Source organism: Paraburkholderia sp. RL18-085-BIA-A (assembly GCF_046027075.1).
GTDB lineage: Bacteria > Pseudomonadota > Gammaproteobacteria > Burkholderiales > Burkholderiaceae > Paraburkholderia.
The window spans coordinates 1-57671 of the sequence record NZ_JARESU010000040.1; the positions used below are offsets into that span (position 1 = coordinate 1).

The 57671-nt window shown below is 63.7% G+C and carries 48 protein-coding genes, 2 tRNA genes and 2 pseudogenes (1 of these 52 running past the window's edge); 33 read left to right on the forward strand and 19 right to left on the reverse strand.

Translation table 11 applies throughout. The features are described from left to right. Window positions 1-80: 80 nt before the first annotated feature. From phaR to P0D89_RS24925, 8 genes are all read left to right on the forward strand, one after another. Window positions 81-689, forward strand: a complete 609-nt coding sequence (phaR, locus tag P0D89_RS24890; protein WP_149673136.1) for a polyhydroxyalkanoate synthesis repressor PhaR — start codon at window positions 81-83, stop codon at window positions 687-689. Window positions 690-1148: 459 nt separating this feature from the next. Continuing rightward, on the forward strand, window positions 1149-2171 hold the full coding sequence (locus P0D89_RS24895; RefSeq protein WP_408362346.1) for a tRNA dihydrouridine synthase: 1023 nt from the start codon (window positions 1149-1151) through the stop codon (window positions 2169-2171). 81 nt (window positions 2172-2252) lie between these two features. Next, a complete protein-coding gene (gene rimO, locus P0D89_RS24900; protein WP_408362345.1) occupies window positions 2253-3638 on the forward strand; it encodes a 30S ribosomal protein S12 methylthiotransferase RimO in 1386 nt (461 codons plus the stop codon). A gap of 3 nt (window positions 3639-3641) precedes the next feature. After that, a complete protein-coding gene (locus tag P0D89_RS24905) occupies window positions 3642-4607 on the forward strand; it encodes a sugar kinase (protein WP_408362344.1) in 966 nt (321 codons plus the stop codon). A gap of 78 nt (window positions 4608-4685) precedes the next feature. Next, a complete protein-coding gene (gene bktB, locus P0D89_RS24910) occupies window positions 4686-5870 on the forward strand; it encodes a beta-ketothiolase BktB (protein WP_408362343.1) in 1185 nt (394 codons plus the stop codon). Between the two features lie 74 nt (window positions 5871-5944). Continuing rightward, on the forward strand, window positions 5945-6634 hold the full coding sequence (locus P0D89_RS24915; RefSeq protein WP_408362342.1) for a hypothetical protein: 690 nt from the start codon (window positions 5945-5947) through the stop codon (window positions 6632-6634). Between the two features lie 160 nt (window positions 6635-6794). Then, on the forward strand, window positions 6795-7979 hold the full coding sequence (locus P0D89_RS24920; protein WP_408362341.1) for a cystathionine beta-lyase: 1185 nt from the start codon (window positions 6795-6797) through the stop codon (window positions 7977-7979). Between the two features lie 177 nt (window positions 7980-8156). Beyond that, entirely contained in the window at window positions 8157-8606 is a 450-nt protein-coding gene (locus P0D89_RS24925; protein WP_408362340.1) for a hypothetical protein, read from the forward strand. Window positions 8607-8884: 278 nt separating this feature from the next. Here the strand turns inward: P0D89_RS24925 and serB are convergent, their stop codons facing one another. Beyond that, on the reverse strand, window positions 8885-9724 hold the full coding sequence (gene serB / locus P0D89_RS24930) for a phosphoserine phosphatase SerB (protein ID WP_408362339.1): 840 nt from the start codon (window positions 9722-9724) through the stop codon (window positions 8885-8887). 320 nt (window positions 9725-10044) lie between these two features. On the opposite strand from serB, the gene P0D89_RS24935 reads away from it, so the two are divergent. From P0D89_RS24935 to P0D89_RS24950, 4 genes are all read left to right on the forward strand, one after another. Then, entirely contained in the window at window positions 10045-11298 is a 1254-nt protein-coding gene (locus tag P0D89_RS24935) for a cytochrome P450 (protein ID WP_408362338.1), read from the forward strand. A gap of 172 nt (window positions 11299-11470) precedes the next feature. Beyond that, on the forward strand, window positions 11471-12475 hold the full coding sequence (ku, locus tag P0D89_RS24940; RefSeq protein ID WP_408377397.1) for a non-homologous end joining protein Ku: 1005 nt from the start codon (window positions 11471-11473) through the stop codon (window positions 12473-12475). A 54-nt stretch (window positions 12476-12529) separates the two neighbouring features. Further along, the gene (gene ligD / locus P0D89_RS24945; protein WP_408377399.1) at window positions 12530-15445 is read left to right on the forward strand and encodes a DNA ligase D; all 2916 of its coding nucleotides are present in this window, start codon (window positions 12530-12532) and stop codon (window positions 15443-15445) included. 42 nt (window positions 15446-15487) lie between these two features. Further along, the gene (locus P0D89_RS24950) at window positions 15488-15781 is read left to right on the forward strand and encodes a hypothetical protein (RefSeq protein WP_408362335.1); all 294 of its coding nucleotides are present in this window, start codon (window positions 15488-15490) and stop codon (window positions 15779-15781) included. Between the two features lie 148 nt (window positions 15782-15929). Here the strand turns inward: P0D89_RS24950 and P0D89_RS24955 are convergent, their stop codons facing one another. Beyond that, a complete protein-coding gene (locus tag P0D89_RS24955) occupies window positions 15930-16904 on the reverse strand; it encodes a LysR family transcriptional regulator (protein ID WP_408362334.1) in 975 nt (324 codons plus the stop codon). Between the two features lie 174 nt (window positions 16905-17078). Between P0D89_RS24955 and P0D89_RS24960 the strand changes: the two genes are divergently transcribed. Together P0D89_RS24960 and P0D89_RS24965 are read left to right on the forward strand one after the other, a co-directional pair. Further along, a complete protein-coding gene (locus P0D89_RS24960; protein WP_408362333.1) occupies window positions 17079-18095 on the forward strand; it encodes a zinc-binding alcohol dehydrogenase family protein in 1017 nt (338 codons plus the stop codon). A 369-nt stretch (window positions 18096-18464) separates the two neighbouring features. Next, entirely contained in the window at window positions 18465-19028 is a 564-nt protein-coding gene (locus tag P0D89_RS24965) for a DUF6013 family protein (RefSeq protein WP_408362332.1), read from the forward strand. Between the two features lie 118 nt (window positions 19029-19146). Here P0D89_RS24965 and P0D89_RS24970 read toward each other — a convergent pair whose 3' ends face one another. Continuing rightward, a complete protein-coding gene (locus P0D89_RS24970) occupies window positions 19147-19953 on the reverse strand; it encodes an ABC transporter permease (protein ID WP_408362330.1) in 807 nt (268 codons plus the stop codon). After that, on the reverse strand, window positions 19950-20663 hold the full coding sequence (locus P0D89_RS24975) for an ABC transporter ATP-binding protein (RefSeq protein WP_408362329.1): 714 nt from the start codon (window positions 20661-20663) through the stop codon (window positions 19950-19952). Before P0D89_RS24975 ends, P0D89_RS24970 begins: the two co-directional genes overlap by 4 nt. A gap of 191 nt (window positions 20664-20854) precedes the next feature. On the opposite strand from P0D89_RS24975, the gene P0D89_RS24980 reads away from it, so the two are divergent. Then, complete coding sequence (locus P0D89_RS24980; protein WP_408377401.1) at window positions 20855-23344, forward strand: AsmA family protein; 2490 nt, start codon at window positions 20855-20857, stop codon at window positions 23342-23344. Continuing rightward, on the forward strand, window positions 23344-23469 hold the full coding sequence (locus P0D89_RS24985; protein ID WP_408362327.1) for a hypothetical protein: 126 nt from the start codon (window positions 23344-23346) through the stop codon (window positions 23467-23469). Before P0D89_RS24980 ends, P0D89_RS24985 begins: the two co-directional genes overlap by 1 nt. A 183-nt stretch (window positions 23470-23652) precedes the next feature. On the opposite strand, the gene P0D89_RS24990 is transcribed toward P0D89_RS24985, so the two are convergent. Beyond that, window positions 23653-24144: a hypothetical protein gene (locus tag P0D89_RS24990; RefSeq protein ID WP_408362326.1), complete on the reverse strand. Its 492-nt coding sequence runs from the start codon at window positions 24142-24144 to the stop codon at window positions 23653-23655. A gap of 397 nt (window positions 24145-24541) precedes the next feature. Between P0D89_RS24990 and P0D89_RS24995 the strand changes: the two genes are divergently transcribed. From P0D89_RS24995 to P0D89_RS25005, 3 genes are all read left to right on the forward strand, one after another. Next, the gene (locus P0D89_RS24995) at window positions 24542-26152 is read left to right on the forward strand and encodes a sensor histidine kinase (RefSeq protein WP_408362325.1); all 1611 of its coding nucleotides are present in this window, start codon (window positions 24542-24544) and stop codon (window positions 26150-26152) included. Window positions 26153-26228: 76 nt separating this feature from the next. Next, window positions 26229-26738: a response regulator gene (locus P0D89_RS25000; protein WP_408362324.1), complete on the forward strand. Its 510-nt coding sequence runs from the start codon at window positions 26229-26231 to the stop codon at window positions 26736-26738. Window positions 26739-26827: 89 nt separating this feature from the next. Continuing rightward, window positions 26828-28801 carry a hybrid sensor histidine kinase/response regulator gene (locus P0D89_RS25005; protein ID WP_408362322.1) on the forward strand — a complete coding sequence of 658 codons (1974 nt, stop codon included), beginning with the start codon at window positions 26828-26830 and terminating at the stop codon, window positions 28799-28801. Window positions 28802-28914: 113 nt separating this feature from the next. Here P0D89_RS25005 and mscL read toward each other — a convergent pair whose 3' ends face one another. The 4 genes from mscL to mfd form a co-directional block, all read right to left on the reverse strand. Beyond that, complete coding sequence (gene mscL, locus P0D89_RS25010; protein ID WP_408362321.1) at window positions 28915-29367, reverse strand: large conductance mechanosensitive channel protein MscL; 453 nt, start codon at window positions 29365-29367, stop codon at window positions 28915-28917. A gap of 88 nt (window positions 29368-29455) precedes the next feature. Continuing rightward, on the reverse strand, window positions 29456-30490 hold the full coding sequence (locus P0D89_RS25015; RefSeq protein ID WP_408362320.1) for a threonine/serine dehydratase family protein: 1035 nt from the start codon (window positions 30488-30490) through the stop codon (window positions 29456-29458). 55 nt (window positions 30491-30545) lie between these two features. Further along, window positions 30546-31790, reverse strand: a complete 1245-nt coding sequence (gene argE / locus P0D89_RS25020; protein WP_408362319.1) for an acetylornithine deacetylase — start codon at window positions 31788-31790, stop codon at window positions 30546-30548. A gap of 154 nt (window positions 31791-31944) precedes the next feature. Further along, window positions 31945-35427, reverse strand: a complete 3483-nt coding sequence (gene mfd / locus P0D89_RS25025; RefSeq protein ID WP_408362318.1) for a transcription-repair coupling factor — start codon at window positions 35425-35427, stop codon at window positions 31945-31947. A 121-nt stretch (window positions 35428-35548) separates the two neighbouring features. Between mfd and ispD the strand changes: the two genes are divergently transcribed. Continuing rightward, the gene (gene ispD, locus P0D89_RS25030; RefSeq protein WP_408362317.1) at window positions 35549-36262 is read left to right on the forward strand and encodes a 2-C-methyl-D-erythritol 4-phosphate cytidylyltransferase; all 714 of its coding nucleotides are present in this window, start codon (window positions 35549-35551) and stop codon (window positions 36260-36262) included. Window positions 36263-36304: 42 nt separating this feature from the next. Further along, window positions 36305-36784: a 2-C-methyl-D-erythritol 2,4-cyclodiphosphate synthase gene (gene ispF, locus P0D89_RS25035; protein ID WP_408362316.1), complete on the forward strand. Its 480-nt coding sequence runs from the start codon at window positions 36305-36307 to the stop codon at window positions 36782-36784. Window positions 36785-36876: 92 nt separating this feature from the next. Here ispF and P0D89_RS25040 read toward each other — a convergent pair whose 3' ends face one another. The 4 genes from P0D89_RS25040 to ompR form a co-directional block, all read right to left on the reverse strand. Continuing rightward, window positions 36877-37401: a carboxymuconolactone decarboxylase family protein gene (locus P0D89_RS25040; RefSeq protein WP_408362315.1), complete on the reverse strand. Its 525-nt coding sequence runs from the start codon at window positions 37399-37401 to the stop codon at window positions 36877-36879. A 74-nt stretch (window positions 37402-37475) separates the two neighbouring features. Then, on the reverse strand, window positions 37476-38024 hold the full coding sequence (locus P0D89_RS25045) for a peroxiredoxin (protein WP_408362314.1): 549 nt from the start codon (window positions 38022-38024) through the stop codon (window positions 37476-37478). 193 nt (window positions 38025-38217) lie between these two features. Beyond that, window positions 38218-39567 carry an ATP-binding protein gene (locus P0D89_RS25050; protein ID WP_408362313.1) on the reverse strand — a complete coding sequence of 450 codons (1350 nt, stop codon included), beginning with the start codon at window positions 39565-39567 and terminating at the stop codon, window positions 38218-38220. A gap of 44 nt (window positions 39568-39611) precedes the next feature. Further along, the gene (gene ompR / locus P0D89_RS25055) at window positions 39612-40346 is read right to left on the reverse strand and encodes an osmolarity response regulator transcription factor OmpR (RefSeq protein ID WP_408377404.1); all 735 of its coding nucleotides are present in this window, start codon (window positions 40344-40346) and stop codon (window positions 39612-39614) included. A gap of 229 nt (window positions 40347-40575) precedes the next feature. Between ompR and P0D89_RS25060 the strand changes: the two genes are divergently transcribed. Next, entirely contained in the window at window positions 40576-40908 is a 333-nt protein-coding gene (locus P0D89_RS25060) for a hypothetical protein (RefSeq protein WP_408362312.1), read from the forward strand. 440 nt (window positions 40909-41348) lie between these two features. Continuing rightward, entirely contained in the window at window positions 41349-42566 is a 1218-nt protein-coding gene (locus tag P0D89_RS25065) for a DUF1501 domain-containing protein (RefSeq protein WP_408362311.1), read from the forward strand. A 127-nt stretch (window positions 42567-42693) separates the two neighbouring features. Here P0D89_RS25065 and P0D89_RS25070 read toward each other — a convergent pair whose 3' ends face one another. Continuing rightward, window positions 42694-43518, reverse strand: a complete 825-nt coding sequence (locus P0D89_RS25070; RefSeq protein ID WP_408362310.1) for a squalene/phytoene synthase family protein — start codon at window positions 43516-43518, stop codon at window positions 42694-42696. 221 nt (window positions 43519-43739) lie between these two features. On the opposite strand from P0D89_RS25070, the gene P0D89_RS25075 reads away from it, so the two are divergent. Next, window positions 43740-43826: transfer RNA gene (locus P0D89_RS25075), tRNA-Leu, on the forward strand. A 92-nt stretch (window positions 43827-43918) separates the two neighbouring features. On the opposite strand, the gene P0D89_RS25080 is transcribed toward P0D89_RS25075, so the two are convergent. Next, the gene (locus P0D89_RS25080; protein ID WP_408362309.1) at window positions 43919-44206 is read right to left on the reverse strand and encodes a hypothetical protein; all 288 of its coding nucleotides are present in this window, start codon (window positions 44204-44206) and stop codon (window positions 43919-43921) included. 387 nt (window positions 44207-44593) lie between these two features. Here P0D89_RS25080 and P0D89_RS25085 point away from each other — a divergent pair, with 387 nt between their 5' ends. Next, window positions 44594-46078, forward strand: coding sequence for a DUF3999 domain-containing protein (locus P0D89_RS25085; protein WP_408362308.1), 1485 nt, complete (start codon window positions 44594-44596; stop codon window positions 46076-46078). A 218-nt stretch (window positions 46079-46296) separates the two neighbouring features. On the opposite strand, the gene P0D89_RS25090 is transcribed toward P0D89_RS25085, so the two are convergent. Together P0D89_RS25090 and P0D89_RS25095 are read right to left on the reverse strand one after the other, a co-directional pair. Beyond that, window positions 46297-46749: a MarR family winged helix-turn-helix transcriptional regulator gene (locus tag P0D89_RS25090; protein ID WP_408362307.1), complete on the reverse strand. Its 453-nt coding sequence runs from the start codon at window positions 46747-46749 to the stop codon at window positions 46297-46299. Window positions 46750-46812: 63 nt separating this feature from the next. Next, the gene (locus P0D89_RS25095) at window positions 46813-47958 is read right to left on the reverse strand and encodes a glycerate kinase (protein WP_408362306.1); all 1146 of its coding nucleotides are present in this window, start codon (window positions 47956-47958) and stop codon (window positions 46813-46815) included. A gap of 517 nt (window positions 47959-48475) precedes the next feature. Here P0D89_RS25095 and tig point away from each other — a divergent pair. From tig to P0D89_RS25135, 8 genes and pseudogenes are all read left to right on the forward strand, one after another. After that, on the forward strand, window positions 48476-49822 hold the full coding sequence (gene tig, locus P0D89_RS25100; RefSeq protein WP_408362305.1) for a trigger factor: 1347 nt from the start codon (window positions 48476-48478) through the stop codon (window positions 49820-49822). Window positions 49823-50025: 203 nt separating this feature from the next. Beyond that, entirely contained in the window at window positions 50026-50679 is a 654-nt protein-coding gene (clpP, locus tag P0D89_RS25105) for an ATP-dependent Clp endopeptidase proteolytic subunit ClpP (RefSeq protein WP_007182010.1), read from the forward strand. A 182-nt stretch (window positions 50680-50861) separates the two neighbouring features. After that, the gene (clpX, locus tag P0D89_RS25110) at window positions 50862-52133 is read left to right on the forward strand and encodes an ATP-dependent Clp protease ATP-binding subunit ClpX (RefSeq protein ID WP_007182009.1); all 1272 of its coding nucleotides are present in this window, start codon (window positions 50862-50864) and stop codon (window positions 52131-52133) included. Window positions 52134-52333: 200 nt separating this feature from the next. Then, window positions 52334-54754, forward strand: coding sequence for an endopeptidase La (gene lon, locus P0D89_RS25115; protein WP_408362304.1), 2421 nt, complete (start codon window positions 52334-52336; stop codon window positions 54752-54754). Between the two features lie 349 nt (window positions 54755-55103). Then, a complete protein-coding gene (locus P0D89_RS25120) occupies window positions 55104-55376 on the forward strand; it encodes an HU family DNA-binding protein (RefSeq protein WP_201640641.1) in 273 nt (90 codons plus the stop codon). Between the two features lie 82 nt (window positions 55377-55458). Then, a tRNA-Val gene (locus P0D89_RS25125) sits at window positions 55459-55534 on the forward strand. A gap of 206 nt (window positions 55535-55740) precedes the next feature. Next, complete coding sequence (locus P0D89_RS25130) at window positions 55741-56178, forward strand: Arm DNA-binding domain-containing protein (RefSeq protein ID WP_408362303.1); 438 nt, start codon at window positions 55741-55743, stop codon at window positions 56176-56178. After that, a pseudogene (locus P0D89_RS25135) lies at window positions 56079-56306 on the forward strand (phage integrase central domain-containing protein); the annotation flags it as partial. The gene P0D89_RS25130 and the pseudogene P0D89_RS25135, both read left to right, overlap by 100 nt. A 60-nt stretch (window positions 56307-56366) precedes the next feature. On the opposite strand, the pseudogene P0D89_RS25140 reads toward P0D89_RS25135, so the two are convergent. Further along, window positions 56367-56666: pseudogene (locus P0D89_RS25140) on the reverse strand (IS110 family transposase); the annotation flags it as partial. A 158-nt stretch (window positions 56667-56824) separates the two neighbouring features. Next, window positions 56825-57671, reverse strand: the 3' portion of a protein-coding gene (locus P0D89_RS25145) for an efflux RND transporter permease subunit (RefSeq protein WP_408377406.1). It continues 2207 nt past the right edge of the window; the window shows 847 of its 3054 coding nt (coding positions 2208-3054); its start codon lies off the right edge, out of view; the stop codon is at window positions 56825-56827.

Here is a 57671-nt window from a genome sequence, read left to right on the forward strand (position 1 = left end):
GCGGGCGCCCCCCCCCCCCCCCCCCCCCCCCCCCCCCCACGGCGCCGTTTTCGCGCTTAACTCGCGCTCAAAGGCGTTACATGACCACGACTACAAAGAAAACAGCCGAACGACTGATCAAGAAATATCCGAACCGTCGGCTCTACGATACTGAGACAAGCACGTACATCACGCTGACGGATGTCAAACAGCTCGTACTGGATCAGGAGGATTTCAAGGTCATCGATGCGAAGAGCAACGAGGACCTGACGCGCGCCATCCTGTTGCAGATCATTCTCGAAGAGGAGAGCGGCGGCTTGCCGATGTTCTCGTCGTCGATGCTGTCGCAGATCATCCGTTTCTATGGCCATGCGATGCAGGGCATGATGGGCACCTATCTGGAAAAGAACATCCAGGCTTTCATCGACATTCAGGCGAAGCTCGCCGACCAGTCGAAGAATCTGTATGAAGGCAAGGCGATGAATCCGGAAGTCTGGTCGCAATTCATGAACATGCAGGCCCCGATGATGCAGGGCATGATGACGAGCTATATCGAGCAGTCGAAGAACATGTTCGTGCAGATGCAGGAGCAGATGCAGAACCAGGCGAAGTCGATGTTCGCCACGTTCCCGTTCACGCCCGGCGGGCCGGTCAATGCAGGCAACGCGCCAGCCGTGCCGCAAACGAATCCGGAGCCGGAGAAGAAGTAACTGCGGAACGGCAATAATGGTGCGAGCGGCGGCGCGGGCGCCGTCGTTGCTGTCGTTGCCCCGGCCACGCAGACCGGCTCCGATTGCGCATGACAGCGGCGCGGTTGCGGGCGAGCGGCGCGGACCCGCAGGCGCGCGGCAGCTTCGCTGTTGACATGGCCCGCTGCGCGAGGGAACGTGCGCACGCCTCAGCTCACCTCACCGAAGTTCACCGTCGCCGGCGCGGTACAATCGCGGCTTTCGCGCGCGGAACGGTTTGCGCTACGGCCGGCTTTTCGTGGCGCATGAAAGTCTGTAGTTCCTGCCGCAGCGCTCTCTCCATTGTCGCCATCGTCACCGCTCCACGCCGGACCCACCCTATGCTGCAGATCATCTCCGTTACCACGCCGACCTCTTCAACTTCGAAGGCCGGATGGGTCTTCCTCCCTTGAGCGGCCGATCGCAGAACCGGATTTGCGCATGAGCCGGCTGTTTCTCGCCCCGATGGAAGGGCTTGCGGACTACGTGTTGCGCGACGTGCTGACCAGCACGGGCGGATTCGACGGGTGTGTGTCCGAATTCGTCCGCGTGACGGGTTCGCTGCTGCCCGCGCGTGTCTACGAGCGGGAAGCGCCCGAAGTTCTCGACGCAAGCCGCACTCCCAGCGGTACGCCCATGGTGATCCAACTGCTCGGCAGCGATCCCCAGTGGATGGCGCGCAATGCAAGGTATGTGGCTGCGTTGTCGACGTATGGGGTCGACCTGAACTTCGGCTGTCCCGCCAAGGTCGTCAATCAGCACGGCGGCGGGGCCATGCTGCTGGCCGACCCTGAACAACTGCACCGGATCGTTTCCGAGGTTCGCGCCGCGGTGCCGTCGGGCATCGCCGTGACGGCGAAAATGCGCCTTGGCGTGTCCGACACGTCGCTGGCGATTGATTGTGCGGTGGCGCTCGCGGAAGGCGGCGCGGCCTCGCTCGTCGTGCATGCGCGCACGCGCGATCATGGCTACCGGCCGCCCGCGCACTGGGAGTGGATCGCGCGTATCGACGACGCCGTGGACGTGCCGGTCATCGCAAACGGCGAAGTCTGGAGCGTGGCGGATTGGAAGCGGTGCCGGGCCGTCAGCGGCTGCGCGGACGTGATGATCGGGCGCGGCGCCGTGTCGGATCCGTTCCTCGCGTTGCGAATCCGCGGACTGATGGACCCGACCCCATCTGCCGGCGAATGGCAGCGCGTGCTGCGTCAGATCGCCGGCTACCTGAGGAAATTGCAGGCGCGCGCCTCATCCAGCCACGAGCACGGACGTGTCAAGAAGTGGCTCAGCTATCTGCAGCGGACCTGGCCGCAGGCGGGCGAACTGCATGCGGCGATCCGCCGGGTGCAGGATTCGCACGAAATTTTGCGGGTGATCGAGGCCGCGCTGGCGTCCGGCGAGTCCATCCGAAGCCAGCGATCCGGCGCCGTCGAACAGTTCGATCCGACCGAGGCCGTAGCCGGTTGAAGGCTAAAATTCAAAGACTTACGAGCGGTGGACGTGTCGAACCGCTACAATTCAAAGTTTAACGTCTTCAAGCGGTCACTCATGTCTGTCACCCCCACGATTGCCCCGATTGCCGCGCCGAAGGTCGGCTTCGTTTCGCTCGGCTGCCCGAAAGCCCTGGTCGATTCCGAACAGATCATCACCCAGTTGCGCGCCGAAGGTTACGAAATCTCCGGCACGTACGACGGCGCGGACCTCGTGGTCGTCAACACCTGCGGCTTCATCGACGAAGCCGTGCAGGAGAGCCTCGACGCGATCGGTGAAGCGCTCAACGAGAACGGCAAAGTGATCGTCACCGGCTGCCTCGGCGCGAAGAAGAGCGCGAGCGGCTCGGGGCTGATCGAAGAGGTGCATCCGAAGGTGCTTGCCGTGACCGGCCCGCACGCGTTGGGCGAAGTGATGCAGCACGTGCATTCACACCTGCCGAAGCCACACGATCCGTTTGTCGATCTGGTGCCCGCCGCGGGCGTCAAGCTCACACCGCGCCACTACGCGTACCTGAAGATTTCGGAAGGCTGCAACCACCGCTGCACGTTCTGCATCATCCCGTCGATGCGCGGCGACCTCGTGTCGCGTCCGGTCGCTGAAGTGATGCTCGAAGCGGAAAATCTGTTCAAGTCCGGCGTGAAGGAATTGCTGGTGATCTCGCAGGACACCAGCGCTTACGGCGTCGACGTCAAATATCGCACGGGCTTCTGGAACGGCAAGCCGATCAAGACGCGCATGACCGATCTGGTCGGCGCGCTCGGCGAACTCGCCGCGCAATACGGCGCGTGGGTGCGTTTGCACTATGTGTATCCGTATCCGAGCGTCGACGAAGTGATTCCGATGATGGCCGAAGGCCCGTATAAGGGCCACGTGTTGCCGTACCTCGACGTGCCGTTCCAGCACGCGCATCCCGAAGTGCTCAAGCGCATGAAGCGGCCGGCCAACGCGGAGAAGGTGATGGAGCGCGTGAAGGCATGGCGCGAGATGTGCCCGGACCTGACGATCCGCAGCACGTTCATAGCCGGCTTCCCGGGCGAGACCGAAGAGCAGTTCCAGACGCTGCTCGATTTCATCCGCGAGGCGGAGCTGGATCGGGTTGGCTGCTTCGCATACTCGCCGGTCGAAGGCGCGAGCGCCAACGAACTCGACGGCGCGCTGCCCGATGAAGTGCGCGAAGAGCGTCGCGCCCGCTTCATGGAAGTGGCCGAGGAAGTGTCGGCCAAGCGGATCGCGAAGAAGGTCGGCAAGACGCTGAAGGTGCTGGTCGACGAGATCAATGCCGACGGCGGCATTGGCCGCACGGCGGCGGATGCGCCGGAGATCGACGGCGTCGTGTATGTCGCGCCGGCCACCAAGGCGTCCAGGCGCTATAAGGTCGGCGATTTCGTGTCGGTGAAGATCACCGGCGCCGACGGCCACGACCTGTGGGGCGAGGTCTGAGCGATGACCATCAACGTGGCAGTCACGCCTGAAGGCCGCTCCGCACAAGGCGCCCCCGCGGCGATCCTCGCGCTCGGCGAGGCGATGATCGAATTCAATCAGTCCGCGAAAGATCAGCCGAACTACCTGCAAGGCTTCGGCGGCGACACGTCGAACTTCTGCATCGCGGCGGCACGGCAGGGCGCGCGGACCGGCTTCGTGTCGGCGGTCGGCGCGGATCATTTCGGCCGCCTGCTGATCGATCTGTGGGAACGCGAGCTGGTGGATACGTCGCTCGTGCGCGTCAATCCGCATGCGTCCACCGGCGTCTATTTCGTTTCGCATGGTCCCAACGGCCACGCGTTCGACTATCTGCGCGCCGGCTCGGCGGCGAGCCGCTATGCGTCGCACGATCTGCCGCTCGACGCGATCGCCGCGGCCAAGGTCGTCCATCTGTCCGGGATCAGCCTCGCGATCAGCCTGAGCGCCTGCGACGCCGCGCTCGAAGCGATCGCGCATGCGCGCTGCAACGGCGTGCGCGTCAGCTTCGACACCAACCTGCGCCTGAAGCTGTGGCCGCTCGCGCGGGCCCGCGCGGTGATGCTCGAAGCGATCCGCCAGACCGACATCTGCCTGCCGAGCTGGGACGACGTCACCGAACTCACCGGCCTGACCGGCCGTGACGAGATCGTCGATTTCCTGCTGTCACACGGTCCGCGCGTGGTGGCGCTGAAGCTCGGCAAGGAGGGCTCGTACATCGCGACGCCCGACGAGCGGCGCGTCTTGCCGGGCCACGCCGTCAATGCGGTCGATGCGACCGGCGCGGGCGACTGCTTCGGCGGCGCATTCATCGCGCGTATTGTCGCGGGCGACGATCCCTTTGCGGCGGCGCGTTACGCGAACGTCGCCGCGGCGCTGTCTACTCAAGGCTACGGCGCGGTGGCGCCGATTCCCTCGCGCGCGACCGTCGAACAGCTGCTCGCGGGCTGAACGCCACGCCCCACGACGCGCGGCCCGCCGAGGTAAGATCATCCTGGCGATTTTCAGAGACTGGAAGAGGAGCGAGCGATGCAACGGGACGTAGTGGTGGTAAGCGGTGTGCGGACGGCAATCGGCGGATTCGGCGGCAGTCTGAAGGACTTTGCGCCGACCGATCTCGGCGCGCGCGTGGTGCGCGAAGCGCTGGCCCGCGCCAGCGTGTCGGGCGACGAAGTCGGTCACGTCGTGTTCGGCAACGTGGTGCATACCGAGCCGAAAGACATGTATCTGGCGCGCGTGGCCGCGATCGACGGCGGCGTCGCGCAGCACACGCCCGCGTTGACCGTGAACCGGTTGTGCGGCTCGGGCCTGCAGGCGATCGTGTCGGCTGCGCAAAGCATCCTGCTCGGCGACGCCGACATCGCGATCGGCGGCGGCGCGGAAAACATGAGCCGCGCACCTTACTCGATGCCCGCCGCGCGCTTCGGTCAGCGCATGGGCGACGCGCGCCTCGTCGACATGATGGTGGGCGCGCTGAACGACCCGTTCCAGTCGATCCACATGGGCGTGACCGCCGAAAACGTCGCGCGCAAATACGACATCTCGCGCGAAGCGCAGGACGCGCTTGCGCTCGAATCGCATCGTCGCGCGGCTCACGCGATCACGAGCGGCTACTTCAAGGAACAGATCCTGCCGATCAAGATCGCGTCGAAGAAAGGCGAGGTCGTGTTCGACACCGACGAGCACGCGCGCATGAACGCATCGGCGGAAGACTTCTCGAAGCTCAAGCCGGTGTTCGCGAAGGAAAACGGCACGGTGACGGCTGGCAATGCGTCGGGCATCAACGACGCCGCCGCCGCGCTCGTGCTGATGGAGCGCAGCGTTGCCGAAAAGCGCGGCGTGAAGCCGCTGGCGCGGCTGGTGTCGTACGCGCATGCCGGCGTCGATCCGGCGTACATGGGCATCGGTCCCGTGCCCGCGACCCGCAAGGCGCTCGAGCGGGCCGGCCTGACGGTGGCCGACCTCGACGTGATCGAGGCGAACGAGGCGTTCGCCGCGCAGGCGTGCGCCGTTAGCAAGGAGCTGGGCTTCGATCCGGCGAAGGTGAATCCGAACGGCTCGGGCATTTCGCTCGGCCACCCGATCGGCGCGACCGGCGCGTTGATTACCGTCAAGGCGCTGTACGAATTGCAGCGGATCGGCGGGCGCTACGCGCTGGTCACGATGTGCATCGGCGGCGGGCAGGGCATTGCGGCGATCTTCGAGCGGGTCTGACGCTCGGGGTGAACCCGGGACGAACTCAGGGTGAGCCGCCAGTAAGCATGTATCAGGCAATAAGGAAGGAACGGATGCGGGAATCGAAAGCGATGAAGGACGCGGTGAAAGATACGCTGAAGCACCCGGCGGCGCGGCGCGGTTGGGCAATCATCGGCGCGGCCGCGTTGCTGTGTGCCGGCACGGCGGCATTGATGCCGGCGCCGGCCTGGGCCGAAAGCGACGCGGTCAAGGAACTGGCGGCGCCCCCGCCGATCCAGTTGCCGCTCAAGCCGAGCCCCGAGTTCGCGAAATTCCCGCGCTACGCGGGCATGCTGGGCAAGCGTCAGATCGTGCTGCGTCTCGGCGCGAAAACCGACGATCCGTCCGGCGTGCACGGCGAGTATCAGTTCACCGACAACGGCGAAGTGATCCTGATTGCAGGCGACCGGGATGGCGATACGCTCGAAGTCGAGGAGTCGAACGACGGCACCCACATCACCGGCAACTGGGTCGGCAAGTTAGCGGCGGACGGCTCGGTTGCGGGCGACCGGATGAACGTCGACGATTCCGATCCGCAGCCGTTCGACCTGAAGCCGCTCGCGGCGGGACAGGCGGTGCCGGCGCCCGGTGCGCCGGCGGTCGCACAGGCCACCCCGGCCACCCCGGCGTCACCAGCAGCCGGAGCGACGCCGCAAAACTCGGCAAGCGGCCGCGCCGCTGTGCCGGCTCCGGCCGGCGCGCATCCGGTGGGCGGCGTCAGCAACCTGCAAACCGGCGAGTGAAGCCGCTGCCACGCGAGCTGGCCGGCTCGCGCGCCGTCCGGCCGGTGCGATCCAGCTTGACTCGTCTACTCTTGCGTAAGCGATGCGCGTGCCGAAACCGCGTGGCCGCCGCTTTCGTTTCGCTTCTGTCAGTTCCTGTCTGCTTTCACAGAACATCATCATGACCCAATCCAAACTCAAACGCGCTCTGCAAACCCGCACCGTGCGCGCAGACGACCAGATCACGCCGGGCTTCGAGTCGTTCTCGACGCCGGTCACGCGCGCGTCGACGGTCGTGTTCCCCGATCTTGCGACCATGCGCGCGCTCGACTGGAAAAACGACGCGCAATGGCGTTACGGCCTGCACGCCACGCCGACCTCGCTCGCGCTGGCGCAGCGCCTTGCCGCCATCGAGGGCGGTAATCACGCGTTGTTGCAGCCGTCGGGACTGTCGTCGATTTCGAACGTGTACTTCGGCCTGGTCAAGGCAGGCGACGACGTGCTGATTCCCGATAACGTGTACTCGCCGAACCGCGATCATGGCGACTGGCTGGCGCGCGATTTCGGCGTCACGGTGCGCTATTACGATCCGATGATCGGCGCGGGCATCGCCGATCTGATCCAGCCGAACACGCGCCTCATCTGGATCGAAGCGCCCGGCTCGGTGACGATGGAAGTGGCCGACGTGCCCGCCATCACGGCGGCGGCGCGCGCGCACAAGGTCGTCACGGCGATCGACAACACGTGGTCCGCGGGGCTCGCGTTCCGGCCGTTCGACCACGGCGTCGACATCTCGGTGCAGGCGCTGACCAAGTATCAGTCGGGCGGCGGCGACGTGCTGATGGGCGCGACCATCACGGTCGACCGCGAACTGCATCTGAAGCTGAAAGCGGCGCGCATGCGTATGGGGATCGGCGTTTCTTCGGACGACTGCTCGCTGATTCTGCGCAGTCTGCCTTCCATGCAGCTGCGTTTCGCCCAGCACGACCGCGCGGCGCTCGGATTGGCCACGTGGCTGAAGAGCCGTGCGGAAATCGCCGCGGTGTTGCACCCGGCAATCGCCGACTGTCCGGGCCACGAGTTTTTCAAGCGCGACTTTACGGGGGCGGGCGGGCTGTTTTCGGTCGTGTTCGACGGCCGCTACAGCGCGGCGCAAATCGACACGTTCTGCGAGTCGCTCGAACTCTTTTCGATCGGCTGGAGCTGGGGCGGCGCGCACAGCCTCGTGATGCCGTACGACGTGGCGTCGATGCGCACCGCGGGGCAGTGGCCGCATCGCGGCACGCTGGTGCGGTTCTATATCGGCCTCGAAGAAGAGGCGGATCTGCGCGCGGATATCGAGCACAGCCTCGCCGCGCTCGCCTGAACGTCTGAGCCCCATCCGTTACGACGCTGAGCCGGCCCATCGGGATATGTTCCCGGTGGGCTTTTTTTTGTCCAGATAGCCAGTAAGCCTAACCATTCGGCTAATGGCCGAAGCCGGATCTCGACGCTACGATGGTGCGCATTCCGCCTCAGGGCTGCCGCACGAAGGTGAGCTTCGATGAATCTTTTCTTCTGGATGTTGCTGAATCTCGGCGTGCCGATTATCGGCCCGATCTTCACGCTTGCGCTCGTCGCACCTGCGCACGGCTGGCGCGTCGCGAAGGCGTTGATCGCCGCGTCGGTGAAAGACGGTCAGCTGTTCTGGTGTGCCAGCGGGCTGTGCGCTTGCGCCGCTTATGAAGTGCTGGCGGCGTTGGAGCGGGGCGGTCGCGAGGTGCCGATCCTCGCCCTTTGCATGGTTGGACTATGCATCATGGGGTTCGTCTGTTCCGTCCTCGTGATGTTGGGATCGGTGAACGCTTATCGCGATCGGATGGACAAAGGCGCTCGCGAGGGGAGCCCGCCAGTCATCGTCTATGCGTTCTCGCGTATCGAAGTAAGCTTGTCTGTTTTGCTTACGCTCGTTGCCGCCACTCTGTTTGCAATCCTACACGTGCACTTTTCCTGATTTATTGGATAGTGCCGCATTTATACTGGTCTTTTCAAAGGAGGCGTTGATGAAAAAGTTATCCCTCTATCTGGCATCCGACGAAATCTACCCGCGTGTTTTGAAGTGGTCCGGCATTGTCGTAAGTGTCTATGCAATTTTCCTGTTTGTAGTCATCCTGATAGACGGTCTAAATAGATAACGCGTCGCCGGCGTCGGGCCGCCGCTTAAGCGGTCCCAAGCATCAACAGACATTACCCGGGCGCCACCTCACGCATCATTCGGGCTTCGCGCCGGCATCAGAACAACCGCAGCAAGCCGTCCAGTCCAACGTGGTTGAACGCCACGCTGGCCGCTTGGCGCACCACCGGCTTCGCGCGGAATGCAACGGAGAGTCCCGCCGCGGCCATCATCTTCAGGTCGTTCGAGCCGTCGCCCATTGCAATCGCGCGAGTCGGTTCAATACCGAGCGTGGCGCATGTTTCGCGCAGCGTGCGCGCTTTTACGTCCGCGTTGACGATCTCGCCGATCACGTTGCCGGTCAGCTTGCCATCCACGATTTCAAGCGTGTTCGCGCGCGTGAAATCAAGACCCAGGCGTGCCTTCAGCTTTTCGGTAAAGAACGCGAATCCGCCCGACACCAGCAGCGTCTTCAATCCTGCGTCTTTCGCGCCGGCCAGCATCCGTTCCGCGCCCGGTGATAGTTGCAGCCGCTCGTCGTAAACGCGTTCGAGCGCGCTTGCGTCAAGACCCTTGAGCAGCGCCACGCGGCGCGTCAGGCTTTCGTTGAAGTCCTTGATCTCGCCGCGCATCGCCGCTTCGGTGATCGCGGCCACTTCCGCTTTCAGCCCGCAGAAGTCGGCTATCTCGTCGATGCATTCGATCGTGATCAGCGTCGAATCCATGTCCATCGCGACGAGGCCGAAGTCACGCAGCTGCCGCCCGGGCTCGATGAACGCGTAGTCCAGTTGGTGAGTGCCGCAATAGACCTCGAGGTCGGCGCGCTGTGCGAGGTTCGCGTCGGCGATACGCAGCGCATGCGTGTCGATCATGGTGGCGTGCGAACCGCGTGAGAGCGCGACGAGCGTTTTGTGGTGGTCGGCGCTAAGGGGCGCGGGACTTTGAATGACGAGGTTCATGGACGACGCAGTAACGCTGGAAAGATGAAGCGCGCGGCGCGCGCGGAAAATGCCGCTATTGTATCGGTTCTGCGCGACGCGCCGCCGCGCACGGCCGCGCTGCGAGCTGTTGCGCGCGAGCGTACCGTGCAATCCTGCAAGGCCCGGTTCATACTGGCGCTTCCAACCGCGCCTCGTAGCCGCTGCGCTTTCTGATCGCCTCACGCGCAACGCACGGCGTGTCTGACAGGAAGCGCATCGCACAAGCAGCAACGCCGCGCACGAGGCGCATACAAGCACATACAAGCGCGCACCGAACGCGCACCCGAATGGAGACACGCATGACCCCGGCGACCGCCAGCGACGCATCCCTGCTTGCACGTGACTTCGATCTGCGGCACCTGAGCCCCGCGTTCTACGCCGATCCGTATCCTGTCTACCATGCGCTGCGCGCTCACGAGCCCGTCAAGCGCATGCCCGACGGCTCACTGTTTTTGACCCGCTATCGCGACGTGCAGGCAGTCTATCGCGACCCGAAAGCCTTCAGCTCTGACAAGACCGTCGAATTCAAGCCGAAATACGGCGACTCGCCGCTCTACGCGCATCACACGACCAGTCTGGTATTCAACGATCCGCCGCGCCACACGAGGGTGCGCAAACTGATCGCCGGTGCGCTCACGGCGCGAGCCATTTCGGCGATGGAACCGGGTCTGGTGCGCCTCGTCGACGGCCTGCTCGATGCGGCCGCCGGGCGCGGCCGCATCGACCTGATCGGCGAATTCGCGGCGGCGATTCCAGTCGAGATCATCGGCAATCTGCTCGACGTGCCGCACGACGAGCGCGAGCCGCTGCGCGACTGGTCGCTCGCGATACTCGGCGCGCTCGAGCCGTCGCTGACCGACGCGCAACTCGAACGCGGCAATCGCGCGGTCAGCGAATTCATCGACTATCTGCGCGGTCTGGTCGCGCGACGTCGCCGCCAGCCCGGCGACCCGCAGCACGACGTGCTGACGCGGCTCATCCAGGGCGAGGAAGGGGGCGAGCAATTGTCGGAAGCGGAGCTGTTGCAAAACTGCATTTTCATTCTGAACGCCGGGCACGAGACGACCACCAACCTGATCGGCAACGGCCTCGTCACGCTCGCTGGCTGGCCCGAGCAGCGCGCCGCGTTGCTGCGCGAGCCGTCGCTGATCGAGTCGGCGGTCGAGGAGTGTTTGCGCTTCGAGAGCTCGAACCAGCTCGGCAATCGCATGGCGACCGTCGACATCGAGATCGGCGGCGTCGCGATCGCGCGCGGCACGCCGGTTACGCTGTGCATCGGCGCGGCCAATCGCGACCCGGAACAATTTCCGGAGCCGGACCGCTTCGATATTCGCCGCACGCCGAACCGGCATCTCGCGTTCGGCTTCGGCATTCATCAGTGCGCGGGGCTGTCGCTCGCGCGGCTCGAAGCGCGTATCGCGATCGGTCGCTTCGTGCAGCGCTTTCCGGTTTATCGCCTCGATGGCGAGCCGACGCGCGGCGGACGGGTGCGTTTTCGCGGCTTCGCGGCGGTGCCGGTCGAACTGGAGCCGCTGCCCGGGCAAGCGGGATAGCAAGCCGCTTGTGTCGCACGCCGTAGCTTTTGCCGGCCTGTCGCAAGACTTACAGCCCTGGCCGTTGGCCGCCCGCACCGCGCCACGCGCCGGCTCAGGCCTGAAAGCCGTGGCACGCTTGCTGCTTCGTTTCAGGTCTCAGCATCAGGTCTCAGGCCCATGGGAGCGCACGATGGCACGCATGATCTGGAAAGGCGCGATCAGCTTCGGGCTCGTCCATGTACCGGTGCAGTTGTATCCGGCGACGCAGTCGGAGAAAGTCGGTTTCAATCTGCTCGACAAACGCACGATCGATCCGATCGGCTACAAGCAGATCAACAAGCGCACCGGCAAGGATGTGACGCGCGAGCACATCGTGCGCGGGTTCGAGTATGAGAAGGACAAGTACGTGGTGCTCTCGGACGACGAGATCCGCGCGGCAAATCCAGAATCGACGCAGACGGTCGACATCCTCGCGTTCGTCGACGCGCCCGACATCTCGTTTCTCTATCTCGACACGCCGTACTTCCTGACGCCCGACCGCAAGGGCGACAAGGTGTACGCGCTGCTGCGCGAAGCGATGAAGGCGTCGGGCAAGGTCGGCGTCGCGAGCGTCGTCTTGCACAACAAGCAACATCTGGCCGCGCTGATTCCGGTCGGCCCGGTGCTGGCGCTGAACACGCTGCGCTGGGCCGCCGAGGTGCGCGACTTCGACGAATTCAAGCTGCCGCCCGAAGGCATGAAGGCCGCCGGCGTGTCCACGCGCGAACTCGACATGGCGAAAAAGCTGATCGACGACATGAGCGATACGTGGGACCCGTCGCAGTATCACGACACGTTCCGCGACGACATCATGGCGCTCGTCGATCGCAAGATTCGCGCGGGCAAGACCGAGGAGATCACCGAGGTCGAAGCGCCGCACGAGTCGCGTCAATCGGCCGACATTCTCGACCTGTCCGATCTGCTCAAGCGCAGCCTGGGCCGGGGCAAGGGCAAGCAGTCGGCCGGCGACCGCAAGCGGGCCGCTGACGATGACGACGAGAGCGACGCCGAGGCCGAAAGCGGGACTTCGACGCCGGCCCGCAAAAAGACTCGCGCCACGAGTGCGGGAAGTACGGCGCGCGGCCGTGCCGCGACGAAAACCGCGGCTAAAAGCGCTGCGACGCCCGCGGCCCGCAAGCGGCGCGCGGCGGCCTGAGCGCACGGCTGATCGGAAGCGCCGCGCCCATCCATTCGCGACGATGTCACCGCCATGAACGAGCGACTCGATCTCTACCATCGCAAGCGCCGCTTCGACGAAACGCCGGAGCCTTCCGGCGTTCACGCGGCTCGCAAGCGCGCCGCCCGGAAAGCGGCGCCGCGCGCAGCGGACCACGCGCTTTCGTACGTGATTCAGGAGCATGACGCGCGGCGCCTGCATTACGACTTCCGGCTCGAACTGAACGGCGCGCTGCTGTCGTGGGCGGTGCCGAAGGGGCCGAGCCTCGACCCGTCGGTGAAACGACTGGCGGTGCATGTCGAAGATCACCCGGTCGAATATGGATCGTTCGAAGGAGAGATTCCGCCCGGCAATTACGGGGCGGGCACCGTGATCGTGTGGGATCGCGGCACGTGGGAGCCGGTCGGCAGCGTCGACGACGCGGCGCGTTCCTACGCGGCCGGCAAGCTCAAGTTCAGGCTTCACGGCGAGAAGTTGCGCGGCGGCTGGACGCTGGTGCGCAGTCACATGCGCGGCAGCGGCGACAAGGAGCAATGGCTGTTGATCAAGGAGCGTGACGACGAGGCGCGCGACGAGAGCGAGTACGACGTGCTGAAAGAGCAGCCGGGGAGCGTGCTGGGCGAGGGCGCGTCGGCAGGCGGGGGCACGAACGCAGCGGGTGCGGCGAGCGCGAAAGGGCCAGGTAAAACCGCGAGCAAAGTGGCAGGCAAGAGCGCAAGCAAAACCTCGGCGAACCTTAAAGCCACCGCCGCTTCAAACGCATCCACCACGGCCCCGAAAGGCGCCAGCAAGCGCGGCGCATCGAGCGCTTCGTCACGCCGGGCCGACCCGAAGCGCCCCGATATCGTCGCCACACGCACCACGCAGTCGCTGCGCGAGCTGGCCGCGTCGCCGTCGATCGAAGGCGCTGTCAAAGCCCGTCTGCCCGCCAGCTTCAAGCCTCAACTGGCGACCCTCGTCGACGCCCCGCCGCCCGGCGGCGACTGGCTGTACGAAATCAAGTTCGATGGCTACCGGGTGCTGGCCCGTATCGACCGGTCGGCCAAAGGCCGCGCCGTCAAGGTGTTTACGCGCGCCGGCAACGACTGGACCGCGAAATTCAGCAAGCAGGTCGAAGCATTCGATCAGCTTGCCCTCGATAGCGCATGGCTCGACGGCGAAGCGGTCGTGCTCGACGAACGTGGCGTGCCGGGTTTCCAGGCGCTGCAAAACGCCTTCGACTCGAACCGCCCGCAGGACATCGTCATCTATCTGTTCGACGTTCCTTTTTTGAACGGCTATGACTTGCGCGGCGTGCCGCTCGAACAGCGCCGCGCGATTCTGCGTGCGCTGATGGAAGGCTTCGACGACCGCGTGCTGCGCTTCTCGAACGACTTCGATTTCAGCGTCGACGAGCTGCTCAAAAGCGCCTGCGACATGGCGCTCGAAGGGATCATCGGCAAGCGGCGCGATAGCGGCTACCTGTCGGGGCGCTCGCAGACGTGGATCAAGCTGAAATTCCGGCGGCGCCAGGAGTTCGTGATCGGCGGCTATTCGGAGCCGAGCGGCAGTCGCGCGGCGTTCGGTGCGCTGCTGCTCGGCGTCTACGATGGCGAAGGCAAGCTGCGCTACGCCGGCCGGGTCGGAACGGGTTTCGACGCCGCCTTGCTGCGCTCGGTCAAGAAGGCGCTCGACGCGCATGAGACCTCGCGTATGCCGTTCGCCGGCGCACCACGCGAGCGCAGCCGCACGCCGGTGCATTGGGTGGAACCGGTGCTCGTCGCCGAATGCAACTTCGCCGAATGGACGAGCGACGGGATCGTGCGTCAGGCGTCGTTCGTCAGTCTGCGCGACGACAAGCCGGCGCGTCAGATCGTCAAGGAAGCACCCCGCCAAGGAGCCGACGTGCAACAGCAAACCGACACTGGGTCCGATGCTGCGCCGAAGAAACGCGCGACGTCGAAGACCACGACCGCGAAGACCGCAGCCGCGAAATCCACAGCCGCGAAATCCACAGCCGCGAAATCCACAGCCGCGAAATCCACACCCGCGAAATCCACAGCAAAATCAGCCGCCGCTACCGAAGTCGCCGGCGTGCGGGTGTCTCATCCCGACCGCGTGATCGACAAGAGCACCGGCACGCGCAAAATCGATCTCGTGCAGTACTACGAATCGGTCGCGGACTGGATGCTTCCGCATCTGCAGGACCGGCCGGTGTCGCTGGTGCGCGCACCCGAGGACATCGGCGGCGAGCTGTTCTTCCAGAAGCACAGCCAGAAACTGTCGATTCCCAACGTCACGCAGCATCCGGGTCTCGACGCGGGTCATCCGCCGCTGATCACCGTCGAAACGCTCAAAGCGCTGGTCGGCGCCGCGCAGATGGGCACGGTCGAATTTCACACATGGAATGCGGTCGCGTCGAACATCGAAAAGCCCGATCGCATGGTGTTCGATCTCGATCCCGACGCGTCGCTCGGCTGGGAGCGCATGATCGAAGCCGCGCAACTGACGCGCTCGCTGCTCGAAGAACTCGGCCTCGAATCGTTCTGCAAGACGAGCGGCGGCAAGGGACTGCATGTCGTCGTGCCGCTCGCGAAGCAGGCGGGCTGGGACGAGGTGAAGGACTTCTCGCAGGCTGTCGCGCAGCACATGGCGACGACCCTGCCCAAGTACTTCAGCGCGAAGATGGGCGCGCAGAACCGCAAGCAGAAAATCTTCATCGATTACCTGCGCAACAACCGCGGCTCGAGCACGGTGGCCGCATTTTCGGCGCGCGCGCGGCCGGGCCTGGGCGTGTCGGTGCCGCTTTCGTGGGACGAAGTCGCGTCCACCACGGGCGGCGATCAATGGAACATCGAGAACCTGCACGAGCGCCTCGCCGGTCTGAAGCGCGATCCGTGGGCGGACTATGCGAAGACCCGTCAGCGCATCACGGCCGCGATGAAAAAACGTCTGGACGAAGCGCAATGAGCGCTTGCCGGCCGACCTCACTCAATTGACAAGGAGTACGTCATGAAGACCACACCGCAATCGTCGGATGGCGACAAGCAGGCCGATCCGCATGCGCAAAAGCAGCCACGTTCGTTGCAGGAAGCCGCCGCGCCGCTGCCGCATGAAGCCGACCAGAATCCGGAGTCGCAGCACGAGGACGCGCCGCGCCATGTCGGCAAGCAGGCGCACCGCGACCTTGAGCGCGGCCTGAAGGACACCGACCGCCGCGGCGGTGACGAGTATCAGCAGATGACACAGAACGATGCTCACAGCGACGTCAATTCGGACGACAAGCGGACTGCCAAGAGGCGGTAGCGCAGGCGCTGACGGATGTGGGGTCGAGCGGCGGCAGCGACAGTCGCACTGTCTCGACTGTCGCCGGCCGGTTTGAGCCCGGGCCGCCACCGGCATTGGCGCCCCGCGCGGCGCGATCCGACTTGCGCCATCGTCAAACCCAATAACCTCACCCCGGTTCCAGATCCCAATACGGTGGATCGCCGAAATGCGCGGCCAGAAACTCGATGAACACGAGCGTCTTCGGCGGCACGAATGCCCGGCTCGGATACACCGCCCAGATCGCCACATGCTCCGCGAGCGCATAGCTGTCGAGTACGCTGACCAGTGCGCCGCTGCGCAAATACGGCGCCACGTCCCACGTCGATTTCAGTGCGATGCCGAAACCGGCCAGCAGCGCGTCGCGGATCACCTCGCCGTTGTCGGTGACGAGGCGCCCGCTCACACGCACGTCGAGCGGCCCGCTCGGCGTCACGAAAGCCCAGTCGCGCTGGTCCGACAGGATCATGCATTCATGCTGCGCGAGGTCCGTCGGATGATGCGGCGTGCCACGCGCGGCGAGATAGGCGGGCGCCGCGCACAGCACGCGGCGGTTCACCGCGAGACGCCGCGCCACCAGCGACGAATCCTTCAGCACGCCGACGCGAATCGCCACGTCGATCCCCGCGTCGACCAGGTCGACCAACTGATCGGTCAGCCGCAGGTCCACGCTCACGCCGGGATAGCGGCGCAGAAAATCGCTGATCACCGGCGACACGTGCTGACGCCCGAACGACGACGGCATCGACACCCGTAAGCGGCCCTGCGGCTCGGCTTGCGCGCGGCCCACCGACGCGCGCGCAGCGGCAGCCGCGTCGAGCAGCGCCTCGGCGCGTGTCATGAACACTTCACCGTCCTGCGTGAGGCTGATGCGGCGGGTGGTCCGATGCAGCAGGCGCGCGCCGAGCAGCCTTTCCAGCTGCGCGATCCGCGAACTCGCAACCGCCGCCGACAAACCGAACTCGCGGCCGGCCGCCGACACGTTGGCGAGCAGCGCGGCGCGCACGAACAGTGCTACGTCGAGCAGATCGAGCCGCTCGCGGTCGTTATGCGACGCTGGGGCGGCTTGCGTGTTGGGACCAGGACGCGAACCAGGACGATCCATTATTCGGAAATTCAAAAAGATGTTTCAATCATTATGACGGTTTTAGAAGAATAAGAACCGCCTTAGGATGACGTCAATGGAGCGGCGGGCTGGAAAGCGGCGCCAGGCCAGGCCGCCTAAGCTACCCACATGGACCGCCGGTCCTTCCCCTCATCTGAAAGAACAGGAGCATCTATGAAAGCCGTCGGACTCTACCGTTACCTGCCGATCGATCAACCCGAAGCGCTCGTCGATGTCGATCTCCCGAAACCCGAAGCCACGGGCCGCGACTTGCTGGTGCAGGTTGAAGCGATCTCCGTCAACCCGGTCGATACCAAGGTGCGCGCGCCGAAAGACAGCGTCGAAGAAAAGCCGCGCGTGCTGGGCTGGGACGCGGCCGGCACGGTGGCCGCGGTCGGGCCGGAGGTGACGCTGTTCAAGGTCGGCGATCCGGTGTTCTACGCGGGGAGCATCACGCGGCCGGGCGCCAATAGCGAGTTCCATCTGGTCGACGAGCGCATCGTCGGGCGCAAGCCGGCGTCGCTCGATTTCACTCACGCGGCCGCGCTGCCGTTGACCGCGATCACCGCATGGGAAGCGTTGTTCGACCGCCTCGGCGTGTCGCCGCAAGGCGCGCACGAAGGCTGCACCGTGCTGATTTTCGGCGGCGCGGGCGGGGTCGGCTCGATCGGCATTCAATTGGCGAAGCAGTTGGCGAAGCTGAAAGTGATTGCGACAGCGTCGCGTCCCGAATCCGCAAAATGGGCGACGGAACTGGGCGCCAATCACATCGTCGATCACTTCGGCGACATTCCCGCGCAGTTGAAGCACCTCGGCATCGGGCAGGTCGACTATGTGCTGATGTTCAACGACACCGACCGCAATTTCCCGGCGGCCGCGCAGATCATCAAGCCGCAAGGCAGCATCTGCACGATCGTCGAAAACAGCAAGCCGGTGCCGGTCGAACTATTGAAGGCGAAAAGCGCCGCGTTTCATTGGGAGTTCATGTTCACGCGTTCGATGTTCGGCACGCCCGACATGATCGAACAGCACAAGCTGCTGACCGAAGTGGCGCGCCTCGTCGACGCGGGCACACTGCGCACGACCGTCGGCCAGCAACTCGGTGCGATCAACGCGGCGAATCTGCGCCGCGCGCATCAGCTGCTAGAAGAAGGGCGCGCGATCGGCAAGCTGGTGCTGACTGGGTTCTGAACCGCGCATTCTGTTGATGGACGATGGCCGGCGTCGCGGCGATGCGCGCCGGCCATACATCGTTCGACGCCCCATGCCAGGCGTCGCGAGGATCGCGAGCAACGCGTCAGGCGTCTCGCCGGCCATCACTCACGCACAACAGACACGGAAGAAAACACACGCAGAAAACGCGTCCCCGCAAGCGGGATAACACCCAAGCTCGCGCGGCACGCGCAGCCTTCCGCTTGGCGTTAGACTGGTGGTGCATCATGCGAAAACGGTTGCGTGTCCCGCGACCCGGCTGGCCGCGCATTCACCGGCTCCAGTCAGGCGGTCCGCAGGCAGTAGCGCTGAAGCGGGCGCGCAGCGGCACAACAACGAGGTGACAGTATGAGCTCCAGCTTCAAACTCTCCGCCGTTTCAGTTGTCGCTTCTCTCGCTTGCGCGCTCGCGCCCGGCATGCTCGTGCCGGTGGCTCACGCGGCCACGCCGATCACGGTGACGTCCCAGTCCGCGCTCGACGGTCCGATCCGCTATACGGTTCGCGTCACGTCGAAGCAGTTCGGCAATTCACAGGAAACCCGCACGATCCGCTCCGGCGAATCGGACGACTTCACGTGGAAGACCGTGCCGCCGGGCGGCCCGGTGGCCGGCACGGATGCGTGTCCGAACTATGCGTCGCTGCCGGTGGACACCAACGGCGCGATGATTCGCCAGACGCAGATCCGCTTTGCGCCGGTCGTCTCCAGCGACGGCACGGCGAGTGTGCAGTTGAGCTTCCAGGCGCAGACGCCGCACGGTGTGAAGACCGTCACGAGCGGCGGCAAAACGATCAAGTGTCCGAACGATGTGACCGTGAGCCAGATTCTGCGCTTTACGATGCCGGTCAACGGCAGCACGAAAACGCTGACGCTCAACGACGGCACCGAAGTGGCGGTCAGCGCGAAGCGTTGACGCGAGGCGCGTGCGCCGGACGTGGCCTGAGCACGCGACGTGCGCCACTTCCGCGAGGTCGGCAACACGTAGGCGGTGCACCCAACGTGCGCCGCCGGTCCTTGCCAGGCCGCGCCGCTCACCGCTGCTTCACCGCGCGCTCCACCAGTCGCGCGGACAGAAACCGGTGCTCCGCCGAGAACAGCCGCCGGTACGTCAGCAGCACCGCGCCCACGGTCCCCAATGCCGACGCCGCGGCGATCAGAAACATGATGACGATCTGATAGCGCACTGCCTGCAATGGTGACTGCCCGGCCAGCACCTGGCCCGTCATCATGCCGGGCAGGCTCACCACGCCGACCACCGCCATCTGATTCAACACCGGCATCATGCCCGCGCGTACCGCCTGCCGCGCGGGCGCCTGCGCCGCTTCCCAGCGCGTCGCGCCGAGCGCGAGCGACATGTCGACGCGGTCGCGCCGCGCGGTCAATTCCTCGGTCATCCGTTCGATGCCGAGCGACACGCCGGTCAGCGTATTGCCGAGGATCATGCCGAGAATCGGAATCGCATATTGCGGCTCGTACCACGGATGAATGCGGATCACGACGAACAGGCCGACTGCCGCGACCAGCCACGAACTGGCCCAGATCGACAGCACGCTGTCCGCGCGCTGTCCGGCATAGGTGCGACTGCCGCGCTGCGCGCCCGCGAAGCCGGCGATCAGCGTCATCGCGATCATCAGCGGCAGCACGACGAACCAGCGGTCGTTGCGGAACACCCAGCCGAGCACGTAGCCGATCGCCAGCAACTGGACCACGGTGCGCAGCGCGGCCCACGCGAGCTTGCGTTCCAGATCGAGCTTGAGCGCGACCGACACCGCGCCGTTCACGAAGATCAGCAGCGCCGCGATCGCGACGTCCCACAAACTCAGGTTTTGCAAGGTCATTGGCTAGCCTCCTGATGCGCGGACGCTGCCAGCGCTGCTTCGTCGAGCACGCCGGCGCGCATCGTCAGATGACGCTCGCTCATGCGCGCGGCCTGCGCGGGATCGTGGGACACCCACATCGATGCATGGCGGCTCGGGTCGGCATCGAACCATGCATGCACGAGACCTTCGATCGCCCGCGACGACTCCGGGTCGAGCGACGCGGTCGGCTCATCGAGCAGCAAGACCTCGGGCGCGAGTTGCAGCACGCGGATCAGCGCGGTGATCTGCGCCTCGCCGCCGGACAGTTCGCTTGCGCGTTTGTCGAGAAAGTCGTCGGCGCGGCCCGCCTGGGCGGCGAGGCTCGCCGCGCGCGCGCGATCGAAGCGCACGTCGCGATAGGCGCGCAGCTCGAACGGGTAGCGCAGATTGTCTTCGACGCTGCCGTCGAGCAGCGCGGGCCGCTGGCGGATGTACGCGACGTTGCGCCGGTAGCGTGGAATCGCGGCGCGCGCGACCGCCGCGCCGCGCCACATGATGCGTCCGGCATCGAGCGGATCGAGCAATGCGAGCGCGCGCAGAAATACGCTCTTGCCCGAGCCTGACGGTCCGGTGATCGCGATGCGGTCGCCCGCGTGAAGCGCGAAGGTGGTCGGCTGCAACAGCGTCTGGCCGCGCAGCGCATCGCGCCGGACGATGCCGTCGGCAAGGACGAGGGGAACATCGGTCATGAGTTGGATCGTAGTGGGGTGGGCGTGATGGCGACGCGGTAACGCGCATTCATGGCGTCGCGCGCGCAGCCGACCTGTTGTCCGGCTGTGCAGCATGATAAAACGGCAAGCTTAAAGGCGGCGCGCCACCGAGGTCCGGGCACGATATCTGCTGCTCGGTGCGCAACGTAGAACAATCGCGGAGCCTCTCAATGGCAGGGTCGAGTAGCATCGGACGGCGGATCGGAACAATTATCATATGGCTGCTGGCGACCGTCGTCGTCCTGATCGTCGCACTCGCCATTTTCATCTTGACGTTCGACTGGAATCGCGCCCGGCCTTATGTCAACGACAAAGTCTCGCAGGCTATCGGCCGGCCGTTTGCGATCAACGGCGATCTGAAAGTGGGCTGGCGGCATCCGGCCGACGAGACCGGCTGGCGCGGCTGGGTACCATGGCCGCGCTTCTCCGCGGCCAACATCACGGTGGCCAACCCCGACTGGACCAAACAGCCGCAGTTCGCCACGCTCGACGAAATCGACTTCGAGGTGAAGGTGCTGCCGCTGCTTGCGCACGATATCGTGATCCCCGCGATCAACCTCGTGAATCCTTCCGTCGATCTCGAACGTCTGGTCGACGGGCGCGACAACTGGACCTTCAAGCTGGCGTCGTCGAGCGGTCCGTCGGAGTGGAAGCTCGATCTGCACGACATCGCGTTTGCGAAGGGCAATATCGCGCTGTCCGATCAGCAGAAGAAGGTCGATGTGCAGATGGTCATCGACACGCTCGGCCAGCCGATTCCAATCGGCGAGGCGATGAAGCAGCAGGAAGCGGCCTCGCGCAGCGCGTCGGCGCAGGCAATCGGCAAGGCGGGCGCCAGCAAGCTGACCGAGCAGGCCAATGCGCAGGCGGCTTCCGAGGCGGCCGCCGCGGCGGCCGCGGCCGCGTCTGGCGCGTCGTCCACGGAGATCAATGCGTCGGGCACGACGGCGGCCGGTGGGGCATCGGGTGCGCCGATGGCCGGTGGTTCGCATGCGGCAAGCGAAGCGAGCGAGGCCGGCGAAGCAAGCGACAGCGTGGCCGCGCCGGGCGCGAGCGGGGTGGCCTCGGCGACTGGCACGCAACGGCAGATGCCGTCGTATGCGATCGGCTGGACGGTCAAGGGCACCTACAACAAAACGCCGGTGTCGGGCAGCGGCAAGGTCGGCGGCGTATTGGCGCTGCAGGACGCGAACCGGCCGTTCCCGGTGCAGGCCGATGTGAAGGCCGGTGACCTGCGCGTCGGCCTGGTGGGCACGATCACCGACCCGGCGCATCTCGCTGCGGTCGACCTGCGGCTCTGGCTGCAAGGCAACAGCATGGCACGCCTTTATTCGCTGACCGGGGTGACCTTGCCGGACACGCCGCCTTATGCGACCGAAGGGCGGCTGATCGGTCAGTTCAAGTCGAGCGGCAACGTCTTCAAGTATGAAAATTTTACAGGCCGGGTGGGCGGCAGCGATCTGAACGGGTCGCTCACCTACACGGCCCGTGAGCCCCGTCCGCTACTGCAGGGCGAGATGGTGTCGCATCTGCTGCAATTCTCCGATCTGGCGCCGGTGATCGGCGCGGACTCGAACGCGAGCAAGGCCAAACGCGGCGACGCGACCACGCAGCCGAGCGGACGCGTGCTGCCGGTCGAGGAATTCCGCACCGACCGCTGGAAGGCGATCGACGCCGACGTCAAGTTCACGGGCCGGCGCATCGTCAAGACCACGGATCTGCCGATTACGGACCTGTACACGCATGTCGTGCTGACCGACGGCGTGCTGTCGCTGGAACCGCTGAAGTTCGGCGTAGCCGGCGGCTCGCTCGCGTCGGACATTCATCTGGACGGCAGCGCTGTGCCGCTGAAGGGCCGTTTCGCGACGTCGGCGCGGCATCTGAAGCTCAAGCAGTTGTTCCCAAACTTCAAGACGATGCAGAACGCGCTCGGCGAAATCAATGGCGACGCCGCGCTGACCGCGACCGGCAATTCGCCGGCGGCGCTCGCGGCCACGTCCAACGGCGAAGTGAAAGCGCTGATCACGGAAGGCACGGTGAGCCGTCTGCTGATGGAAGCGGCCGGACTGAACGTGGCGAACGTCGTGTATGAAAAGCTGTTCGGCAATCGCGATGTGAAGATCAACTGCGCAGCCGCCGATTTCGTCGCGACCGACGGCGTGCTCGAGTCGCGCGTGTTCGCGCTCGATACCGACGACGCGGTGATCAACATCGACGGCCACGTTAACCTGCGCGACGAGACGATGGACCTCGGCGTGCATCCGCATACCAAGGGCTTCCGGGTGTTCTCGCTGCGCTCGCCGCTGTATGTGAAGGGCACCTTCAAGGATCCACACGTGGGTGTGAATGCGGCCGCGTTGGCATTGCGCGGCGGCGCGGCGGTGGGGCTCGGCCTGATCAATCCGTTTGCGGCGTTGATCCCGTTGCTCGCACCGAGCAACAACAAGCCGCTGCCGTGCGCGCAGTTGCTGTCGCAGGTTCGTCAGGCGCCGACGGCGCCGCCGCCGGGCGTCAAGCAGCAGTCCAAGGCGCCGCTTTCACTTGAAGGCGCACCGGTCAACAAGTCGACCAAGGGGGCGGCGTCGTCGCCCGCTGTGGATGATAAAAAGAAGCCCGCTGTGAGGTCGCCGGCCAGCGCGGCCGAATACAAGGGAAGCTGATGGTGTCCATCTTGCCTGCGGACTGGCTCAGCTGGAGCTTCGGCGGCGGCCTGTCGATGATCTCTTTGTGGCTGATCAGCGTGCTGCCCGTGCGCGGCCACGCCGACGAGGCCATTGCGGAATAAGCGAGCGCCTCAACGACGGCCCGGCGTGCGGCGCGCACGCAAATGCGCAGCGCGCCGTACTTGCGTGAGTTCAGGAATTCAACCGAGGGGAAGCGGATGCAGCGCCGCCAGAGTAACAATCTGCGGCGCTGCGAGGTCAATGCAAGAGAGACGTAAGGCCGACAGCGAATGCCGACTGTGTGCCTACCTTAACGAGCGTGGCGTAGCATCACCAGCCGCATCCTGCCGGCGCACCCCGCGACGGGTGCCCACGCGCGTGGCGCCGAATTCGGTGAGGATCTTGCCGCGCGCCCGGCTGGCAAACACGAGGAAACCGAAGCCGTCCGCCTCGTACCAGTAGCCGCCGTTCTCGAGCCCGTCGAGCGGCTGCTCCAACGCATTGGTGATCGATTCGATGCAGCGCCGCCGCAACTCCGCTGCTGCCGGATAAGGCGGTTGCGCGCCACGCACGCTGCATAGGAGTACGTCGAGCCCTGGCAGCACATGCGCATAAAGAACCGGCTCGTCTTGCGCGCGAGCGCGCGCAATCTTGGTATCGAGCTGACCGAACGGCTTGAAATGCCGCAGTACCGCGAGGAACGACTCGTCGCCGTCCACCTTCGCGCGTCTACGCTTTTTCGGGAAGGACATAAAAATTCGCCTGAAAAAGAATTGCAAGAAACGCAGCGTCCTCATGCGACAACTCCCGGCTTCGCGCGCCGCACGTCGATCTTTTATAGCATACGACAAGGCCGGATTCACGGTGATTCGACGACTGCGCCGCCTCCACCGCTTCCCGCACGAATCATGCCGAACCGCCTCGCCGCGCGCTTTCGCATCCCAGCACATCTGTCTCCATCATAGACGCACGAGCCGTCGAAAAAACATCCGATACCAATAAAAAAGTCATTTTTATGTGGCCGAGCGCATCTTGCGGTGTCGTTGAAATATCTCCGGTTCACGTCGATAATGGCCCGTCCGGCTGCGTTGCGCCGCGTGCCTGTCCGCTGCAGCAGAGGTGCGGCAGCGCGGCACGCAACGGGTGTTCGCGAGCCGCTTCGGCTTGAATGACCCTTCGATCCTTCGGGTGAACATGAAACTATTCACCAAGGGTCTGCTGCTGATTGCAGTGCCGAGCGTGGTCGAGCTGGCGCTTCTTGGCGTCGTCTTCGACACCCAGGAGCAGACAGCGCAGGCCGCGCAGTGGGTCGATAACAGCAAGCAGATCCTTTATCAATCGTCGGCCATCGTCGATCCGCTGTTGCACCAGGCCGCGCGAGTGCGCACGGCGATGGTGACCGGCGACGCGTCGCTGATCGATCACCATGCGGTGTGGGTCGATCTCGGCGACCGCCTGGCGAAGCTCGACGCGCTGGTCGCACAAACGCCGCGGCAGGTCGAGCGCGTGCGCAACATGCGGCGGGCAAGCGACGCCTATCGCGCGCACGCCCTCGAGATTTCGCAGGCCATGCACGAAGGACGCAGCCTGGCTCCGTTTGTCGCGCTGGAGACCGGCGCGTTGCCCGAGCAGGTCGCATTGTTTCGCGAGGAGCTGGCCGCGTTCGGCAACGAGGCCGCGCGGCTCGACAACGACCGCTCGGCCGCGCTCGCAAGGCGGCGCGAACGCGAGCAATACGCGCTGGTCGCCGCCGTGCTTGGCTCGATGCTGATCTGGGCGGCCACCGCGGTGGTGTTTGCGCGCAGCATCGGCCGGCGGCTGGAAGTGTTGACCGGCAATGCGGAGCGGCTCGGCAGCGACCGGCCGCTCGCGCCACCGCTGTCGGGCAATGACGAGATCGCCGCGCTCGACGCCGTGCTGCATCAGACCGGCACGCGACTGCGTGAGGCGGACAAGGAGCAGGCCACGCTAAAGACGCGGCTCGAAGCGCGCGCCTATGAACTCGCAAGTGTCAACGAGGAACTGCGTCAGGAAACGCAAGACAACGAAATGTTCATCTACAGCGTGTCGCACGATCTGCGCTCGCCGCTGGTGAATCTGCAGGGTTTCTCGAAGGAATTGCAGGTATCGTGCGACGACCTGGACAGCATCGTCAGGCAGGCTGGCCTGCCGCACGCGCAACATCGGCGCATGGTGCATATTCTCGATGGGGACGTGCGCGAGTCGCTGCGTTATCTGCGCACCGCGGTCACGCGAGCCGCGGCGATCATCGACGCGCTGTTGCGGATTTCGCGCGCGGGCCGGCTCGAGTATCAATGGCAGCGGGTCAGCGTCGGGCGCGTGGTGGGCCGGGTGGTCGAGGCGCTGCAGGGCGTGATCAGCCAGCGCGCGGTGATGGTCAGCGTGCGCGAGTTGCCGCCCGCGTGGGGCGATCCGGCCGCGGTCGAGCAGATCTTCAGCAACCTGATCGGCAATGCGCTGAATTTCCTCGACCCGGCGCGTCACGGGCGTATCGAGATCGGCGCGCTGGAGTCCGAGCCGGTCGACGAAAGCGATCCGCGCGCGGTGCGCATGCGCACGTATTACGTGCGCGACAACGGACTGGGGATTCCGGCCGCGTATATGTCGAAAGTGTTCCGCGCGTTCCAGCGCCTGCATGGCGATGTCGCGAATGGCGACGGCATTGGTCTCGCAGTGGTCAGGCGCACGGTGGAGCGGCATGGCGGCCGGGTCTGGGTCGAGTCGGCCGAAGGCGCGGGGTCGACCTTTTTTGTGATGCTGCCCGAGCAGCCGTTGCGCAACTGAATCGGCGCGCGCTGTCGCGGCAACGGTGCGGACACGGCGAGCGGCGCGCACCACGAATCGTTAGCACGGAGAGCATATGAGTCACGGGGAAACGGTCAGCATCGTGCTGATCGAAGATGACGACGGCCACGCCACGCTAGTCGAACGTAATCTGCGCCGCGCTGGCATTTCGAATGGGTTCGTGCGCTTTCGCGACGGCCAGCAGGCGCTCGATTATTTCTTCGGCGTAGAGCCGGCCGATGCCGATGCCGCAGGCGGCCCGCCTGCGAGTGCCACGGCAAATGCTCCACCCGCGCGCGAGAATCTGACGAATTTCGTCGTGCTGCTCGATCTGAAAATGCCGCGCGTGGACGGCTTCGAGGTGCTGCGGCGTCTGAAGGAATCGCCCAGCACGGCCGCCGTGCCGGTGATCGTGCTCACCACCACCGATGATCCGCGCGAAATCGCGCGCTGCTACGAACTCGGTTGCAACGTCTATATCTGCAAGCCGGTCGAATACGATGCGTTCATCGAAGCGGTGCGCCGGCTCGGCTTCTTCCTGCAGGTGGTCAAGCTGCCGCCAGGCCATCGGCTCCAGGCGCCTTGAGCGCGGGCTCACGAGAAGCTGCCCGAAAGCCGATCGTGACAAGATAGATTCTTCGACCGACCCATCGACACAGCCAGAGAATGCTCCGCATGACCGAAGAAGTGTCCACGCCGCATACCGCGTATGTGCTCGTCGTCGATGACGATGAAGGCATCCTGCGGCTCGCGCGCAAGTCGCTCGATCGCGCCGGCTGCCGGGTCGCGATCTGCGCCGGCGTCGACGTCGCGCGCGAGCGGCTCGCAAGCGGCACTCCCGATCTGCTGGTGCTCGACTATCAACTCAGCGGACCGGAGACCGGGCTCGACTTCTTCCGCCGTTTGCGCGCGGAAGGCGTGCGGATTCCCGCGATCCTCGTGACCGGCTTCACCGACGAATCGCGCGTGATCGAAGCGCTGCGCGCGGGCGTGTCCGACGTGGTGCCGAAGTCCGGCGATTACCTGGATTACCTGCCCGAAGCCGTCGAGCGCGTGCTGTCGCAAGTGCGGCTGCAAAGGGCGTCGGACGAAGCGTTACTGCTGCGCGATCGCGAAGAGCATTACCGCACGTTGTCGGAAGCGTTGCCGCACCTCGTGCTGACGTACGACGCGGCGGGCGACTGCGATTTTCTTTCGAAGCAGTGGTACGACTACACTGGGCTCGCATGCAACAGCTCGTATCGTCTCGCGTGGCTCGACGCCGTGCATCCGGACGATCGTGAAGAAGTCCGCCGCAGCTGGCTCAAGGCGGTCGCGAGCCAGGCCGGCGACTACCGGCACGAGATGCGGATTCGCCGCCACGACGGCGAATACCGCTGGTTCGACGCGCGCGCGGTCGCGATGCGCGACGCCGAACGCAACGTCAACAAATGGTTCGGCACGTGCACGGACGTTCATGCGCAGCGCGAGGCGATCGAGGAACGCGAGCGGCTGCTGGCGTCGGAGCAGGCGGCGCGCCAGACCGCCGAAGAGGCGAACCGCGCGAAAGACCGCTTTCTCGCGATGCTGTCGCACGAATTGCGCACGCCGCTCACGCCGGTGCTGGCAGGCGCCCGCGTGCTGGAGATGATCCCGGACTTGCCAGACCAGGCGCGCAGCAGCGTGCGCATGATCCGCCGCAACGTCGAGCTGGAAGCGCGGCTGATCGACGACCTGCTCGATCTGACGCGGGTGGCGAACGGCAAGCTGCGTCTGTCGCTCGAAACGGTCGACGTGCACGACGTGCTGGACAGCGTGCTCGAACTCTTTCGCAGTGAGATTCAGGTCAAGCAGCAGGATGTGCATGTCGACAAGCGCGCGACGCACCACTACGTGCTGGCTGATCGCGCACGCTTGCAGCAGATGCTATGGAATCTGATTCGCAATGCCGCGAAGTTCACGCCGGACGGCGGCCACATCTATGTGCGCACGCGCGATGAACGGATGCAGGTGCAGATATCGGTCGAAGATACCGGCATTGGTATCGAGCCGGATCAGATCGGCAAACTCTTCAATGCGTTCGAGCAGGGCAGCCAGAACATGACGCGGCAGTTCGGCGGGCTTGGCCTCGGTCTTGCGATCACCAAGGCGTTGACTGACGTGCACGGCGGCACGGTCAGCGCACACAGCCCCGGCCCGCACTGCGGCGCGACCTTCACGATCACGATGCCGACCGCGGCCGCGCCGCTCGGCACGCAGCCGGCCGCCGCACCGGACGAAGTGCATCCGGCCGGACTGCTGACCATTTTGCTGATCGAGGATCACGTCGATACAGCCGAGGTGATGGCGCAACTGATTCGCGGCCTCGGCCATGACGTGACGGTGGTGGGCCGGGTCGACGATGCGCTTGCCACCACTCAGGCACAGAGCTTCGATCTGATCGTGAGCGACGTCGGCTTGCCCGACGGCACGGGCCTCGATTTCATCAAGACGTACCGCGAGCACTCGGACGCACCGGCTGTCGCATTGACCGGCTTCGGCACCGACGAGGACGTGCGCCGCTGTCTGAGCGCGGGCTTCACTTCGCATCTGACCAAGCCTGTCAATTTCGGCCAGCTTGAAACGATGATCGAAGCCGCGGTGAAGCTGAAGGCGCAGAAGCTTGCGTGACGCTTGCGCTGCATGAGCGCGTTTTCCCGCTCAAGAAAATGAAAGGCCTGGTGCGACAACTATCGCAACAGGCCTTGCTTACTGGGCGCGGCTAATGCGCCGGGTCGCTATTTTCAACGTGGTGAGTTCTTCAGCGAATCGCGGATTTCACGCAGCAGCAGCACGTCTTCCGGCGTCGGCGGCGGCGCCGCTTCGGCCGGTGCGGGTTCAAGTGTTTTGCGCAGATTGTTGATGAACTTGACCATCAGGAAAATGATGAACGCGAGAATCACGAAGTTGATCAGCACGGTGATGAACGAGCCATAACCGAACACTGCAACGCCCGCCGTCTGCAAGTCTTTATACGACGAAGGGTTGCCGTGGTAGGTGGGCGGAATCTCGCCGAGCCGGACAAACTTGTTGGAGAAATCGAGGCCGCCGGTGGCAAGCCCGACAACCGGCATGATCAGGTCTTTAACAATTGAATTGACGATGGTGGAAAATGCGCCGCCGATAATCACACCGACCGCGAGATCCATCACGTTGCCCTTGAGGGCAAATTCCTTGAATTCCGTGATCATGCTCATAGAGATTCCTCCCAGATATCGATGGTCGAATGATACCAACCTGGGACGGATAGGCTAGTGTTTTGGCCTGGAAATGCGCCGATTGCGTTTATTGAGGAAACTGCGACTCGCTATGGCGCGCGCGCTCGAGGTGCGCGGCAAAACTGACCGGATCGGTATTGGTGCCGCACAACAGCACGCCCACGCGCTTGCCCTGCAGCTGCTCGCGCAGCGGTCCGAGCAGCGCTGCGGTGGCGGCCGCGCAGGCCGGCTCCACGGCCAGCTTCAGTTGTGCGAAGAGGATCAGCATGGCCGCGCGCAGTTGATCGTCGGAGACGGTCACGAGCTGGTCGATATGGCGGCGGCATAACTCGTAGCTGTATTCCTCGGTATGCGGTGACATCAGCGAGTCCGCGATGCTGTGCATCTGGCCCATCTTCACCGTGTGATTGGCGGCGAAACTCTTGCTCATCACATCCGCGCCCTCGGGCTCGACGCCGTACACGTGGACCATCGGATTCGCGAGTCGCATTGCCGTGGAGACACCGGCGGCGAGACCGCCGCCACCGACCGGCACGATCACCGCTTCGAGGTCTGGGGTTTGCGTGGCCCATTCGTAGCCGAGCGTGGCCGAGCCCAGCACCGTGCGATAACCGTTGAACGGATGCACAAAATACCGGCCTTCTTCGGCCTCGATACGGCGCACCAGTTCGAACGCTTCGGCAATGTCCTCGGCGAACACGATGTCGGCGTGATATTGCCGGCATAGGGCGACGCGCGCTGGATTCGCCGAGCGAAACAGCACGACCTTCGCGCCGATGCCAAGCCGCCTGGCCGCATAGGCGAGCGCCACCGCATGATTGCCGCCCGACACGCAGGTGACCCCAGCGCTGCGCTGTGTTTCGTCGAGCGCGAGCAGGTTCGTGAACGCGCCACGCGCCTTGAAGCTGCCGCCCGCCTGCAACAATTCGAACTTGAAATTCACCACCGTGCTTTGCAGCGATGAAAAGTCGAGCCGGTCGAATACCGGCGTTCGCATGACCCACGGCGTCAACGCAAAATGCTGCGTGGCGATGTCGTCGAGCGTGGGGATCGGCTCGCCGTCGATCGTGTGGTCGGTGTGCTGCGGGGTGGCGGTAGACATGGCGGCAGCGTGTTGTCCTCGGTATGTGTTAAGACCTGTTTCGCGGCGCTCAGTTTCAGACTGCGTGCGCGCCCACCGACATGCTGTGAATGAATTTGTGCAGGAAGCGCTCGCATGCCACCAGCTGATCCAGCGCGACGAATTCGTTGGCCTTGTGCGCCTGCTGGATGTCGCCGGGCCCGCACACGATGCTCGGAATGCCTGCCAGCGAAAAGAGCCCGGCTTCGGTACCGTACGCGACCTTGCGCTTGTCCTGGTCGGCGGTCAGCGCGCGCACGAGCTGTGTAATTGCGGCTTGTTCAGACGAATCGAGTCCGGGGGCCGCGGCGATCTTCGTGATCTCGATGGCCGCCGACGGATGTTCGCGCAGCATCTTCGGCAGCAGCGTTTCACGCGCGTATTGATCGATGCGCGCGAAGATCGGTTCGGGATCGAGCGTGGGCAGATTGCGGAATTCGAACTGGAACCTGCATTCGGCCGGCACCGTGTTGAGCGCGTTGCCGCCGCTGATCGTGCTGGTCTGCGCGGTAGTGAAGGGCACGTCGTACAGTTCGTCGAACGGGCCTTGCTCGCGGAACTGATCGGCCATGTCGCGGATGTAGCAGATCAGGCGCGCCGCGTATTCGATCGCGTTCAAGCCCTGCGGCGTCAGCGACGAATGCGCGGCCTGGCCGCGCACGCAGCACTGATACGCGTTGATGCCCTTATGCGCAACGATCGGGCGCATACTCGTCGGCTCGCCGACGATGCAGCCGTCCGGTTTCACGCCGCGTTTCATCAGGTCGGCAATTAGCAGCGGGGCGCCTGCGCAGCCCACTTCCTCGTCGAACGACAATGCGAGGTGAATCGGCTTGGCCAGCTTCGTGCGCTGCATGTCCGGCACGAGGGCCAGCGCGGCGCCGATGAAGCCTTTCATATCGCAGGTGCCGCGGCCATACAGTTTGTCGCCGCGAATTTCCGGTTTGAACGGATCACTGTCCCATTGCTGGCCGTCCACGGGCACGACGTCCGTATGACCCGACAGCACCACGCCGCCATTGGTCTCGCCGTCGTGGGCGGGGATGGTGGCGAACAGGTTCGCCCATTTGCCCCTGGTGTCGTGCGTGAGCGTGGCTTCGACACCGAGCGCGCGCAGTTCGTCGCGGACCGTTTCGATCAGGCCGAGATTCGGATTGCGGCTGACTGTGTCCATCGACACGAGGCGCGTGACCCAAGGCAGCGAGACGGGAGAGGCAACCGACGCGGAGGCGGACGATTGTGACGACTGCGAGGACTGCGCTGATTCAGCGACGTGAGACATGAACAGGACTCCGGCATTTGAGTCTTTCGATGATACCCAAAAAACACGCGCTCGTATGCTGCGGTGGCACATTGGCGCACCGCAGCATGAACGAAAAAAACGCAGGACGTACCCCGGTTTTCCAATGCGACGCGAACCCGCGTGACAGACGGACTCAGCGCGCCGCGGCAGCAGGCGCGGTGCCGCGGCTCGGCGTTCCGAGCGCGCGCAAGGTCTCCTTGACCGTCGCGACACGCACCGCGAGATCGGGGCTGCGCGTTTCGATACGCAGCTTGTCCTGACCCGCGAGCTTGATGTGCTTGTGCTTTTGCACCATCTCGATGATCCGCATCGCGTCGATCGGCGGGTTCGGGATGAACTGCAAGCCGATCACCGCTTCACCCGCATCGATCTTCGAAATGCCCAACGGCTTCGCGGCGAGCCGCAGACGATGCGTCTCCACCAGTGCATGCGCTTGCGGCGGCAACTTGCCGAAGCGGTCGATCAGCTCTTCCTGAATGCCGTCGATCGAGTCGTTGTGCTCGCAGTTCGCAAGACGCTTGTAAAGCGACAGACGCTCCTGCACGTCGCCGCAATAGTCGGCGGGCAGAATCGCCGGTGCGTGCAGATTGATTTCGGTGGTGGCGGCGAGCGGCGCGGTGAGGTCGGGCTCCTTGCCTTCCTTGAGCGCCTTCACCGCATCGTTCAGCATGTCGGTGTAGAGCTGGAAACCGATCTCGTGAATCTCGCCCGACTGCTTGTCGCCGAGCACTTCGCCGGTGCCGCGAATCTCGAGATCGTGCATCGCCAGATAGAAGCCCGAGCCGAGTTCCTCCATCTGCTGGATCGCCTCCAGCCGGCGTTGCGCCTGCTTGGTGAGCCCTTGCGGATCGTGCACCAGCAGATACGAATACGCCTGGTGATGCGAACGGCCGACCCGGCCGCGCAACTGATGCAATTGCGCGAGGCCGAACTTGTCGGCGCGATGAATCAGGATCGTGTTGGCGCTCGGCACGTCGATGCCGGTTTCGATGATCGTCGTGCACAGCAGCACGTTCGCGCGCTGTGCCACGAAGTCGCGCATCACGCGTTCGAGTTCGCGTTCATGCATCTGTCCGTGCGCGACCGCGATACGCCCTTCGGGCACGAGCGTTTCGAGCATCTGCCGGCGATTCTCGATCGTCTCCACTTCGTTGTGCAGGAAGTACACCTGGCCGCCGCGCTTGAGCTCGCGCAGCATCGCTTCGCGAATCACGCTTTCTTCCTCGCGCCGCACGAACGTCTTGATCGCGAGGCGCTTTTGCGGCGCGGTGGCGATCACCGAGAAGTCGCGTAGGCCTTCCAGCGCCATGCCGAGCGTACGCGGGATCGGCGTGGCGGTCAGCGTGAGTACGTCCACTTCCGCGCGCAATGCCTTCAGCGCCTCTTTCTGACGCACGCCGAAGCGATGTTCCTCGTCGATGATCACGAGCCCGAGGCGCTTGAACTGCACATCCGACGACAGCAGTTTGTGCGTGCCGATCACGATGTCGACGGTGCCTTCGTTGATCTGCTGGATCGCCGCGTTGATTTCCCTGGTCGACTTGAAGCGCGACAGCTCCGCGATTCGCACCGGCCAGTCGGAGAAGCGGTCGGTGAAGGTCTGCGTGTGTTGTTCGGCGAGCAGCGTGGTGGGCGAGAGCAGCGCCACCTGCTTGCCGCCCATCACCGCGATGAACGCCGCGCGCAACGCGACCTCGGTCTTGCCGAAACCGACGTCGCCGCACACGAGACGGTCCATCGGCTTGCCGCTCGTCATGTCGCCGATCACGGCCGCGATCGCGGCGGCCTGGTCGGGCGTTTCCTCGAAGCCGAAGCTCTCGGCGAACTTCACGTAGTCTTTCGGTTCGAGCGCGAACGCGTGGCCGGCGCGCGCGGCGCGGCGGGCGTAGAGATTGAGCAGCTCGGCGGCGGTGTCACGAATCTGCTGCGCGGCACGGCGCTTGGCCTTTTCCCACTGGCCCGAGCCGAGCGCATGCAGCGGCGCGCTTTCCGGATCGGCGCCGCTGTAGCGCGAGATCACGTGCAATTGCGCGACCGGCACGTAGAGCTTGCTGTCGCCCGCGTATTCGAGGTGCAGGAACTCGGTCTCGCCTTCGCCGAGGTCCATCGTGACGAGACCCATGTAGCGGCCGATGCCGTGCTGCGAATGCACGACCGGATCGCCGACCTTCAGCTCGGACAGATCGCGCACCATCGAATCGACGTTGCTCGCCTGTTCCTGGCGGCGGCGTCCCGCGCGGCGCGCGAGCGGGCCATACAGCTCCGTCTCGCTGATGATCGCGATGCCGTCGGTCGGCACGGCGAACCCATTGGCGAGCGGCGCGACACCCAGCGAGAAGCGCGCGTCGCCGAGCAGCCAGTCCTGGAAGCTGTCGCTCGAGGCCGGCTTCAGATGATTGTCGGCCAGCAACTGCAGTAGCGTTTCGCGCCGGCCCGCCGATTCGGCGGCGAACAGCACGCGATTCGGCGTGGTGTTCAGATACGCGCGCAAGGCGAGCACGGGGTCGTCCGCGTGACGGTCGATCGCGAGATCGGGCAGCGGCGTCGACCAGCCGCCGCCCGCGTTGACGGGTAGTGCGAGCCGCGCGAACGGCTTGGCGAATGTGAAGAAATCCTGGTCGGACAGGAACAGCCGTTCCGGTTCCAGGATAGGCCGGTCACGGTCATGCGACAGAAAGTTGTAGCGCTGCTTCGTATCGTTGCTGAAGCGCCGGATCGCGGCCTCGAGATCGCCGACCAGCGCCAGTTGCGCGCCTTCGGGCAGGTAATGGAACAGCGTCGCCGTCTCTTCGAAGAAGAGCGGCAGATAGTATTCGATGCCCGCCGACGGCACGCCGTTGCCGATGTCCTTGTAAACCGACGCACGGCTCGGATCGCCTTCGAAGGTCTCGCGCCAGCGGCTGCGGAACGCGGTGCGCGCGGCTTCATCGAACGGGAATTCGCGGCCTGGCAACAGGCGCACGTCTTTCACCGGATAGAGGCTGCGCTGCGTGTCCGGATCGAATGCGCGGATCGAGTCGACCTGGTCGTCGAACAGGTCGATCCGGTAGGGCAGCGGCGAGCCCATCGGATAGAGGTCGAGCAGCGAGCCGCGCACGCAGTATTCGCCGGGACGCACCACCTGGCTCACGTGCTCGTAGCCGGCCAGCGTCAGTTGCGCTTTGAGCCGCGCTTCGTCGAGGCGCTCGCCTTGCGAGAACGAGAACGTGTAGGCCGCGAGGAACGACGCCGGCGGCATCCGGTAGAGCGCCGTGGTGGCGGGCACCAGCAGGATGTCGCAGCGGCCGTCGCCGAGATCGTGCAGCGTGGCGAGGCGCTCGGAGACCAGATCCTGATGCGGCGAAAAGGTATCGTAAGGGAGCGTTTCCCAGTCGGGCAGCAGGCGCACCCGCGCTTCGGGCGCGAAAAAGCCGATTTCCTGCGAAAGACGCTGCGCATCGACGGCGCTTTCGCACACGACCGCCAGCAACGGCACCTTGTCGCGATAGGCCAGATGGTAGCGGGCGATCAGCAGCGCGTCGGACGAACCGTGCGTGCCGTCGAAGGCGAAGCGCTGGCCGGCCTTGACGAGCGCGACGGGCGGGGAGTACTGCGATGATGCGGCGATGTCTGGCATAGAAGAGAGAAAGCGGCCTCGGGGCTCACACGGACGGCCAAGTTTACGCGCGTCGGGGCGTGGATGCGAAGGACCTATTATAAAATCCGTCCTTTACTTTGACTTCGCGGCATCCGCACTCGTGACTTCCCGTCTATTTGCCCTGATTCCGTGCGCAGGCACCGGCAGCCGTTCCGGCGCCGCGATGCCCAAACAATATCGCACTGTCGCCGGTCGCGACATGTTGCATTACTCGCTGGCCGCGTTCGACGCGTGCAGCGAGTTCGCGCAAACGCTAGTCGTGATCGCCCCCGACGACCAGCACTTCGACGCGCGCCGCTTCGGCGGCCTGCGCTTCGCGGTGCGCCGCTCGGGCGGCGCGTCGCGCCAGGCGTCGGTGCTCAACGGCCTGCATGCGCTCGCCGAGTTCGGCGCGCGCGACGACGACTGGGTGCTGGTGCACGACGCCGCGCGCCCGGGCATTACGCCCGCGCTGATCCGCACGCTGGTCGCCGCGCTGAAGGACGACCCGGTGGGCGGCATCATGGCGTTGCCGGTCGCGGATACGTTGAAGCGGATCGACGCGGCGACCGCTGATGGCCGCATTGCCCGCACCGAGGCGCGCGACGGCTTGTGGCAGGCGCAGACGCCGCAGATGTTCCGCATCGGCATGTTGCGCGAAGCGATTCTGCGTGCGCAGGCCGACGGTCACGATCTCACCGACGAAGCGAGCGCAATCGAATGGTTGGGACATGCGCCGAAGCTGGTGCAAGGCAGCTTGCGCAACTTCAAGGTAACGTATCCGGAAGATTTCGATCTGGCCGAGGCGATTCTGAGCCGGCCTGCGGCTTCGTGATGGATTCCAATTTTAGTAAGTGGACTTGAGGACTTGACGCATATGGATTTGAGAGTGGGGCAAGGGTACGACGTGCATGCGCTGGTGCCGGGGCGTCCGTTGATCATCGGTGGCGTGACGATTCCTTATGAGCGCGGGTTGCTCGGTCATTCGGATGCGGACGTGCTGCTGCACGCGATTACCGACGCGTTGTTCGGCGCTGCGGCGCTAGGCGATATCGGCCGCCATTTCTCCGACACCGATGCGAAGTTCGCCGGCGCGGACAGCCGGGTGCTGCTGCGCGAGTGTGTTGCGCGCGTGAAGGCGGCGGGCTTTGCGATCGCCAACGTGGATAGCAGCGTGGTCGCGCAGGCGCCAAAGCTGGCGCCGCATATCGAAGGGATGCGGGCGCATATCGCAGCCGATCTCGATCTGCCGGTCGAGCGGGTCAACGTCAAAGCCAAGACCAATGAGAAGCTCGGCTATCTCGGCCGGGGCGAGGGGATCGAAGCGCAGGCCGTGGTGCTGCTGATCAGGAACTGACGTGGTTTCGTGGCCTTCGGGTGACCGAAGGCCGCGAAACACGTTGCGTGCGGCATAGAAAAAGAAACCTCGTGCCGCACGCGTCAAACCCGCTATTTATCCTCGGCGGCAATACATTGCGCAGCCGCGTTGATCACGGCCGCGATGCGGCCCACGTCGCGCAATTGCGTCGAGCTCATGCCTTCGGCGACCAGCGTATTGAAGTGCGACCTCACGCAGAAATGGCATTTGCCGATGATCGAAGCCGCCAGCGCATACATCTCGAAGCGCCGCTTGTCCACGCCGCCATGCGACGCGTAAGCGTTCATCCGTAACTGCGCCGGTTGCGATTTGAGGTCCGCGCTGTCGGTCATCTCGACGTACGGATACCAGACGTTGTTCATCCCCATCAGCGCGGCGGCGGTCAGCGCGCCATTCGTTTCTTCCGGCGACAACACGCCGGCATTGCGAATCGCGTCGACGATCACCGTGCTTTTCGCGGCAAACGCCGCTGCGAGCGCGACACCAACCGCGTCGTTTCCTTCGAGCGATGAGCGTGCAATGGTCCCATCGAGATTCAGCCGGATGTCTTTCGCATAGTCGGGCACGCGCGCCTTGATCGAAGACAAGAATTCCATTGGCATCTCCTATCGGATTGTCGATAAAAAAGCCCGCGGCTTTTTCAAGCGAGGCGGGCTTTTGACGGCACGGCTTACAGCGTTGCGCCGCCGACGGCGCGATTGCAAGGACACAGTTCGTCCGTTTGCAAGCCATCCAGAATACGCAGCACTTCTTCCGGATTGCGGCCCACGTTCAGGTTGTTCACCGACACGTGCTGGATCGTATTGTCGGGATCGACGATGAAGGTGGCGCGCAGCGCGACGCCCGCTTCCTTGTCGCGCACGCCGAGCTGGTCGATCAGTTCGCCCTTCACGTCGCCGAACGAATAGTGGTTCAGCTTGCTCAGATCCTTGTGCTCGCGGCGCCATGCCAGCTTCACGAATTCGTTGTCGACGCTGCCGCCCAGCAACACCGCGTCGCGTTCTTCGAAGTCGTTTACGAGCTTACCGAACTCGACGATTTCGGTCGGGCACACGAACGTGAAATCCTTCGGGTAGAAATAGATGATCTTCCACTTGCCCGGAAACGACTGCTCCGTGATCTCTTCGAACGCCGACGCGCCGTTTTCTTCGTGGTTGTTGAAGCCCGGCTTCGCAGCAGTGACGGTGAACGCTTCGACTTTATCGCCAACGGTTTTCATGCGAGTGCTCCTTCGTGTGTTGGAAAAACAGCATGTTGAGGCTACCAGCTCGTGGTAACGAGGGCGTTACACCGCTCCACTATAGTTCTATGAAACTATCTGTTCAATAGTTTTTTTCTAACGAGGTGGATAGTTATTATTCAACACGGCGCGGGGCTGCAGCGATTACAAGGGTCACAAACGGCTGTTGTGGTCAGGCGCCTTTTGCCAGCGGAAACTCGATCGTGACTTCGAGCCCCGGTCCTGGCGTGCGATTGCGCAAGCGCAGCGCGCCGCGGTAACGGCCGACCAGCCGCTGGACAATTGCCATACCAAGGCCCGTGCCGTTGGCCTGCGTGCGCGCCGAATTCACGCGATAGAAAGGGCGGGTGACGAGCGCCAACTGATCCTCCGGAATGCCCGGGCCTTCATCGACCACCGACAATTCGACCCGGGAGTGCGACACCCGGGTCTCCAGAATCACGTGCGGGATGCCGTCGCCGTCGCTCAGGCCGTATTTGCGCGCGTTCTCCAGCAGATTGCCGACCACGCGCCGCATATCGGTCTCGTCGGCCTCGATCACCGCCGACGGCGCGAGCCGCGTAATCAGGCGCAAGCTGTCCTCGCTCTGCATACGCGCGGCCAGTTCGCCGGCGATCACGGAAAGGTCGACTGGCTCCGGCACACGCTGCACCGGGCGCGCGTAATCGAGGAACCGGCCGATGATCATGTCCATCTGCTCGATGTCGTCGACCATTGCGTCTTTCGTGCTTTGGTCCGACGGACTCATTTCGGTTTCGAGCCGCAGCCGGGCGAGCGGAGTGCGCAGATCGTGCGAGATGCCCGCGAGCATCAGCGCGCGGTCGGCTTCGAGCTGTTCGAGATCCTGCACCATCTGGTTGAAACTGCGGTTGGTTTCGGCGGCCACGCCCATGCCGCGCTCGGGCAGCGGCTCAGGCGACTGGCCCGAGCCGACTTTGCGCGCGGCCATGGCGAGCCGCGCGAACGGCCGGTTCACCAGACTCGTGATGAACGCCGCGCCGAACAGCGACAGCGCCAGCGCGAACACGCCCCAGCCGGCCCATTGCAAGCCGGTAGCGTTGTCGAGCTGATCGCGGTCGAGCGCGACCCAGTAGTCGTCGTCGTCGATCTTGAAGCTGATCCACACGCCGTTGATGTCGTTCACGCTTTGTGCGATGACAGTGTCGTCGCCGAGGCGGCCGCGAATGTCGTGCTCGATCAGGCGGTTCAGCGACTCGTCGGGCTGGAGCTTGTATTTGTCGGTTGCTTCGCGCGGGTACACCCGCACCCCTTCATTGCTTTCCAGATCCTGCAGCAGCGCACGCCGCAGGTCGGGATCGGAATAGAGGAGGGCGGTGCGGGTGAGCTTGACGATCGCGACGAGTTGCAAAGCCACGCGCTGCGCGCGCGGCTCGCGTTCGATCACCCGGAAGCTCTGGAACCACGCGGCGAGACTGACTGCGATCAGTAGCGCGATCAACAGAAAGGTCCGCCAGAAAAGGCCGCCGAACGCGAGCGTCAGGAGGCGCCGGTCGATCCGCATGGGCCCTTCTTATCTGAAATCAGAAACAGGAGATGAAAACAAACTCAGGCTGCACCGTCGGGGATGAAGACGTAGCCCAGACCCCAAACGGTCTGAATGAAACGCGGGCTGCCCGGATCGGGCTCGATCAGCTTGCGCAGACGCGAGATCTGCACGTCGAGACTGCGGTCGAAGACTTCATATTCACGGCCACGCGCGAGCTCCATCAGCTTTTCGCGCGACAGCGGCTGGCGCGGATGACGCGCGAACACCTTGAGCACCGAGAACTCGCCCGTGGTCAGCGGAATTTCCTGGCCGGCCTTGGTGAGCGTGCTGGTGGCGAGGTTCAGCGCGAACTCGCCGAATTCGAACACCTCGGTGGTTTCGGACGGCGCGCCCGGCAACTCCGACGGCGACTGACGGCGCAGCACCGCGTGGATACGCGCGACCAGTTCGCGCGGATTGAACGGCTTGGGCAAATAGTCGTCGGCGCCCATTTCGAGGCCGACAATACGGTCGACGTCTTCACCCTTGGCCGTCAGCATGATGATCGGCGTGCGGTCGTTGCTGCCGCGCAAGCGGCGGCAGATCGACAGGCCGTCCTCGCCGGGCAGCATCAGATCGAGCACCAGCAGATCGAAGCGCTCACGCACCCAGAGCTTGTTCATGGACGGCGCGTTCTCGGCAACGTAGACATTGAAGCCCTGTTCACCGAGGTAGCGGCGCAACAGATCGCGCAGGCGTGGATCGTCGTCGACGACGAGGATTTTCGAAGGGTTTTTGGTTTCCATGGTCGGCATCTTAGCGCGATTAGAAAGTGGTGCGCGGTTGCATCGTTTACCGGGTTACAGTCAGTTACAAAATTTACCCGCACTGTGGCACGACGTAAAGCATGGGCAGTTAGACTCCTTTACTGAATGCGGCTGTTCGGTGGATACTTCACTCGACAATAACTCTCGCACCCGGCTCGTTACTGGGGTCTGTATACGCATTTGAGGTAGCCGGTTGCCGCGCCACGAAGGGAACAACATGAAGGGAGGGGTTTGGCCGAATGTGCGCCTGAGCGTCATTACACTGGCAGTAGCCGGTACGCTTGCAGGCTCGCTGGGACCAACGCTCGCCCATGCCCAGCCTTCTGCCGACAGAGCGGCGAGTGAGCATGAGCACGCGCCCAAGCCCGCCAACTCCCGGGCTAACCACCGCAACCCAAGTCCCGACCGTCCCGCATCAGACGTGATGTTGCGCACGGCAGTTCCCCCCGATCTTGATCAACGTCGTCGCGATGGTCATATGACGCCCGACGAACGGCGTCTGTTGCGGCAGCACATCGAAGATGCGGTCCGCGAACTCTACAAGCGGTAGCTATTTTCGTGCCTGCTCGAGGCACGTGTGTCGCGCAGGCTCCTTGCGTGAAATATTCCGTTGCACTTCCATCGTCACTTTCTTCCGTGCGGACGGCCGTTGAGCGGTCTGCGTGTTCCTGCATGGACACTCCCTTTCGTGACCGTCCGTCATTCCTGGCGCCTGACCATGCAGCGGGCGAGGCGCGGTAATCGCGGCCGATAGGTTGTAATCTCGGCGTACTGCGCGCGCTCAGCGTTACGAAACATTACCTGCAGCGTGAGTGCGCAAGACGTGAGCATGTCATCAAAGTTGACTGGCTGCCTGCCATTGTGACGTGTGAAATAGCGGGCGCCGATCAAGGTAGCGTACGCTTCGATGTCACGAACCGGGGCACACGCATTCCAGAACTGCGTCGACCGCGGCCCGGCTCACGCCATCGCGATCGAACGAGGAGCAGGATGAAACGACGCAGCTTTCTTTCGATGAGCGCAGCCGCCGGCGCAACACTTTCGCTGCGGAGCGCGTTCGGTGTGCAGGCGCCCACGGCGCGCGCGTGGTCAAGCTGCGGCTCACACAACCTGCTGATTCTCGTCGAACTGAAAGGCGGCAACGACGGTTTGAATACCGTGATTCCGTTTGCTGATCCTGCCTACTACAACCTGCGCAAAAACATCTGCATCAAACGCGAGCACGCGATTGCGCTCGATGAGCGCACTGCGCTGCATCCCTCGCTGCTGCCGTTGATGCCGCTTTGGCGCAACCGGCAACTCGCGGTCGTGCAAGGCGTCGGCTACGCGCAACCGAATCTCTCGCACTTCCGCTCGACCGAGATCTGGGATACCGCGTCGCGCTCCGATCAGTATCTGCGCGAAGGTTGGCTGACGCGTGCATTTGCGCAGATGCCGGTGCCCGCCGGTCTTGCCGCTGACGGCGTGGTGATCGGCAATGCAGAGATGGGGCCGTTCGCGAACGGCGAACGTGCGATCGCGCTGGGCGCTTCGACGCAACCCGGCAACGCATCGCGCCTCGCAAGTCCCGCGCCGCTGCACGAGCGCAATGTCGCAGGGTCGCGGATTTTCGACGTCGGTAACGAGATCGGGAACGCCGACGACGGTCTGCGCGCCGCGCGGCATCACGTGCAGTTGAATACAGTGTTCCCCGGCGGCGTATTCGGCAGTTCGGTCAAGGCTGCAATGCAGATGCTCGCCGAGTGCGGCACGCTGCAAGAACAACACCGAAGCGGGCGGGGCGTCGCCGCGATCCGTCTGACGCTGAGCGGGTTCGATACGCATCACAACCAGCCGGCGCAGCAGGCAGTGTTGCTAGGACAACTCGCTGAAGGATTGGCATCGATGAAAGCGGCGCTCGTCGAACTTGGCCGCTGGGACCGCACGCTGGTGATGACTTATGCCGAGTTCGGGCGCCGTGCGCAAGAGAACCACAGCAACGGCACCGAACACGGCACCGTGGCGCCGCACTTCGTCATGGGCGCACGCGTGCGGGGCGGTTTGTACGGACTGCCGCCGGCGCTCGCTCGGCTCGACGGCAACGGCGACTTACCGCTCGGCGTCGATTTTCGACAGCTGTATGCGACCGTGCTTGGGTCCTGGTGGGGGCTCGACGCGTCGACGATTCTGCAGCAACGGTTCGAGCCGTTGCCACTACTGCGCGTTTGATGCTGCCTGAAGCGGGACTACTTTAAGCAGGACTACTGCAAGACTTGGCGGCAACGCGTGAGACAATGGCCAGCTTCAAGCCGGCGTCAACGTGAAGCGGCGCATCGAGCCGTCTCGGGTGCCCAGTCTACTTCGCGCGCCACGCGATCCAGAGCTTGCGGATCGGCGTCAACGCGATGCGCTGATGCAGAACGTGATAACCGTCGCGTTCGATTTCCTCGAGCAGCGCCAGCGCCAGCGCCGCCAGCGCAAGCAGTGTGCGCTGCGCGCGGCGCTCGGCGGCGGGCACAGCGGCGAGCGCGGTCTGCAACGCATCGCGGGCACGCCAAGTTTCGAAGCGCATCAACCCGGTGAATGCATCGCTATATTTTCGATTGATCAGATCGGCAGCGGTGACGTTGAAGCGCTGCATTTCGTCGATAGGAATGTAGATGCGGCCGTGACGCGCATCGTTGCCCGTCTCGACGACAAACTGTGCGAGCAGCAGCGCCTCGCCAAGCGGCGCCGACCAGTCCTGCGCCCGCGCGGCGTCTTTCGCCGTGGCGCGCGCGACCAGCGACGCAAAGGTGCCCCCCACGCTTTGCAGATAGCGCCGCAGATTCGGATAGTCGAGGTAACGCGCCTGGTCGAGGTCGATTTCGAAGCCGGCGAGCAATGCCTGCAGTGCCGAAGATTCCGCCTTCACATCGGGCAGATAAGCCGCGAGCGCGTTGGAAACCGGATGCGAGGGCGAGCCCGACGCCATCGCAGCGATTTCGTTTTGCCACCACGCGAGTTTCGTGCGGCCGATCGCCGGATCGCTGATCTCCTTGACCGTCTCCTCGAATTCGCGGCGCAACGCGAACAGCGCCGTCAGCAGCGGTTGATTTGCTGTGGGCGCCTGCCTAAGCGCATAGTAAGTGCTCGATCCTGGGGGCGCCGCTTTCTGCTGGCAATATTCGTCGAAATTCACTGGATTGGAAATGTGGGGAAGGGCAGGCGAAGAAGGGGCACGGCATGCCTGCGTCAAGCCAAAAATTGTAGCATCGGCGTCGCTTCTACAGATGCTGCGAAGGTGCAGACAAGCGCGAATCAATCGGTTAGAATCTCGCGCTTACGCTTTCGGGCGCCTGTTTCCGGCGCGTTCGCGAGCAGGCCGGACATCGGGCAGTACGCACAGCGGCGTGCCCGGCTGCGAGGGTGGCGAAATTGGTAGACGCACCAGGTTTAGGTCCTGACGCCCGCAAGGGTGTAGGGGTTCGAGTCCCCTCCCTCGCACCATTTATCTGTAGCGAAGAACCCCGTTAAGTCGTTGGACTGACGGGGTTTTTTGTTTCTGGCGCGCGTGTCGGGCAGGCTTTGCCCGACAGCGCTCAGACGCCGGGCGTGCCGGATTGCGCCTGTGCACCCGGCAGTTCCGCCTGCGCCGCGCCTTCGAGGAAGCGGCGGGTCGATTCGAATGCTTGAAGCATCTGATCCGGCCACGGCGTTTGCAGCATGACCGACTGATGGTTTTCGAATGCCGACGACAACAGTTTTACCAGCTCGGGCGAGCGAAGATGACGCAGCAGCACGCTGACCGCGATCGCCGTCGCCTGGCTCGCGCCGGCGGTCTGGAGTTCCGAAGCGGTGAGTGCCGCGACCTGCTTGTTGATGTCCACTGAAACTTCCTTGGATGAAAAGTGGGAGTGTGAAGGCGCGGTGGCCAATGGCGAATTTTGACATGGTTGACGGGTTGTCGCGAATCCGGGCGGGGTGCGGCGGCTCTGCGGCGGCGTGGTGGCGTGCGAATGCGCGCATGTGCGCGGGCCAATTTAGGTAATCTGGACCCTCAGCGCGCCTGAGGTCATCATTTGGGCGACGCGGCTGTTTTTGCTTAATCGGGGCGCGCTGTTGACGGTTAGCCGCCGCCGGTTTAGTCCTGTTCGTCCTGTCACTCGCGACGGGCATCGAGCGGCTCGCGTCTTTAGTCGGTATCGGTTCGAGGTTGGCTCTGGCCGGCCACTTCTCACGTTGCCATTCAAGGTTGTGCTCCCGGAAACTGCGCAATGAAGCGTCTCTTGAGACTGACCGGCGGGTGCCTGGCGCTCGCAGCCCTATGGACCTCGGCGCCCGCTGCGGCCGCCGATGCTTTCGCGCGGCATTTCGCGCTCCAGCTCGAAGACGGCGCCGCGTTTTACAGCGTGACGCTGTCAGCTCCCGTGTATGAGGCCAGCCGCCGCGGCGATCTCGGCGATCTGCGCGTCTTCAACGGCGCCGGCGAAGCCGTGCCATATTCGCTCGACGCGCCGCGCGAGCCCGCGCGCATTCCGCCGGCCCTGCGCCAGGTGCGCTGGTTTCCGTTGTCGTCCGCCGCTACGGGCGACAATGGCCCGCCGCCCGGGGTCGCAATGTCGGCCGACGGATCGTTGCGCGCGACCTCGGCCCCGCCGCCGCGCGCCCAACACGATGTGGACCTGATCGATGCCGGGCGCGCGGCGCGGGCCGGCCGCGTCGGGGCGTTGCTCGTGCATCTGCGTGACGACAACTACCAGGGTCGCGTGCGCGTCGAGGCCAGCGACGATTTGCGTCATTGGCAGCCAGCGGGTGATGCGCAACTGCTCAAGGTCAACTACAACGGCAGCACCCTGAGCCAGGACCGGATCGAACTGGACGGCGTTCACGTGCGTTACCTTCGCTTGCACTGGCTCGACGGCGCGCCGTATGTCGATTCGATTGATGCTGAGGTGCTGGCGGCTGGCGTCGATGCTGCGCGCCGTGCGGACATGAAGCGGGAATGGCGCAAAGGCCTCGTCGCTCAGGCCGGCGTGAAGCCCGGCGAATATTTCTTCTCGACGGGCCGGCCGTATCCGGTCGACCGCTTGGTCATCGGTTTGCCGCAGCCCAATACGGTGGCGCCGGCGATCGTCTACTCGCGGGCGGGTCTGAACGCGCCGTGGCGGGAGGTCGCCCACGCGACGCTGTTCCGCTTGCATAACGGCGAGGTGGAACAGAGTAACGCTGCACTCGAATTGAAGCCCGACACGGATCGTCAATGGCGCGTGGTGGTCGACACGCGCAACGGTGGAGTCGGCGTTGGTGCATTGACGGTTGCGGCGGGCTGGCATCCGGCGACGCTGACTTTCGCCGCGCAGGGGGACGAGCCGTTCACGCTGGCGGTGGGGAGCGCGGCGACGACGTCGGCGGCGGTCAGTCGCGACGTATTGTTGAAGGACGCGTCGTCGGTTGTCGCGACGGCGCGCCTCGGCGATGCGCCGCACGTTGTGCAGCAGACGGGTGCGCCGCCCGTGGCCGGCGATCCGGCGGTGTTGCGCCGCTATTTGCTATGGGCAGCTTTGGCGCTGGCGGTGGGTTCGCTCGGGGTGATCGCCTGGTGGCGCGCGCGCGTTGTGCAAACGCGGGCCGGTCAGGTGGCCGGTGGGTTGCCGGGTGGCGCCGGTACGGTGGGGACTGCGACTGACAACGCGGAAATTGCTGGTGGCGATGCAGATGGGCCCAGCAACGAAAAGGGACCTGGCAACGAAAAGGGGTGATTTTGGCGCTCGGGCGACAGCGCCGCGAAAAGCCGCGGCGTCGCTGAAGCGGGCGTTACTTACTTGCCAACTGCGAGCGGTGCGAGCACCGGCTGCGTCTTTTAGCCGATAGGTTTACGAATCAATCTCCAGACACAACGACGCTGAAGCAAGCGGCGCCAGCGCCAGCAGCGGCCCGTAAGCAAATCAACACAGCAGCGCTGCGCACCCGCCACGCATCATTGCGCGCGCGCTGTCATCGTCTCGATGACCTTGTCGAGCGCAGCGCCGAATGCGGCCTTTTCCTGCTCGTCGAGACAGTCGAACATATCGCCGTTCCACTTGCGCGCGATCGGCATCACCTTCCGGTATAGCGCACGGCCGTCCGGTGTCAGCGAAATCAGCACCACACGGCCGTCTTCGGCGCTCGGCTGGCGTTGCACGAGTCCCTGCCGGATCATCGCTTCGGCCGCGCGGCTCGCCTGGCTTTTGTCGAGATTGGCGTGCCTCGCCAGATCCATGATCGAGAACGGGCCGAACGAGCCCACCGACGCAATTACCCGTGCCTCAGGCAGGCTCACGCCGAGCTTCGCCTGATAGCGCTCGCTGATGCCACGCTCCGCGAGTTTGTTCAGCACATGCAGCCGGTACGTGAGGAATTGTTCGAGCCCGGCTTTAACGGAGTCCTTCATGGTCATCCCGAGGTGAGTGGAGCGGTCGCGGCGCTGTGATTGTTGCCGCAACCGTCCCGCCGGTCAACGCGTGCCGTATTTGAGGCGCGTCAGTTGTTCGGCCTCGTTGGCGAGCAGGCGGGCCGCGTCGCTAATCGCGACTTCTAGCGTGATCGGGCCGGGCGCCGGCGAGAAGCAACCGCTGAAGTGTTCGGCGAGGCGCGGCAAGGCCGCTGAATCGACCGCACCGGACAGCAGCGTGGCGGGCACACCGGCCGCTTGCGCATGACGGCAGGCGATGAAGGGCGCCTTGCCGTGCAGCGTTTGCACGTCCGAGCGGCCTTCGCCGGTAATCAGCCAGTCCGCGCCCGTGAGCGCGGCGTCGAGACCGATCTGCCGCGCAACCGTTTCCGCCCCCGGCTCGAACTGCGCGCCGAGCATGTGCAGCGCGAAGCCGAGGCCGCCGGCTGCGCCCGCGCCTGGCAGCTCGCGCGCGGTGCGCCCAAGCGCGGCTTCGAGCAGGTCGGCGAAGCGGGCGAGGGCGGCGTCGATCGCCGCCACCTGATCCGGCTTGACGCCCTTTTGCGGACCGAATACCGCGGTCGCACCGTGCTCGCCGGTCAGCGGGTTGTCCACGTCCGACATGCCTACGAACTGCGCGTCCGCGAGCCGGGCGTCGAGTTGCGAAACGTCGACGCGCACAACCCGCGCGAGCTGTTCAGGCGTGCCATCGAGTTCGTTGTCGTGCGCGTCGAACAGTTTGAGGCCGAGGCCGGTCAGCAGGCCGGCGCCGCCGTCGTTGGTGCTGCTGCCGCCCAGCGCGACGAAAAAGCGTCGCACGCCGGCATCCAGCAGCGCGCGAACCGCCTCGCCCATCCCGCGCGTGCTGCGCGCTTCGACCGGCACACCCATCCCCACCGGATCCGTGATGCCGACGATCTCGGCCGTTTCAATGATCGCGCTGCCGTCCGCGAGCAGGCCGGTCAGCGCTTCGCGCAGCGGACCGGCCGCGCCGCGCACGTTCAGCTTGCGGCGTTCGCCCCCGCTCGTGAGCATCGCGTCGAGCGTGCCTTCGCCGCCGTCGGCCATCGGACAGATGCGCACGCTGGCGTCGGGCCGGGCGCGCTGGATGCCCGTCGCGATCGCCTGCGCGACCTGTTCCGCGCTAAGCGAGCCTTTGAAGGAATCGGGAGCAATGACGACGACAGGCGAGGACGACGAATTCGGCATGGTGTCTCTGAATGGTTGGACTCGTTGCGAGGACGGGGATTGGATACGGGCGCAGCCCCGAGCGCGTGCGTTAGCTTATCAGCATGGGCGCGCCGACTGAATATGTCGGACGGCATAGCCGGAATCGTCAGCGGCGAAGCGCGCGCCGCCCGCGGCCTGCCGATGACGTGCGAGCTGCGCAGTGCCGGTGAACCGGCTGCGCGAGCCGGACGCGCACAAGCAGCGAAAGGCGCCGGCAACCCCGCAAACGGACGGAGGAGTCCGTGCGTACCCTGGAAGGAAACCGCGCCGAAACAGCCCGGAAAGCCGCCGGAATGCCGATAAAAACGCGCGCATTCATCGAATCCCGGCTAGGCGCGCAAATAGTTTGCTAAAATATTCGGCTCTTTGGACCCAACCGTGCTGCCGGCGGCCTGCAAGCCCGCGGCGCAGGCGCGCAATCGACGCGAAGCGACGTCGAAAAGCGGCACGGAGAAGATAACTGATTCGCTCGAATAATTTTAGGACGATTGAAGCCATGGCTAACGTTGTTGAAAACCTCGGCAAGCTCGAACGCCGCGTAACGATTTCCCTGCCGAAGGACGCCGTGCAGAAGGAAGTGGACTCGCGTATCCGTCAACTCGCGAAGAACGTGCGCATGCCGGGCTTCCGCCCGGGCAAGGTGCCGCTCAAGATGGTGACGCAACAGTATTCGGGTCAGGTGGAAGCCGAAGTGCTGAGCGACAAGGTCGGCAAGGAATTCTTCGACATCAGCCGCGCCGAAAACCTGCGCGTCGCCGGCCAGCCGAGCTTCGCGCCGAAGACCGACGCGGTTGAAGGCGACTACGCGTTCGACGCAACCTTCGAGGTGTACCCGGAAGTGAAGCTGGGCGATGTCGCGACGGCTGAAATCGAGCGCACCACGACCACCATCAGCGAAGCGGAAATCGACCGCACGCTGGAAATCCTGCGCAAGCAGCGCGTGCATTTCCACGCTCGCGGCGAAGCCGGCGAGCACGGCGACGGCGGCGCGGACACGGCTGCGAAAGAAGGCGATCGCGTGACGGTCGACTTCGTCGGCAAGATCGACGGTGAAGTGTTTCAGGGCGGCAGCGCGGAAGACTTCGCGTTCGTGCTGGGCGAAGGCCGCATGCTGCCGGAATTCGAAAAGGCGGCGCAGGGCCTGAAGGGCGGCGAGTCGAAGGAATTCGATCTGGCCTTCCCCGAGGACTACCACGGCAAGGACGTGGCAGGCAAGACGGCGCAATTCACGATCACGATGAAGAAGATCGAATGGCCGCACCTGCCGGAAATCGACGCTGATTTCGCGAAGTCGCTCGGCATTGAAGACGGCGATCAGACCAAGATGCGCGCCGAGATCAAAGACAATCTCGAACGCGAAGCGAAGCGCCGCACGCAAGCCATCGTCAAGAATCAGGTGATGGACGCGCTGCTGAAGATTTCGGAACTCGACGTGCCGAACGCGCTGATCGAACAGGATCAGGAGCGCCTCGTCGCAATGGCTCGTCAGGATCTGGAGCAACGTGGCGTGCCGAACGCCAAGGACGCACCGATCCCGGCCGCGATGTTCAAGGAACAGGCAGAGCGCCGCGTCAAGCTGGGCCTCGTGCTGGCCGAACTGGTCAAGGCCAACGAACTACAAGCGAAGCCGGAGCAGATTCGCGCCGAAGTCGACGAATTCGCGAAAAGCTACGAAGACCCGAAGGAAGTCGTCCGCTGGTATTATTCAAACCAGCAACGTCTTGCTGAAATGGAAGCGTACGTCGTTGAAGCTAACGTCGTCGAATTCGTGCTCGGCAAGGCCAAGGTGACGGACAAGGAAGTGAGCTTCGAAGAACTGGCAAGCGCAACGGCGCAAGCGTAAGTGTTGCTGCAACGGCGTGCCGGCTGTCGGAGCGACGGCCAGCACGCCGTTTTTTTGTGCTGTTTTGGTGCTGTTAATGTGCACTACGCGTTGCGTTCTTTAGCACGACGCGTTCGTACTGATCGCGCACTTGAATACGGGCTCGCCGCACACACCTGTCTAGCGTCCAATATCCAGAATATTTCCAGACAAGGATCCATTGCATGACCTTTCGCGCCCAAATGCTGGACACGTTGACCTCCCAGTCGTCCCGGGATCTCGAAGCGCAGGCGCTCGGACTGGTGCCGATCGTCGTGGAAACGAGCGGCCGGGGCGAGCGCTCGTATGACATTTACTCTCGTCTTCTGAAGGAACGCATTGTGTTCCTGGTAGGTGAAGTGAACGACCAGACGGCCAATCTCGTCGTCGCGCAGATGCTATTCCTCGAGAGCGAGAATCCGGACAAGGACATCAGCTTCTACATCAACAGCCCCGGCGGCTCGGTGTCGGCGGGCATGGCGATCTACGACACGATGCAGTTCATCAAGCCGGACGTCTCCACGCTGTGCATGGGTCTTGCGGCCAGCATGGGCGCGTTCCTGCTGGCAGCGGGTGCAAAGGGCAAGCGTTTCGCGTTGCCGAATTCGCGCGTGATGATCCACCAGCCGCTCGGCGGTGCGCGCGGTCAGGCGTCGGACATCGAAATCCAGGCGCGCGAAATTCTGTATTTGAAGGAGCGGCTGAATCATCTGCTCGCGCACCATACGGGCCAGCCGGTCGAGCGCATCGCGCGCGACACCGACCGCGACAACTTCATGTCCGGCGACGACGCGCAAGCGTATGGACTGGTTGACCAGGTCGCGCACAAGCGTCCTTGATCTGGTGCGGCTTTGCCCCAAATTGGGGCGAAGCCGTCGGCGGATCTGTTGTGAAATAATCGAGAATCGTCCGAGCGCCTGCGGCAAGCGCCGTCACCTTGGCTCAAGTCCCGCCGCGCCCAACTGCGAGGCGGGGGCAAACGGCGTATCATGTAATTGAGTGTCCGGAGGCTCACACATCTATGGCGGACAAAAAAGGTTCTAACAGCGAAAAGCTGTTGTATTGCTCGTTTTGCGGCAAGAGCCAGCATGAAGTCAAGAAACTGATTGCCGGCCCGTCGGTGTTCATCTGCGATGAATGTATCGACCTGTGCAACGAAATCATTCGTGACGAAGCTGCCGGCGCGGGTATCGAGGCGGGCTTGTCCAAGTCCGATCTGCCGAGCCCGCAGGAAATCCGTGAAATCCTCGACCAGTACGTGATCGGTCAGGAACGCGCGAAGAAAATCCTCGCGGTCGCGGTGTACAACCACTACAAGCGCCTGAAGCATCTCGACAAGAAGGACGAGATCGAGCTGTCCAAGAGCAACATCCTGCTGATCGGACCGACCGGCTCCGGCAAGACGCTGCTCGCGCAGACGCTCGCGCGCCTTCTGAACGTCCCGTTCGTGATCGCCGATGCGACCACATTGACGGAAGCCGGCTATGTCGGCGAAGACGTCGAGAACATCATCCAGAAGCTGCTGCAGAACTGCAATTACGAAGTCGACAAGGCCCAGCGAGGCATTGTCTACATCGACGAAATCGACAAGATCAGCCGCAAGTCGGACAACCCGTCGATCACCCGCGACGTGTCGGGCGAAGGCGTGCAGCAGGCTTTGCTGAAGCTGGTCGAAGGCACGATGGCGTCGGTGCCGCCGCAGGGTGGCCGTAAGCATCCGAATCAAGACTTTATCCAGGTCGACACCACCAACATTCTTTTCATTTGTGGCGGCGCGTTCGACGGGCTCGAGAAGGTCATCGTTGATCGTACCGAGAAGACCGGCATTGGTTTCGGCGCGAGCGTAAAGAGCAAGCAGGACCGTGACGCCGGCGAAGTGCTGCGCGAAGTGGAACCGGAAGATCTGATCAAGTTCGGCCTGATTCCGGAACTGATCGGCCGTCTGCCGGTGGTTGCCACGCTCGGCAAGCTGGACGAAGTGGCTTTGATGAAAATCCTCGTCGAACCGAAGAATGCATTGGTGAAGCAGTACCACAAGCTGTTCAACATGGAACGCGTCGAGCTCGAGATTCGCCCGGCGGCGTTGCAGGCCGTGGCGCGCAAAGCAATCCGTCGCAAGACGGGCGCGCGGGGCTTGCGTTCCATCCTGGAACAAGCGTTGCTTGACGTGATGTACGACCTGCCGCAAATGAAAGGTGTCAGCAAGGTCATCATCGACGACAACGTGATCGACGGCGACGGCAAACCGCTACTGATTTACGAAGACGCGCCCAAGGTGGCGGGTTCGAACTGATCGGCTTTCGGGTACCGCAAAAAAGCCGTTCATGGCGACGTGAACGGCTTTTTCGTTTATCGTGTGGTCAGCATGGTTGTTTTCACTATGGAGTCACTGAACCTTCGGAGTCACTGAACTTTTCCCACACGCGGAGGCTTGCAATATTTTCTGCTGGCCTCACCTATCGAACGAACTGATTCCACTCATGGGGAAATGAAATGTCAGGAACCCAACTCCTCCCGCCGGAACGCATTACGCTCCCGCTGCTCCCGCTGCGCGACGTAGTCGTCTTCCCGCACATGGTGATTCCGCTCTTCGTAGGCCGCCCGAAGTCGATCAAGGCTCTCGAAGCAGCGATGGAAGGCGGCAAGCACATCATGCTCGTCGCCCAGAAAACGGCTGCGAAAGATGAGCCGACCGAAAAGGACATGTACGAAGTAGGGTGTGTTGCCAACATCCTGCAAATGCTGAAGCTGCCCGACGGCACGGTGAAGGTGCTCGTCGAGGGTTTGCAGCGCGCGAAGACCCTTTCCATCGAAGAACAGGAAACGCAGTTCTCGTGCGAAGTCATGCCGCTCGAACCCGACCACGCCGACAGCGCTGAAACCGAAGCGCTGCGTCGCGCGATCGTGTCGCAGTTCGACCAGTATGTGAAGCTGAACAAGAAGATCCCGCCGGAGATCCTGACGTCGCTGTCGGGTATCGACGAAGCCGGGCGTCTGGCCGACACGATCGCGGCACATCTGCCGCTCAAGCTCGACCAGAAGCAACACATCCTCGAGATGTTTCCGGTAATCGAGCGACTCGAGCATCTGCTCGCGCAACTCGAGGCCGAGATCGACATCCTGCAGGTCGAAAAGCGCATCCGTGGGCGCGTGAAGCGTCAGATGGAGAAGAGCCAGCGCGAGTACTACCTGAACGAACAGGTCAAGGCGATCCAGAAGGAACTCGGCGAAGGCGAAGAAGGTGCGGACCTCGAAGAACTCGAGAAGCGCATCACGGCTGCCCGCATGCCGAAGGAAGCCAAGAAGAAGGCCGACGCCGAACTGAAGAAACTCAAGTTGATGTCGCCGATGTCGGCTGAAGCGACGGTCGTGCGCAACTATATCGACACGCTGATCGGCTTGCCGTGGCGCAAGAAGAGCAAGGTCAATAACGACCTCTCGAATGCGGAACGCGTGCTCGACGAAGACCACTTCGGTCTCGAGAAGGTGAAGGAACGCATTCTCGAGTATCTCGCGGTCCAGCAACGTGTCGACAAGGTCAAGGCGCCGATCCTCTGCCTCGTTGGGCCTCCGGGTGTCGGTAAGACGTCGCTGGGTCAGTCGATCGCTCGCGCGACGAACCGCAAGTTCGTGCGTATGGCGCTCGGCGGCGTGCGCGATGAAGCCGAGATTCGCGGTCACCGTCGGACGTACATCGGTTCGATGCCCGGCAAGATTCTGCAAAGCCTGACCAAGGTCGGCGTGCGCAATCCGCTCTTCCTGCTCGACGAAGTCGACAAGATGGGCCAGGATTTCCGCGGCGATCCGTCGTCGGCGTTGCTCGAAGTGCTCGATCCGGAACAGAATCACACGTTCGCCGATCACTACGTCGAAGTGGACTTCGATCTGTCGGACGTGATGTTCGTGGCGACGTCGAACTCGCTGAACATTCCGCCGCCATTGCTCGACCGGATGGAAGTGATCCGTCTGTCGGGTTACACGGAAGACGAGAAGGTCAGCATCGCGCAGCGTTATCTGTTGCCGAAGCAGAAGAAGAACAACGGCCTCAAGGATGGCGAGGTCGATGTGACGGAAACCGCGATCCGCGACATCATTCGTTACTACACGCGCGAAGCGGGTGTGCGTTCGCTCGAGCGTGAAATTTCGAAGATCTGCCGCAAGGTCGTGAAGATGCTTCTGCTTAAGAAGGCGGAAGGCGCGGTGAAGGTGGACGGCAGCAATCTCGACACCTTCCTCGGCGTGCGCAAGTATGACTTCGGTCTGGCTGCGAAGGAAAATCAGGTGGGCCAGGTTACAGGTCTCGCGTGGACGGAAGTCGGCGGCGATCTGCTGACCATCGAAGCCGCGGTGATGCCGGGTAAGGGCAATGTGATCCGCACGGGTTCGCTCGGCGACGTGATGAAGGAATCCGTCGAAGCAGCGCGCTCGGTCGTGCGCTCGCGTTCGCGTCGTCTTGGCGTCAAGGACGAAGCGTTCGAGAAGCAGGACATTCACATTCACGTGCCGGAAGGCGCTACGCCGAAGGACGGTCCTTCGGCCGGTATCGCGATGACGACCGCGCTGGTGTCGGTATTGACCGGTATTCCGGTGCGTGCCGACGTCGCGATGACGGGCGAAATCACGTTGCGTGGCGAAGTCCTGCCGATCGGCGGCCTGAAGGAAAAGCTGCTGGCGGCGCATCGCGGCGGCATCAAGCTGGTGCTGATTCCGGAAGAAAACGTCAAGGACTTGACGGAGATTCCGGACAACGTGAAGAACGCGATCGAAATCGTGCCGGTCCGCTGGATCGACAAGGTGCTCGAACTGGCGCTCGAACGTGTGCCGCAAGCGTTGCCGGAAGAAGAGCCCAAGCCTGCTACACCTGTTGCGACGGAGTCGGGCAAAGACGCCGCCACGGAGTTCGTGAAGCACTAATCAGACTGAAGCAATTGGCAGCGAAAGTGGTTGCTGAACAAAAACCCGCGGTCTAGGCCGCGGGTTTTTTCTTGTCCGCGCGATCTTGGGACCGCGTCTCGTAGCTCGCGTTTTCCCATCTTTTGAGTAATGCGCGCGGTCTGTGCCGCCCGATTGCATGCGTATTGATTGCAAGCAATATCTGGTGGTAAGAATCCTCTTAAAAAACGCCTCGAATCAGGCTCAACCCGGCTTGACACAACGGTTTCGGCCCATTCTAATGAGGCGGCTCGGCGTTACCCGCCAGCCGCGTGATGCCAGGTGCTAAAGAGCACTATCGCGATTGCCATAAACATTCTCGGGGGTTGGAATGAACAAGACGGAATTGATCGATCACATTGCACAGCAAGCCGACATTTCGAAGGCTGCGGCAGGCCGTGCACTCGATGCAGTGATCGGTGGCGTCAAAGGTACGTTGAAGAAAGGCGGTTCGGTCACGTTGGTCGGTTTTGGCACGTTCGCGGTCGGCAAACGGACCGCCCGCACGGGACGCAATCCGCGCACCGGTGCTGAGATCAAAATCAAGGCAGCGAAAGTTCCTAAATTTAGGCCTGGTAAAGCTCTGAAGGATGCGCTAAACTAACGGGCTTGCTGCTTGAGAAATGTCAGGTAGCGAACTCAAGTAGGAAATTCAGCAGTAAGCAGAAGCACAGTGAATCGGAAATGGGTGCTTAGCTCAGTTGGTAGAGCGGCGCCCTTACAAGGCGTAGGTCGGGAGTTCGAGCCTCTCAGCACCCACCATTTCGTTTCACGATTAGCGTCCAAGCAGGTCCGAAGAGAACTGCTGCAGTACACAGAAACCCGCGTGGCTATTGGCTCCGCGGGTTTTTTATTGCTTGTTGCAGATCAATAGACGTCCGGCAAAGGCCAGCGAAAGCTGGCCTTTTATCGTTGTACTTTTCGTTGTATTTTGACTCCTGTGCCCTCCACTGGTCACGTAGCCAACGATGGCTCGCTCTCCACTCCACCAACTCACACGGCTCGAGATCGTCAACGCGAAAGCGGCTGTCAAGCCTCACACGTTGTCGGATGGCGGCCGCCTTTACATTCTGATCAAGCCGGACGGAGCGAAGCTTTGGCGATGGAATTACGATTTCGCCGGCAAGACCAAAACGATGGCGCTAGGCGGGTGGCCAGAGGTTTTGGAAAAAGAGAGGCTCACGCTACTGGCCGCGAACTGCTGCGACAGGGGATTGATCCGATGCAACGCAGGCGAGAGGCGAGAGGCGAAGGCTCAAGCCACGTTTAACGCCGACGCGACCTTTGAAGCAGTGGCAAAGTCTGGATCAGGGAGCAGAAAGCGCACTGGTCGGCGGACTATCTGGACAAGATCGGGCGGCAGCTTGCGAAGAACGTCTATCCGTGGCTCGGCAATCGCCCGATAGCCCAGATCGCTACACCAGAGTATGTCGAAATAGTCGATCGGGCTCGCGATCGAGGCGTGGTCGACACGGCCAGGCGGGTGCGGGAAACCTGTAATTGCGTGTTTCGACATGCAGTTGAGAATGGGCTTCTAAAGTCATCGGAGAATCCGGCGACCGATCCTGGAGTGGGGGTGTCAGAACGCCGCCCGTGCAGCACAGATTGCTTCGGCGCAAGCGGCATCGGTCTTGTTGCTCTTTACGTAAGGTCGTACGAACTGCGGGGCGATCAGACGCACGGTGTGCCCGAGCTTGGCGAGCTCCCGGCCCCAGTAGTGTGACGACCCACATGCTTCCATGCCGACCACGCACGGTTCAAGCTTTGCGAAATACCGGAGTACTTCTGTGCGTCTCAAACTGCTTGCGGGCAACAAGGTGGCCTTGCGGATCCACGGCGTGAAGCTGCAACAAATTCTTTGCGCCAGATCCAATCCAACAGTTGCTACCTTCATGATGAACGCTCCTTTGTCGTGGACGTCACGACTCGCCCACTTTGGCATGAATCTCGCGCCGCTTAGCGGGAGTCGTCCATCACATCAGAGCCCGATTCTGGACGTCTGTTCGGTAACCGCAACCTGACCGTTGAAGTCCATCTATAGCGTGCCAGGCGCTAACCCGCCTTCGGCGCACCAGCTACCTGATGATGATCGGCGGCGAGAAACATATACATCGCAGGCACCACGAACAAAGTAAAGAGCGTGCCGATCGACATCCCCGTGAAGATCACGAGTCCCATCGCATTGCGGCCCGCCGCACCTGCGCCCGAGGCGATCACGAGCGGCACGACGCCGAGCACCATTGCGGCCGTCGTCATCAGGATCGGCCGCAGCCGCACACCCGCGGCTTCCTCCACGGCCTCACGCTTCGAGCGGCCGGCGCGTTGCAGTTCGTTGGCGAACTGCACGATCAGGATGCCGTGTTTGCTGACTAGCCCCATCAGCGTGACGAGCCCGACCTGCGTGTAGATGTTCAACGTCGTCAGGCCGACGTTGATGAAGATGAGCGCGCCGAACAGCGCCATCGGCACCGAAATCAGAATCACGATCGGGTCGCGGAAGCTTTCAAATTGCGCCGCGAGCGCGAGGAACACGATGATCGTCGCGAACATCAGCGTGATGACGAAGCCGCCGGACTCCTGCACGAACTGCCGCGATTGCCCCGAGTAATCCGCCGAATACCCTGCTGGCGCAACCTGCACGGTCGCCTTGCGCAGGAAGTCGAGTACCTCGCCTTGCGACACGCCGGGCACGATCACGCCGGAGATCGTCGCCGAGTTCAACTGCTGGAAGTGGTTGATCGATTCCGGCACGACGCTGTGTTCGAGGTGCGCCACCGTCGACGCCGGAATGACGCTGCCGTCCGGCGTGCGCAAATAGTAGTCGAGCACTTGCGAAGGGTTCAGACGGTCGGTCTGCAACACCTGCGGAATCACCTTGTACGAGCGGCCGGCGATCGAG

Excerpts from the sequence above, each read along its gene's own strand:
- P0D89_RS25045 (WP_408362314.1), bottom strand. The coding sequence starts at position 38,024 with ATGAAAACCGTTGGCGATAAAGTCGAAGCGTTCACCGTCACTGCTGCG.
- clpP (WP_007182010.1), top strand. The coding sequence starts at position 50,026 with ATGACCTTTCGCGCCCAAATGCTGGACACGTTGACCTCCCAGTCGTCC.
- P0D89_RS24970 (WP_408362330.1), bottom strand. The coding sequence starts at position 19,953 with ATGACCTTGCAAAACCTGAGTTTGTGGGACGTCGCGATCGCGGCGCTG.
- ompR (WP_408377404.1), bottom strand. The coding sequence starts at position 40,346 with ATGCCGACCATGGAAACCAAAAACCCTTCGAAAATCCTCGTCGTCGAC.
- P0D89_RS25130 (WP_408362303.1), top strand. The coding sequence starts at position 55,741 with ATGGCTCGCTCTCCACTCCACCAACTCACACGGCTCGAGATCGTCAAC.
- P0D89_RS25000 (WP_408362324.1), top strand. The coding sequence starts at position 26,229 with ATGAGTCACGGGGAAACGGTCAGCATCGTGCTGATCGAAGATGACGAC.
- P0D89_RS25050 (WP_408362313.1), bottom strand. The coding sequence starts at position 39,567 with ATGCGGATCGACCGGCGCCTCCTGACGCTCGCGTTCGGCGGCCTTTTC.
- P0D89_RS24955 (WP_408362334.1), bottom strand. The coding sequence starts at position 16,904 with ATGGATCGTCCTGGTTCGCGTCCTGGTCCCAACACGCAAGCCGCCCCA.
- P0D89_RS24895 (WP_408362346.1), top strand. The coding sequence starts at position 1,149 with ATGAGCCGGCTGTTTCTCGCCCCGATGGAAGGGCTTGCGGACTACGTG.
- P0D89_RS24960 (WP_408362333.1), top strand. The coding sequence starts at position 17,079 with ATGAAAGCCGTCGGACTCTACCGTTACCTGCCGATCGATCAACCCGAA.
- P0D89_RS25095 (WP_408362306.1), bottom strand. The coding sequence starts at position 47,958 with ATGCCGAATTCGTCGTCCTCGCCTGTCGTCGTCATTGCTCCCGATTCC.
- tig (WP_408362305.1), top strand. The coding sequence starts at position 48,476 with ATGGCTAACGTTGTTGAAAACCTCGGCAAGCTCGAACGCCGCGTAACG.
- P0D89_RS24990 (WP_408362326.1), bottom strand. The coding sequence starts at position 24,144 with ATGAGGACGCTGCGTTTCTTGCAATTCTTTTTCAGGCGAATTTTTATG.
- phaR (WP_149673136.1), top strand. The coding sequence starts at position 81 with ATGACCACGACTACAAAGAAAACAGCCGAACGACTGATCAAGAAATAT.
- P0D89_RS24950 (WP_408362335.1), top strand. The coding sequence starts at position 15,488 with ATGAAGACCACACCGCAATCGTCGGATGGCGACAAGCAGGCCGATCCG.
- P0D89_RS24965 (WP_408362332.1), top strand. The coding sequence starts at position 18,465 with ATGAGCTCCAGCTTCAAACTCTCCGCCGTTTCAGTTGTCGCTTCTCTC.
- P0D89_RS24935 (WP_408362338.1), top strand. The coding sequence starts at position 10,045 with ATGACCCCGGCGACCGCCAGCGACGCATCCCTGCTTGCACGTGACTTC.
- P0D89_RS25065 (WP_408362311.1), top strand. The coding sequence starts at position 41,349 with ATGAAACGACGCAGCTTTCTTTCGATGAGCGCAGCCGCCGGCGCAACA.
- P0D89_RS25120 (WP_201640641.1), top strand. The coding sequence starts at position 55,104 with ATGAACAAGACGGAATTGATCGATCACATTGCACAGCAAGCCGACATT.
- P0D89_RS24920 (WP_408362341.1), top strand. The coding sequence starts at position 6,795 with ATGACCCAATCCAAACTCAAACGCGCTCTGCAAACCCGCACCGTGCGC.
- P0D89_RS24980 (WP_408377401.1), top strand. The coding sequence starts at position 20,855 with ATGGCAGGGTCGAGTAGCATCGGACGGCGGATCGGAACAATTATCATA.
- argE (WP_408362319.1), bottom strand. The coding sequence starts at position 31,790 with ATGTCTCACGTCGCTGAATCAGCGCAGTCCTCGCAGTCGTCACAATCG.
- P0D89_RS25015 (WP_408362320.1), bottom strand. The coding sequence starts at position 30,490 with ATGTCTACCGCCACCCCGCAGCACACCGACCACACGATCGACGGCGAG.
- P0D89_RS24995 (WP_408362325.1), top strand. The coding sequence starts at position 24,542 with ATGAAACTATTCACCAAGGGTCTGCTGCTGATTGCAGTGCCGAGCGTG.
- rimO (WP_408362345.1), top strand. The coding sequence starts at position 2,253 with ATGTCTGTCACCCCCACGATTGCCCCGATTGCCGCGCCGAAGGTCGGC.
- P0D89_RS24915 (WP_408362342.1), top strand. The coding sequence starts at position 5,945 with ATGCGGGAATCGAAAGCGATGAAGGACGCGGTGAAAGATACGCTGAAG.
- P0D89_RS24975 (WP_408362329.1), bottom strand. The coding sequence starts at position 20,663 with ATGACCGATGTTCCCCTCGTCCTTGCCGACGGCATCGTCCGGCGCGAT.
- serB (WP_408362339.1), bottom strand. The coding sequence starts at position 9,724 with ATGAACCTCGTCATTCAAAGTCCCGCGCCCCTTAGCGCCGACCACCAC.
- P0D89_RS25005 (WP_408362322.1), top strand. The coding sequence starts at position 26,828 with ATGACCGAAGAAGTGTCCACGCCGCATACCGCGTATGTGCTCGTCGTC.
- P0D89_RS24925 (WP_408362340.1), top strand. The coding sequence starts at position 8,157 with ATGAATCTTTTCTTCTGGATGTTGCTGAATCTCGGCGTGCCGATTATC.
- P0D89_RS25085 (WP_408362308.1), top strand. The coding sequence starts at position 44,594 with ATGAAGCGTCTCTTGAGACTGACCGGCGGGTGCCTGGCGCTCGCAGCC.
- P0D89_RS25090 (WP_408362307.1), bottom strand. The coding sequence starts at position 46,749 with ATGAAGGACTCCGTTAAAGCCGGGCTCGAACAATTCCTCACGTACCGG.
- clpX (WP_007182009.1), top strand. The coding sequence starts at position 50,862 with ATGGCGGACAAAAAAGGTTCTAACAGCGAAAAGCTGTTGTATTGCTCG.
- ligD (WP_408377399.1), top strand. The coding sequence starts at position 12,530 with ATGAACGAGCGACTCGATCTCTACCATCGCAAGCGCCGCTTCGACGAA.
- P0D89_RS25060 (WP_408362312.1), top strand. The coding sequence starts at position 40,576 with ATGAAGGGAGGGGTTTGGCCGAATGTGCGCCTGAGCGTCATTACACTG.
- bktB (WP_408362343.1), top strand. The coding sequence starts at position 4,686 with ATGCAACGGGACGTAGTGGTGGTAAGCGGTGTGCGGACGGCAATCGGC.
- mfd (WP_408362318.1), bottom strand. The coding sequence starts at position 35,427 with ATGCCAGACATCGCCGCATCATCGCAGTACTCCCCGCCCGTCGCGCTC.
- ku (WP_408377397.1), top strand. The coding sequence starts at position 11,471 with ATGGCACGCATGATCTGGAAAGGCGCGATCAGCTTCGGGCTCGTCCAT.
- P0D89_RS24985 (WP_408362327.1), top strand. The coding sequence starts at position 23,344 with ATGGTGTCCATCTTGCCTGCGGACTGGCTCAGCTGGAGCTTCGGCGGC.
- mscL (WP_408362321.1), bottom strand. The coding sequence starts at position 29,367 with ATGAGCATGATCACGGAATTCAAGGAATTTGCCCTCAAGGGCAACGTG.
- P0D89_RS25040 (WP_408362315.1), bottom strand. The coding sequence starts at position 37,401 with ATGGAATTCTTGTCTTCGATCAAGGCGCGCGTGCCCGACTATGCGAAA.
- ispF (WP_408362316.1), top strand. The coding sequence starts at position 36,305 with ATGGATTTGAGAGTGGGGCAAGGGTACGACGTGCATGCGCTGGTGCCG.
- P0D89_RS24905 (WP_408362344.1), top strand. The coding sequence starts at position 3,642 with ATGACCATCAACGTGGCAGTCACGCCTGAAGGCCGCTCCGCACAAGGC.
- lon (WP_408362304.1), top strand. The coding sequence starts at position 52,334 with ATGTCAGGAACCCAACTCCTCCCGCCGGAACGCATTACGCTCCCGCTG.